The organism is Streptomyces sp. NPDC047022, assembly GCF_040644155.1.
Classification (GTDB): domain Bacteria; phylum Actinomycetota; class Actinomycetes; order Streptomycetales; family Streptomycetaceae; genus Streptomyces.
In genome coordinates, this window is the sequence record NZ_JBEYVV010000006.1 from 1 (window position 1) to 55,102 (window position 55,102).

Here is a 55,102-nt window from a genome sequence, read left to right on the forward strand (position 1 = left end):
CCCCACCCCCTCAAACCCGACCCCACCCCCCACCACGGCCGACCGGCCAGCATCCGCCTCACCCTCCCCCCACTCGCCACCATCTGGCTCCGCCCCGCGTGAATTCCCTTCTCTCGAAAGTCGCGCACCGGAGTCCGGCGGATTCAGCGAGTAATTGGCCTGCCGGTAATGGCTTTCGGTAATGAGCGTGGACTTGAACCGTGGAATTGTTTGGCGGGCCGGTATGAGGGAATGGGGTTTGATAGTGCTTCGGACAGGAGGCACGTCCGTGGGAGCTGGCCCACCAGACCCCGGGTGTGTCCCTGTGCGGTGAGTGCGGACTCCCATTGGTGACTGTCCAGTCATCCCCTTGGGGAGTTGAGGCACCATGCGCATCACCGTCAAAGCGAAGCAGCATCCTCACGACGACGCCCCCGATACCACTGCGGCTTTCGCACGGCTGCGCGAACTGGCCGATGGTCCGGAACGGCAGGCACAGCGTGACGACATCGTCCGGTCCTGGCTCCCCATGGCGGAGCGTATCGGCCGCCGCTACCGCGGCCGGGGCGAGTCCATCGAGGATCTGTGCCAGGTGGCGGCACTTGGCCTGGTCAAGGCGGTCGACCGCTATGACCCGGCGCGCGGGTACGCGTTCGAGAGCTATGCGATACCCACCATCACCGGCGAGATAAAGCGGCACTTCCGCGACCATATGTGGGTTCTGCACGTCCCGCGCCGCGTCCAGGACCTGCGCAATCGTGTGCGTGTGGCGGTGAAGGAGCTTTCGCAGGAGACACCCGGGCGCGGACCTACCGTCGCCGAGATCGCCGAGAACGCGCATCTCAGCGAGGAGGACGTCCGCGTGGGGCTGGAAGCCATGGACAGCTTCACCGCGCTGTCCCTCGACGCGGAGGTGTCGGGCAGTGACGACGGATACGCGCTGGGCGACGCGCTCGGCGAGTCCGATTCGGGGTACGACCTGATAGTCGACCGCGAGGCGGTCAAGCCCTGCCTGCGGTCCCTGCCGGAGCGTGAACGCACCATTCTCTACCTCCGCTACTTCCGCGGAATGACCCAGAGCCGCATCGCGGACCAGCTCGGCATCTCCCAGATGCACGTCTCACGTCTGCTGGCCTGCTGCTGCGCGCGCGTGCGCGAAGAGGCCCTCGCCGACATTGCCTGACGATCCCGACAGCATCCGGCCGCCCGGTCCGCTCGCCGACCGGACGGCCGTTTGCGGTGGGCTCACTGCCGAACCCTCCCGGGAACGGTTTGGCCAGTGGGCCGACACCTTCCGGACTATCCGCGAGAGGGTATTTGAAACACTTCTCGGGCCCGACAACCGGCTGACAACGAGGCGGAGCCGGAAGCCGATTGACTCAGCGAGTCAGGGAGTCCGCCCGCGGGCGCCGGGCATTACTGCGACGGCGGATCCTCCGGGAGCTGGGTAGGACCGTATCGGTCGAGCGTGTCCTCCAGAAGGACCCGCACATGGTCCGGCAGATTTCCGCCCCGTCCCCAGATGAGTATCATCTCCGCGACATTGCGCAGCTTGATGTTCGCGTGCTGGGAGACCTCCCGCAGTACCTCCCACCCCTGGTCGGGGGTGACGTGCCCGAGGGCCACGAGCATCCCGATCGCCTGGTCCACGACCGCGTGCGAGGCCACGGCCTCCTTGAGCTGGCCGACCTCCTCCTCCAGCTGGAAGATCCGTGCCGACTCGGCCGCGGCGGCGGTGGTGTCCGGCTCATCCTGTCCCGGACGGGCTTTCGAGGTCATCGTCCCCTCCGGGGTGGGTGCGGCGTTCGATGATGGCGAGACCGGGCCTCCTGCTCATCGTCACCATACGACCAGGTGTGCGCGAGCCGGAGGAAGAGGTACATCGGACACGTGCGGCACGACGGCGCCCCCGGACGGGCCAGCACAACGAGCACGTCAGCGAGCCCGGCCGGTGCAATGGACGCGTGACCGCGCCGGCGCGCCCGCACGACTGTCTCGCCCGCAATGACTGGATCTGCGGCGCGTATCTGCGCACCCGCCGCCATGTCCTCCTGGAGGCGGTACTCCAGCATGTGCGGCTCACCGCGGTGTCCGTGCTCATCGGCCTCGCCGTGGCCCTTCCGCTGGCCCTCCTGGCGCGCCACTGGCGGTGGGCGGCCCCGCCCGTCCTCGCCGTCACCACGATCCTCTACACGATCCCCTCGCTTGCGATGTTCTCGCTGCTCCTGCCGCTGTACGGGCTGTCGGCGGCCCTGGTCGTCGCCGGTCTCGTCCTCTACTCGCTCACCCTCCTCGTGCGGAACATCCTCGCTGGCCTGGGCGCCGTGCCCGAGGAGACCCGTGAGGCCGCCCGCGGCATGGGATACGGGCCCGTCCGGCTGCTGCTCACCGTCGAACTGCCGCTCGCCCTGCCCGCCGCCATGGCCGGGCTCCGCATCGCCACCGTCTCTGCGGTGTCCCTGGTCACCGTGGGGGCCATCGTCGGCTTCGGCGGGCTCGGCAACCTGATCTACGCGGGCATGAACACCTACTTCAGGGCGCAGGTGCTGACCGCGTCCGTACTGTGCGTGGTGATCGCGGTCGCGGCCGATCTTCTGCTGCTCGCCGTGCAGTGGCTGATCACCCCCTGGACCAGGACGGGACGCGGATGAGGACCCTCCGCGACACCTGGGCATGGCTTGTCGACCCCGCACACTGGGCGGGCGACGACGGCATCTGGCACCGGCTGGCGCAGCACGCCGTCCTGACCGTCGTCTGCCTGGCGATCAGCTGCGTGATCGCGCTGCCGGTCGCGCTCGTCCTGGGCCACCTCGGCAAGGGAGGCGCGCTCGCCGTCAACATCTCCAACGTCGGCCGCGCGGTCCCCACCTTCGCGGTGCTGGTGCTCCTGCTGCTCACCCCGGTCGGCGCCTGGGGCGAGGGGCCGACCGTGGTCGCCCTCGTACTGTTCGCCGTGCCCCCGCTGCTCACCAACGCGTACGTCGGCATGCGGGGGGTCGACCGCGGCGTGGTGCGGGCGGCGCGGGGGATGGGCATGACCGGACGGCAGACGCTGATCCAGGTGGAGCTGCCCCTGTCCCTCCCCATGCTCCTGAACGGGGTACGGATCGCGGCCGTGCAACTGGTCGCTACCGCCACCATCGCCGCGCTCGCGGGCGGCGGGGGACTGGGCCGCATCATCACCGCCGGCTTCAACCTGGCCAGCACGCCGCAGGTCGTCGCGGGGGCCGTCCTGGTGGCGGGATTCGCACTGGTCGTCGAAGGGGTCTTCGAGACCGTCGAGAGGCTGGCGCCGCGATTGACGAGGGGGATGAGGTGAGACGGTGGGCGGCGGCGGTAACCAGCCTGCTTCTCGCCGCCGGCTGTGCGGCGGGCCCCTCACTGGAGACCCGCGACCAGGTCACCGCGCCCCCCGGTGACAGCAGGCATCTGACCGTCGGCTCCGCCGGATTCACCGAGAGCGACCTGCTCGCCCATATGTACGCACTGCTGCTGAACCAGGCCGGATACACGACATCCCTGGTCACCGTCGCCAACCGCGAACTGTACGAACCCGCCCTGGAGTCGGGGCAGATCGACGTCGTCCCGGAATACGCGGCCACCTTCGCGGACTGGCTCGACGCCAGGACCCCCGGCGCCCGGGCCGCTCCCGCCGGTTCGCCCGATCTCACCTCCACCATGACGGCCCTGCGCGCCCTGGCCGCTCCCCGGGGACTGACGGTGCTCGAACCCGGCCGTGCGATGGACCAGAACGCCTTCGCGGTGACCCGGGCATACGCCCGCCGTCACCACCTCAAGACGCTGAGCGACCTCGGCAGATCGGGCCTGAAGGTCCGGCTTGCGGCCGGTGACGAGTGCGTCCGGCGGGCGTATTGCGCACCGGGCCTGAAGGCGGCGTACGGCATCCACCTCACGGGCGTCGACCCCAAGGGCGTCGGCACCACCCCGGCCAAGCGGGCCGTGCAGAGCGGCCAGGACCAGATGGTGCTGACCACGACCACGGACGCGACCCTCGACGACTTCGGGCTCGTCCTGCTCGCCGACGACCGGCATCTGCAGAACGCGGACTACATCGTCCCGGTCGTCAACCGCTCCCGCGCCGGCGGAGGACGCGCCGCCAAGGCGCTGGACGCCCTCAACTCCGTCCTCACCACCCAGGACTTGGCGTCGCTGACCGAGCAGGTGGACGACTGGCGACGCCTCCCCGAGGACGTGGCGCGCGCCTACCTCAGGAAGAAGGGCCTGCTGAAGTGACGGCGCGTCAGCCGACCGCGGGACCGGGGGAGGGGGAGGCGGTGCTGATGTTCAGATCGGGACGGGGAGTGAGGACCACCATCGGAGCACCCGGAGCCGGCGGGGGCGGAGTGACCTGGTCCTTCGGGAGCTTCGGCGGGGTCGTCTGCTGGAACAGCACCTGGTCGAAGTTGACCGTGCCCGTCTTCTCCAGCACGGTGATGTGATCGAGGACGGTGTCGTTGGCGAGGTCGGCCAGCTGGCGTACGAGGGTGTTCTTGGTGTTGGCGCGGATCTTGGCGATGGCCGGGAAGATCTGGCCGTGTGTGACACGCATGATGTTGGCGGCGGTGTTGTCGAACTCCTTGCCCGACGCGGCCGCCGAGGTCGCCACGAACTGCTGCTGTTGCGGGGTGGCCTGGTTGGGCAGCGTGATGCCCAGTTCGGGCGCGATCTTCCGGCACATCGCGTCGAGTCCGGCGTGCCCGACGATCAGGTGCTTGCCCGCCTCCCTCATCTCCGGCGTCGAGCCCTTCGTCAGCGCGATCTCGCCCAGCGGATACTCCCACAGCCCCGCGGAACGCACCTTGACCACGAAGTCCCGGTCCGCCTCGGTGAGCGGACCGTAACGGGTGTTGGCTATGACACGGTCCGGCGAACTGGACGTGGTCTGGACGCCGAGCATGGCGGGGTAGACAAGGGCGGCCAGGGTCATCCCCAGCGCACCGGCCACGAAAACGGATCCTGCCATGCTGCGGGACATGGGCATGCTGCCTCCATGAGCGAACGGCTCGTACCCCGGTGGATACGCGCACCACTCCCGGATCGATCAACGCCCGGCAAAATTCTTCAAGCAAACGCAAAGCCCAAGGCGCTCCCCGCCAGGGGCGCGGGGAACTGCGCGAAATCCCCCAACGCACCCGCAGGGAACAACGCACCTGTTCAGGGGCGCGGGGAACTGCGCGAAACCCCCCAACGCACCCGCAGGGAACAACGCACGGGACAACGAACCACCCCCCAGTCACAACCCCCGCCGCACATGGTCACGGACCAGCCCCGACCCGACACCAAGATCCCCGGCCCCGACCCACCCGCACAGCTCTCCGTCCCCGTCGACCACCACCGCCCACCGCGCCCCCCGCCCCCGCAGCCGCCCCGCCGCCCGTTCGGCGGTTTCGTCCAGCAGCACCACGACCGGCTGCTTCAGCCTCCGCTCCGTGCCCAGGAACCTGGCGACATCCGGCGTCGCCGGCGCGCCCAGCACCACGCCCGGCGTGTCGAACTGCTCGATGCGCCCCTGCCCGTAGACCGCGACCCGGTCGCCCAGCCGTACGGCCTCGCCGATGTCGTGCGTCACCAGCAGGACCGTCTTGCGCACGGTGGACTGCATGCGCAGGAACTCGTCCTGCAGTTGCTCCCGCACCACGGGATCGACCGCCCCGAACGGCTCGTCCATCAGCAGCACGGGCGGATCCGCCGCCAACGCCCTTGCCACCCCGACGCGTTGCCGCTGTCCGCCCGACAACTGGTCCGGGTAGCGCGGCCCGTACGTCTTCGGGTCCAGGCCCACCAGGGAGAGCAGTTCGGCCGCCCGTGCCCGCGCTTTCGCCTTCTTCCAGCCGATGAGGGACGGCACGGTCGCCGTGTTGTCCAGAACGGTCCGGTGCGGAAACAGGCCCACCTGCTGGATCACATAGCCGATCCGGCGCCGCAGCCGCACCGGGTCGAGGGCCGCGACGTCCTCGCCGTCCACGAAGACCCGCCCCGAGGTCGGTTCGATGAGCCGGTTCACCATCATCATCGTGGTCGTCTTGCCGCAGCCGGACGGCCCCACGAGCGTCACGAGCTCGCCCTCGGCGACCTCGAAGGACAGATCCTCCACGGCCGTGGTGCCGCCCGGATAGCGCTTGGTGACCGCTTCGAACCGGATCATCCCCTCACGCTAGCCGCGCGGCCGGCTCCTCGCTCACCAGCACCACCTCCAGGGTGCGCGGACCGTGCACCCCCTCGACCCGGTCGAGTTCGATGTCGCTCGTCGCGGACGGCCCGGAGATCCAGGTCAGCGGGCGTGCGGGGTCGAGCCGCTCCAGAGCCTGGGGAACGGACGACACGACCTGTGCGGGGACGCGTACGACACAGATGTGGTGGTCGGGGACGAGCGTGATCCGGCGGCGGCCCTGGTCCGGCGAGCCGTCCAGCACGATGGTCCCGGTCTCCGCCACCGCGACCGCGCAGCCGGTGACCACACTGTCGGCGCGGTCCAGTTCGTACGGGGTGCTCTCCGCGCGGTCCGGGACCTGCTCGACACCCGTCAGCCAGTGGGACGGCAGGTCCGGCGGCACCAGCACGGTCCGTGCGCCGCGCGCCGCGAGAAGCCGCCCCAGTACCGCAGGCAGCCCTGGGCCGTCGGCGCGGTGTACGACCGCCCGGTAGTCCGCCAGGGTCTCCGCCAGCAGATCCACCGTCTCCTGAACGGTGCGTTCGCCGTGCTGCCGCAGATAGTCCCGGGAAACGGACTGCTCGTACGGCGTGTCGCCCGCCGCGTCGCCGTCCTGGGTGCCCGCGAGTGCGCGCCGCACCCGGCCCAGCACCACGTCCCTGCCGCTCATCTCGCGTCCTCTCCGCTCGCCCAGCGGCTCACCGGCCGTATCGGTCATGCCCGCCACGCGTGCGCTGCCACCAGTCGCGGAACGGTTCAGCAGGCACCTCGGGCAGATCCCGGCTCGCACTCCACGCCCGCCCGGGCCCCGGCAGTGTCCGCGGCAGGAAGCGCCGTGACCGGGACGCGACCCGCTGGCCCGCGCGCAGCGCACCCGGATGGCTGAACGCCCAGCGCGCCGCCCGCATCGCCGCCCGCTCGGCGGCATGCCCCCCGGCCGGCCTCAGGACCACCTTGTTGCCCGCCCGCGTCGCGGGGCCGCCCTCCACGACCCGCTCCCTGAGGTGCACCAGCACCTCGGGGATGTCGATGGCGACCGGGCACACCTCGAAGCATGCCCCGCACAGGGAGGACGCGAATGGCAGCGAGGCGTCGATCTCACTCCGGGTGCCCCGCAGTTGCGGGCTGAGGATGGCTCCGATGGGACCGGGGTAGACCGAGCCGTAGGCGTGGCCGCCCGCCCGTTCGTACACTGGGCAGACGTTCAGGCACGCCGAGCAGCGGATGCAGCGCAGCGCCTGGCGCCCGACCCGGTCGGCGAGCGTGTCGGTGCGGCCGTTGTCGAGCAGGACCAGGTGGAAGGCCCGGGGGCCGTCAGCCGCCACGCCGTCCGTCGTCCCCGTCCACATGCTCGTGTACGGGTTCATGCGCTCGGCGGTGGACGAGCGGGGAAGCGTCTGCAGGAACACCTCCAGGTCCCGCCAGGTCGGCACGACCTTCTCGATGCCGACGACCGAGATCAGCGTCTCGGGCAGGGTGAGGCACATCCGCCCGTTGCCCTCCGACTCCACGACCACCAGCGTGCCGGTCTCGGCGACCATGAAGTTGGCCCCGGAGATGCCCACCTTCGCGCGCAGGAACTTCTCCCGCAGATGCAGCCGGGCCGCCTCGGCGAGCTCCGCGGGCGCGTCGGTGAGCCCGTCGGGTGCCGGGCGGCCCCAATCTCCCATCTCGGAGCGGAAGATGTCGCGGATCTCCCCGCGGTTGCGGTGGATCGCGGGAACCAGGATGTGCGAAGGCCGGTCCCTGCCGAGCTGCACGATCAGTTCGGCGAGATCGGTCTCGTACGCGCGGATGCCCTCCGCCTCGAGCGCCTCGTTGAGGCCGATCTCCTGCGTGGCCATCGACTTGACCTTGACGACCTCCGACTCGCCGGTCGCCTTGACCAGACCGCACACGATCCGGTTGGCCTCGTCCGCGTCGGCGGCCCAGTGCACGGTGCCGCCCGCCGCGGTCACCGCCTCCTCCAACTGCACCAGATAGCGGTCCAGATGACGGAGTGTGTGGTCCTTGATCTGCCGTCCCGCCTCGCGCAGCGCCGCCCAGTCGGACACCTCCGCGACCGCCCTCGCGCGCTTGGCGCGGATGGTGCGGGTGGCATGCCGCAGATTGCCGCGCAGCGTCGTGTCGCGGACCGCCGCGCGTGCGGCCTGCGGGAAGGAGGGCATCCCGATGAACGTCCCGTTCGTCCCTCTCGTTCCGCTCATACGAGGAACTCCTTCATACCGAGGCCACTCATCCCAGCGGATCCTCCTCCGTACTCGCGAGGATCTGCGCGATGTGCACCGGCCGCATCCCCGCGTCCAGCCGCGCCATGGTGCCGCCGATGTGCATCAGACAGGAGTTGTCGCCCGCGCACAGCACGTCGGCCCCCGTCGACCGGGCGTCGCGCACCTTGTCGGCCCCCATGGCCGCCGAGACATCGGGGTTCTTCAGCGCGAACGTGCCGCCGAAGCCGCAGCACTCCTCGGCGCCCGGAAGGTCGACCAGTTCCAGCCCCTTCACGGCCCGCAGCAGGCGCGCCGGGCGGTCGCCGAGGCCAAGTCCCCGCAGTCCGTGGCAGGTCGGGTGGTAGGTCACGCGGTGCGGGTAGTACGCGCCCACGTCCGTCACGTTCAGCACGTCCACCAGAAACTCGGTGAGCTCGAAGGTCTTCGGGACGACGGGCGTCAGAACGGCCGTGAGGCCCTCTCCCCGCCCTTCGTCCCGTGCACGCCGGCCGAGGCGCGGATACAGCTCCCGCACCATCGCGGCGCAGGATGCGGACGGAGTCACGATGGCCTCGTACTCCCGGAAGACCTCGGAGAACTTCACCGCGAGCGGCTCGGCCTCGTGGCGGTATCCGGTGTTGTAGTGGGCCTGCCCGCAACAGGTCTGCGCCATAGGGAAGTCGATGTCGACGCCCAGCCTGGTCAGCAGTCTGACGACGGCTCGGCCGGTTTCCGGATAGAGCGTGTCGTTGACGCAGGTGAGGAACAGAGCGACACGCATCGCGGCCCCTTGTGGTCGATCATCGGACGAGTGCAGGTTAGTCGGCGGGCACGGCCCAGGGGAGCCGTCCGGTCACGGCGTGGCGAGCCGGGCCTCCGCGTCCCGCCACGCCGCCGTGTCGCCGCGCGGTTCGTACCGGGTGAGCGGCTGGGTACGGGCCAGCAGCCGCCGTATCTCGTCACGGCCGCCCACGAGTCCGTCGGCCCGGGCCTGGACGAGCACGTTCCCGAAGGCGGCGGCCTCGGCCGGTCCGGCCACCACCGGCAACCCGCACGCGTCGGCCGTCAGACGGCACAGCAGCGCGTTGCGGGCGCCGCCTCCGACGATGTGCACCACGTCCACGGGGTGGCCGGTGAGCCGCCGGGCGTCGAGGACCGCCCGGCGATGGGCGAGCGCGAGCGAGTCGAGAACGCACCGGGTGACCTCGGCTGGGGAGTCCGGCACGGGCTGCCCCGAGGCCCGGCACGCCTCCGCGATCCGCTCCGGCATCCGGCCGGGGGCCAGGAACGCCGTGTCACCCGCGTCCACCACCGACCGCAGCGCCGGGACGTCCGCCGCGGCGGGCAGCAGCGCGGACAGGTCCGCCCCGCCCCAGGCGCGTACGCACTCCTGGAGCAGCCACAGCCCCATGACGTTGCGCAGATAGCGGACGGTGCCGTCCAGCCCGAGCTCATTGGTGAAGTTGGCGGCGCGGCTCTCCTCGGTCAGCACCGGTGCCGCGAGTTCCAGTCCGGCCAGTGACCAGGTGCCGGTGCAGATGTAAGCGAACCGTGCACCGGTGGCCGGTACGGCGGCGACCGCGGACGCCGTGTCGTGCGAGGCGACCGCGGTCACCGGGACCGGCCCGGTCAGCCCCGTGTCCTCCAGTACCCCGGGCCGCAGCACACCGGCCGAATCGCCGGGGCGGCGCAGCGGGGGAAACAGGCTCAGGTCGACACCGAGCCGGGTCGCGACGGCATACGACCAGTCGTGGGTGCGGGGGTCGATGAGCTGGGTGGTGGACGCGTTGGTCAGCTCGGTCCCCTGCTCGCCCGTGAGCCAGTACGTGAGCAGATCGGGGATGAGCAGCAGTCGCTTCGCCTGCCCGAACAGCGCGGACGACCGCGCCGCCGCGAGCTGGTACAGCGTGTTGAACGGCGCGTACTGCAGCCCGGTCGCCGCGTACAGCTCCTGGGGCGGAACCGCCGCCCACACCTGCTCGGCGGCATCCTCCGTGCGGGCGTCACGGTAGTGGACGGGGTTGCCGAGCAGTGCTCCGTCCGCGTCCAGGAGGCCGTAGTCCACGGCCCAGCTGTCGATGCCGACCGAGTCGACCCGTCCCGCGGCGCGCAGTCCGTCGAGGACCCCCGCGTACAGGGACAGGATGTCCCAGCGCAGCCCCTCGGGAACCCGGACGGGCCGGTTGGGGAAGCGGTGCGCCTCGGTGAGTTCCAGGGTGCCGTGACCCACGCGGCCGACCATGACCCGCCCGCCCGACGCGCCGAGGTCGACGGCGGCGTACGACCTCGTGGCGGCGTGCGGATTCACGGCGGTGTACGGCTTCACGGCCGCGGTCACCGCAGGAACGCGGCGGCCACACCCGCGTCGACCGGGATGTGAAGTCCCGTGGTGTGTGTCAGATCTCCGCCCGTCAGCGCGAAGACGGCGTTCGCGACATGCTCGGGCAGCACCTCCCGCTTGAGGAGGGTGCGCTTGGCATAGAACTCACCCAGCTTGTCCTCGGCCACGCCGTACACGGCGGCCCGTTGAGCGCCCCAGCCGCCCGCGAAGATGCCCGAGCCACGCACCACGCCGTCCGGGTTGACGCCGTTGACACGGATGCCGTGCTCGCCCAACTCGACGGCGAGGAGCCGTACTTGATGGGCCTGGTCGGCCTTGGTCGCGGAGTAGGCGATGTTGTCGGGCCCTGCGACGACGGCGTTCTTGGAGGCCACATAGACGATGTCGCCGCCCAGCCCCTGCGCGAGCATCACCCGGGCAGCCTCGCGTGAGACGAGGAACGAACCCCGCGCCACGATGTCGTGCTGGAGGTCCCAGTCCTGGGCCGATGTCTCCAGCAGCGGCTTGGACAGGGAGACACCGGCGTTGTTGACCACGAGGTCGACCCCGCCGAAGGCGAGCAACGCCTTCTGGAAAGCCCGGGCTATCTGCTCCTCGGACGTGACGTCCACGGTGACGGCCACGGCCCGGTCCGTGCCGCCGAGTTCCCCGGCGACGGCCGCGGCGCGCGACGCGTCGAGGTCCGCCACCACCACGCACGCGCCTTCGACGGCCAGCCGGTGCGCGATCGCCTTCCCGATGCCGCTGCCCGCGCCCGTCACCAGCGCCACCCGGGCGGCGAGCGGTTTCGGCCTCGGCATGCGCTGGAGCTTGGCCTCCTCCAGCGCCCAGTACTCGATGCGGAACTTCTCCGCCTCCTCGATCGGTGTGTACGCCGACACGCCCTCGGCCCCGTGCATGACACGGATGGCGTTGACGTAGAACTCGCCGGCGACCCGGGCGGTCTGCTTGTCCCCTCCGAAGGAGAACATGCCCACGCCGGGCACGAGCACGATCGCCGGGTCCGCGCCGCGCAGTGCGGGGGAGCCGGGCAGGGCGTGCCGCTCGTAGTAGGCGGCGTATTCCTCGCGATACGCGCTGTGCAGCTCCCTCAGCCGGGCGATGGCCTCGACGAGCGGGGCGGCAGGCGGCAGGTCGAGGACCAGCGGCCGTATCTTCGTCCGCAGGAAGTGGTCGGGGCAGGAGGTGCCGAGAGCGGCCAGGCGCGGGTGCTCGGCGCGGGAGAGGAAGTCCAGGACGACGGCGGAGTCCGTGAAGTGCCCCGTCCGGGCCTTGTCCTTCGAGGCGAGGGCGCGGACATACGGTGCCAGCGCCGCGGCGCGCCGCCGCCGTTCGGCCTCGGGCAGCGGCTCGTAACCCGCGAGCACGGGTCCGAACGGCTCCGGCTTCCCGCGCTCGGCCAGGAAGGCCTCGGCGGTGCGGATGATGTGCAGCGAGTTGCGTTCGCACTCCCCGGACGTGTCACCCCATGCCGTGATGCCGTGTCCGCCCAGGACGCAGCCGACGGCGCGCGGGTTGGCCGCCTTGGCTGCCGCGATGTCCAGGCCGAGCTGGAAGCCGGGGCGCCGCCACGGCACCCACACCACCGTCTCGCCGAAGCACTCGGCGGTCAGCTTCTCGCCATCGGCGGCGCAGGCGAGCGCGATACCGGAGTCCGGGTGGAGATGGTCGACATGGGCCGCGTCCACCAGGCCGTGCATGGCGGTGTCGATGGAGGGGACCGCGCCGCCCCTGCCGTGCAGGCAGTAGTCGAACGCGGCCACCATCTCGTCCTCGCGCTCGGCACCCGGGTAGACCTCCGTCAGGGCCCGCAGCCGGTCCAGCCGCAGCACGGCCAGCCCGGCCTCCGTGAGCGTGCCCAGATCGCCGCCGGACCCCTTGACCCACATCAGCTCGACTCCGCCGCCGGTGACGGGATCGGTGCCGGTGCCTTTGGCGGAGGCGTTGCCCCCGGCGTAGTTGGTGTTGCGGGGATCGGCGCCCAGACGGTGGGAGCGGGCCAGGAGCGCGGCGGCTGCGGGACTGGATGCCATGGCGGGGTCCTTGTCCGAGTCGTTGGAAGAGTCGACGGAGGTCAACGGAGGGCGATGGAGGGCAACAGATGCCAACGGAGGGCGACAGAGGCCAACGGGGTAAACGGTGCCAACGGGGTCAGCCGGGAGGCGTCTGTACCCGTCGGAAGAAGCGGAGTCTCAGGCGCCCCATCCGGCCTGCCTGCCGCCCGCCCGCTCCGCGGTGATCTTCTTTGCCCAGCCGGAGCGGCGGTACGCGGCGAGGGGATCGGGATCCAGCCCCGAATCCTCGCGTATCCCGGCGAGCAGTGGGCGCACATCGGTGTCGTAGGCGTCCATGAGGACCCCGTTGGCGGTGAGCACATCGCCGTCCCGCTGCGCGGCGGCGAGCGCCTCCCGGTCCACGAGCAGTGCCTTGGCCGTGGCTTCCTGGACGTTCATGACGGAGCGGATGATGGCCGGGATCTTGGCCTCGATGTTGTGGCACTGGTCGAGCATGAAGGCCGTCCGGGGCCCGAAACCGCCGCCGCGGACGACCTCGTACATGATGCGGAAGAGCTGGAAGGGATCTGCGGCGCCGGCCATCAGATCGTCGTCGGCGTAGAAGCGGGAGTTGAAGTCGAAGCCGCCGAGTTTGTCCTCGCGCAGCAGTGTGGCGACGATGAACTCGATGTTCGTGCCGGGCGCGTGATGCCCGGTGTCGACCACGACCCGGGCCCTGTGGCCGAGCTTGAGGCTGTGCGCGTAGGCGGTGCCCCAGTCCGGGACGTCGGTGGCGTAGAAGGCGGGCTCGAAGAGCTTGTACTCGAGCAGCATGCGCTGGCCGTCGCCGAGTCGCTGGTAGACCTCGGCCAAGGCTTCGTCGAGGCGGTCCTGTCGGGCGCGGATGTCGTCCTGGCCGGGGTAGTTTGTGCCGTCCGCGAACCAGAGCTTGAGGTCCCTCGATCCGGTGGCATCCATGATGTCGACGCAGTCGAGCAGGTGGCGGACCGCCTTGCGGCGTACGGCGGGGTCGGGGTGGCAGACACTGCCGAGCTTGTAGTCGTCGTCCTGGAAGGTGTTGGAATTGATGGTGCCGATCCTCAGACCGCGGTCCTGCGCGTGGGCCGCCAGCGCGGCGTAGTCGGCGACACGGTCCCAGGGGATGTGCAGGGCGACGGTCGGCGCCACTCCCGTGAACTCGTGCACCTTCGCGGCGTCGTCGAGCTTCTCCCAGGGGTCGCGTGGCACGCCGTCCTGGGCGAACACCTTGAACCGCGTACCGGAGTTCCCGTACGCCCATGACGGCGTCTCGACGGCCTGGGTCTTCAGAGCGGCCTTCACCGCGGCGAGTTCGGTCACTTGGGGCTCCTGAGGCGTCCGGTGTCAGCGCTGGTGAACCGACTGTATGAAACGATTCAGATATATAGCCGAAACTAGGAGCCTCGCCCCCAGCTGTCAAGTCCTCCGGCGGGCCCGTCCGGCACCGGCACGGCGGTGGTCTTGATCCATAGCGAGCCCTCCGAGTCCCCTCACGCTCACCGGCCGCAAGCTTTCCGCCACGCCCCCATTGACGCGCGATGGCCGACACGCCTAACGTCCCGGCAACCGAGTTGAAACCTTTCACGGCGTCGCGAGGTCACTCGCCGGCGTCGTCGAGGAGCTTCCATGACCCACCCGTCCGACGCGGGTCCGGCCCCGGTGCTGGCGCTCAGGAGCGTCTCCAAGTCATTCGGCGCGGTGCGCGCCCTGAGGGAGGTCTCCCTCGATCTGTACGCCGGTGACGTACGTGCCCTCGCGGGAGAGAACGGCGCGGGCAAGTCGACCCTCATCAAGACACTCGCGGGTGTGCACCGACCGGACGCCGGCCAGGTGCTGCTCGACGGCGAGCCGGTCGTCTTCCACGGCCCGGCCGACGCACGCGACGCCGGAATCGCCGTGATCTACCAGGAGCCGACCCTCTTCCCCGATCTGTCCATCGCCGAGAACATCTTCATGGGCCGCCTGCCCCGGCGCTCCCTCGGCCGCATCGACCACAAGGCCACCCGTGAGGCGACCGCGGCCCTGATGCGGCGCCTCGGTGTCGCACTCGATCCGGACCGCCCGGCGCGCGGCCTGTCCATCGCCGATCAGCAGATCGTGGAGATCGCCAAGGCGCTCTCCTTCGACGCCCGTGTCCTGATCATGGACGAACCGACCGCGGCCCTCACCGGAAGCGAGGTGGCCCGGCTCTTCGGCGTCGTTCGCACCCTGGGTGAACAGGGCGCGGCGGTGCTGTTCGTCTCCCACCGGCTGGAGGAGATCTTCCAGATCTGCCGGCGGGTCACCACCCTCAGGGACGGCGACCTGATCGCCGACGAACCGCTGACGGGGATGACGGAGGACGACCTGGTCCGCCGTATGGTCGGACGCGACCTGGACGAGCTGTACCCCAAGCAGGACGTCGAGCCCGGCCCGGTCGCCCTGAGCGTCAGGCGGCTCACCCGCGAGGGGGTGTTCACGGATGTGTCGTTCGAGGTGCGGCGCGGTGAGATCGTCGGTCTTGCGGGACTGGTGGGCGCCGGTCGTACGGAGGTGGCCCGGGCCGTCTTCGGCGTCGACCGGTGGGACGCGGGGGAGGTCGAGGTCGGCGGAAAGGCGCTGACGAACGGCGCGCCGTCCGCCGCCATGGCCGCCGGGCTCGCCCTCGTGCCCGAGGACCGGCGCGCGCAGGGCCTGGTGATGGACATGTCCATCGAGCGGAACATCGGCCTCACCGGTCTGCGGACGAGTGCCAGGGCCGGTCTGGTGGACCGTGGCGCCGAGCGCAGCCGCTCCCTCGACTGGGCCGTCAAGCTGCGGGTGAAGTACACCCGGATCGCCGATGCCGTCTCCACCCTCTCGGGCGGCAACCAGCAGAAGGTGGTCCTCGCCAAGTGGCTGGCCACCGGCCCGAAGGTGCTCATCGTCGACGAACCGACCCGCGGCATCGACGTCGGCACCAAGGCCGAGGTGCACCGGCTGCTCGGCGCGCTGGCCGCCGACGGCGTGGCCGTGCTGATGATCTCCTCCGATCTGCCCGAGGTGCTCGGGATGGCCGACCGTGTGCTCGTCATGCACGAGGGACGGCTCACCGCCGACATCCCCCGCTCCGAGGCCACCGAGGAAACCGTGATGGCCGCGGCCACCGGGAGGGCCGCCGCATGACGGTGACCGCGCCCAACCCCGCGCCCGCCGCCGAGGTGCCCAGGTCCAGCGGCACCCGGCTCGTCGACCGCGTGTTCAGGATGCGCGAACTCGCCATCCTGGTGGTCTTCCTGGTGATGGTCCTCGTCACCCAGCTGGGCAACAGCGCGTTCCTGTCCGAGCAGGGCGTCAAGGATCTGCTGCTGAACGCGACCATCCTGGTGCTGGTCGCCACGGGACAGTCGCTCGTCGTGATCACCCGGAACGTCGACCTGTCGGTCGGCTCGACCCTCGGCATCAGCGCCTTCGCGGCCGGTACCTGTCTGCAGGGCGGCGGGAACGCGGCCGTGGCGCTGGTCCTGGCGGTCCTGCTCGGCGCCGGCTTCGGCCTGCTGAACGGGCTGCTCGTCAGCCTCGGCCAGGTGCCCGCGCTCGTCGTCACCCTCGGCACCCTCTACATCATCCGGGGCGCCGACTCCCTCTGGGTCGGGTCACGCCAGATCACCGCCGCCGATCTGCCCGGCGGATTCGTGGACTTCGGCTCCGGCGGAATCGCGGCGATCCCCTGGCCGGCCCTGATCGCCCTCGGCGTCCTGGTCTCGACCGCTTACTACCTCAAACACTACGGCGGTGGACGGGAGTTGTACGCGCTCGGCTCCAACCCGGAAGCGGCGAGGCTGGCCGGCATCGCCGTGCGCAAGCGGATCCTGCTCGCGTACACCTTCTGCGGTGCCCTGGCCGGGCTCGCGGGCGCGCTGTACCTGGCCCGGTTCGGCAATGTGGACTCCGGGACCGGCAGCGGTTACGAACTCACCGTCGTCAGCGCGGTCGTGGTCGGCGGCGTCGCCTTCACGGGGGGCTCCGGCAGCGTCTACGGGGCGGCCCTCGGCGCGCTGCTGCTCACCTCCGTGGGCAGTGTGCTGCCCGCGCTCGGGGTCAGCTCCGTGTGGGGGCTCGCCATCAACGGTGTCCTGCTCCTGCTCGCCATCGCCGTGGACCGTGTCGTCGCGCTGCGCGTGGCCCTGGCCCTGAAGAAGAGGAACGCCCGCCATGCCTGACTCCTTGACGCGTGCGATCCGCTGGGACACGGTCGTCGGCGCGCTGTTCGTCGCCCTGCTGCTGCTCTCGTCCGGGTGCGTGGACGGCTTCGGCAACGCCCTCAACCTGTCCTTCCTGATCGGCAACACAATGCCCATCGCGCTCATCGCTCTGCCGATGACACTTCTCGTGGTCGCGGGGGAGATCGACCTGTCGGTCGCCTCCACGGCGGGCCTGTCGGGCGCGGTGATGGGCAAGCTGTGGAACGAGGGCATGGCGATCGAGACGATCGTGCCCCTGTGTCTTCTCCTCGGCGTGACGTGCGGGCTGGTCAACGGTCTGCTGGTGACCCGTCTCGGGCTGCCGTCGCTCGCCGTCACCATCGGCACCCTCGCCGCCTATCGCGGCATCGCGCAGATCGTGCTCGGCTCCGACGCGGTGACCGACTTCCCCTCCCAGTACCTCGACTTCGCGGCCGGACGCATCGGCGGCAGCTTCGTCCCGCGGGCGTTCCCGGTCTTCCTCGTGCTGCTCGTGATCGCCGTGCTCGTCCTGCACGCCACCCCGTTCGGCCGCTCCCTGTTCGCTGTCGGCGCGGGCGAGGAGGCCGCGCGGTTCGCGGGCATCCGCGTCAAGCGGGCCAAGCTCACGCTGTTCACCGCCACCGGTCTCATGGCCTCGCTGACCGGTGTCTTCTGGGCTCTCCACTACGCCAGCGCACGCTACGACAACGCCACCGGGCTCGAACTCTCGGTCGTCGCGGCCGTGTTGCTCGGCGGCATCGACTTCGACGGCGGCAAGGGGACGCTCGGCGGCGCCATGGCCGGGGTGTTCCTGCTGGGCGCGCTGCAGAACGTGATGAGCCTGCTGAACGTCTCCGCGCAGTCGCAGATCGTCGTCACCGGCGTCCTGCTCGTCGTCTCCGTTCTCGGCCCCCGGGCCGCACGCCGGATGTCCGTCGCACGGGCGGGCCGCCGCGCCGCCGCGGCAACGGCCCCGTCCCTCCGCTCCCCGTCGTAAGGACCTTCCTCATGCGCAAGTCACCGATCCGCCGTGCCTGCGCGGCCGCCACCGCCGTCGCCTGCCTTTCCACCGCCGCCACGGCCTGCGGCGGTACCACCAAGAAGGACGTCGACAACGCGAGCGGCGGCTTTGCGACCTCGTCCGCCAAGGCCGACCCGAACGCGGCTCTCAAGAAGGGCCTCACCGTGGGCTTCCTGCCCAAGCAGGTCAACAACCCCTACTTCACCTCCGCCGACAAGGGAGGCGAGAAGGCTCTCGGTGAACTGGGCTCGAAATACAAGGAGGTCGGCCCCAGCAGCGCCACCGACACCAGCGGACAGGTGAGTTACGTCAACACGCTCACCCAGCAGCAGGTGAACGCGATGGCCATCTCCGCCCAGGACCCCGGCGCCCTGTGCACAGCGCTCAAACAGGCCATGCGCAACGGCATCAAGGTCGTCACCTATGACTCGGACACCAGGCCCGAATGCCGCAACGCCTTCGTCTCGCAGGCCGGCGCGGAGGACCTTGGCCGTACCGAGGTTCAGTTGCTCGCGCGCCAGATCGGCTACAACGGCAGGATAGCGATCCTGTCCGCCGCGCAGACCGCGACGAACCAGAACACCTGGATTGGCTTCATGAAGGACGAGCTGAAGGACCCCAGGTACAAGAACGTCAGGCTCGTCAAGATCGCCTACGGCAATGACGACGCCCAGCAGTCGTTCCAGCAGACCCAGGGCCTGTTGCAGCAGTACCCCGACCTCAAGGGGATCATCTCCCCGACCACCGTCGGCATCAAGGCGGCGGCGCAGTATCTCTCGGGCTCCAAGTACAAGGGCAAGGTCAAGCTGACGGGCCTCGGTACCCCGAACGACATGCGCCAGTACATCAAGAACGGCACCGTCGACGCGTTCGAACTGTGGGACCCGGCCGCTCTCGGCGCGCTGGCCGCCCGTACCGCGGTCGCGATGGTGTCCGGGCAGATCACCGGCAAGGCAGGGGAGACCTTCAAAGCCGGGGACATGGGCACTTACACGATCGGCGAGGACGGTGTGATCAGCCTCGGCAAGCCGACGGTGTTCGACGGCAAGAACATCGACCGGTTCGATTTCTGAGAACCGCTTCCCCGTATGAGTGGGTTCGCCATGAGGGCGGTGACGGTAATGTGAAGACAGCCCGCCGCCCCGCCCCTCGCCGTCTCTACCTGGAGGTTCTCGCTTGATGACCCAGTCGGTGGGTATCAAGGACGTCGCCCGCGCCGCCGGAGTCTCCGTGGGCACGGTCTCGAACGTCATCAACCGGCCCGAGACGGTCGCGTCCGAGACCCGGGCCCGTGTGCAGTCCGCCATCGACCGGCTCGGCTACGTACGCAGCGAGTCGGCACGCCAGCTGCGCGCGGGGCGCAGCCGGATCATGGGGCTGCTCGTCCTGGACATGGGCAACCCGTTCTTCGTGGACGTGGCCCGCGGCGCCGAGCGGGCCGCACGCGGGGCGGGACTCGGAGTGATGGTCTGCAACAGCGCGCAGAACCCCGCCGAGGAGGCCGACTACCTCGCGCTCTTCGCGGAGCAGCGGGTGCGCGGGGTGCTGCTCACGCCTGCCGACGCGACCGGCCGCAACATCGAGGCATTCCGCCGCCACGGCATTCCGTTCGTACTGGTGGACCGGGTGGCGGAGGGCACCGCCGAGTGCTCGGTGTCGGTCGACGACGTCGCGGGCGGCGCCCTGGCCGTACGGCATCTGGTGGATGCCGGGCACCGCTCCATCGCGTATGTCAGCGGTCCCCCCGGACTCAACCAGGTCAGGGACCGCCGTACGGGCGCCCTGAACGCGCTGGCCGAGGCCGGACTCGGTCCCGAGGTACTGCGGGAACTGCCCAGCGAGCGCCTCGACGTCGCGGCGGGCCGGGACGCCGGTGCCCGGCTCCTCGGGCTCGTCGGACGTCCGAGCGCCGTCTTCTGCGCCAACGACCTGCTCGCGCTCGGTGTGCTCCAGGCCATGTTCGCGGCGGGCGTCAGCGTGCCCGACGACCTCGCCATCGTCGGCTACGACGACATCGAGTTCGCGGCGGCCGCCGCCGTGCCCCTCACCTCCGTGCGCCAGCCCGCCATCACCATGGGCACGCTCGCCGCCGAGCTCCTGCTGGAGGAGACGGAGGCGCAGTCCGGGGCACGTGGGCACGAGCACCGGCGGGTCGTGCTCCAGCCGGAACTGGTGGTGCGCCGCTCCAGCCTCGCGCCGCGCTGATCCGCAGGAATCCCCCAAGATCCGATGTCATCCAGGGAGCATCACCGCGTGAACCTCAGCTACCGCCAACCCGGCGTCGTCCTCACCGACCACCACTTCACCGTGCCCCTCGACCACGACCGCCCGGACGGCGAGACGATCGAGCTGTACGCGCGGGAGGCCGTCGCGAGCGGCAAGGCGGACGCCGGACTGCCCTGGCTCGTGTATCTCCAGGGCGGACCCGGCTTCGGGGCGCACCGTTTCGTCGGAAAGCAGGCATGGCTCGGCCGGGCACTGGAGGACTACCGCGTCCTGCTGCTCGACCAGCGCGGCACCGGCGCCTCCACTCCGGCGGGCCGGCAGACGCTCCCGCTTCGCGGTACCCCTGGTGAGCAGGCCGACTACCTCACCCACTTCCGCGCGGACTCCATCGTCCGGGACTGCGAGGCCATCCGCCCCCTGCTCACCGGCGGCGCCCCTTGGACGGTGCTCGGGCAGAGCTTCGGCGGCTTCTGCACGGTGAATTACCTCTCGACGGCACCCGAGGGGCTGCGAGCGGCCCTGATCACCGGGGGCCTGCCCTCGCTCGACGCGCACGCGGACGACGTCTACCGGGCGGCGTACCCGCGTATCGAGCGCAAGGCCGCCGCCCACTACGCCCGCTATCCGCAGGATGTCGAACGGGTCCGCCGTATCGCCGAGTACCTCCTTGAGCACGAGCCGGTACTGAACAGCGGTTACCGGTTCACCGTGGAGGCATTCCAGTCCCTCGGCATCCTCCTCGGCGGCGGGGAGGGCAGCCACCGCCTCCACTTCCTGCTGGAGAACGCCTTCGTCCGCACCGCCCAGGGCTTCACGCTCTCCGACGCGTTCCAGGAGGAGGTGCACGGCCACCTCTCGTACGCGGGCCACCCGTTGTACGCACTCGTCCACGAGGCGACCTACGCCCAGGACGACCGTCCCACCGCCTGGTCGGCGGAGCGGGTGCGCGAGGAGTTCCCGCGGTTCGACGCGGCGAAGGCACTCGAGGGCGACGGCCCCGTCCTGTTCACGGGCGAGTCCGTGCACCCCTGGACGTTCGACACCGACCCGGCGCTGCGCCCGCTGCGCGAGACCGCGCACCTGCTCGCCGAACGCACCGACTGGAGGCCGCTGTACGACCCGTCCCGGCTCGCCGTCAACGAGGTGCCGGTCGCGGCGGCGGTGTACCACGACGACATGTACGTCGACACCGTCCACTCCCTTCGGACGGCGCGGGCGATCCGCGGTCTGCGCACCTGGGTCACGGACGAGTTCGAGCACGACGGCGTCCGCGCGGGCGGGCCCAGGGTCCTGGACCGGCTGCTCGCACTCGCCCGGGACGAGGTCTGACAGCACGCGCGGGCCATGGTGCGCGGGCCGCCGGGGTCGTGCTTGGATCGGTCGCGGCGCCCATGCGGTGAGGTCGGCGCCCATGCGGTGAGGTTGTCGGAGACGGGGGATCGATGGACGACGAGGAACTGCTCGCGGAACGCTTCCAGGAGCAGCGCGGGCATCTCAGGGCCGTGGCCTATCGGATGCTGGGCTCGCTGAGCGAGGCGGAAGACGCCGTGCAGGAGGCCTGGCTGAGGCTGAGCCGCTCCGACATGACGCAAGTGCGCAACCTCGGGGGCTGGCTCACCACGGTCGTCGGCCGGATCTGCCTCGACATGCTCCGATCCCGCGGTTCGCGCCGGGAGGAACCCATCACGGAGGCCTTCGTCCCGGACCCCGTCGTCACACCCTTGGAGCGCGTCGATCCCGAACAGGAGGCGCTGCTGGCCGACTCGGTCGGGCTCGCGCTCCTGGTGGTCCTGGAAACACTTGACCCCGCCGAGCGGCTGGCCTTCGTGCTGCACGACATGTTCGCCGTGCCCTTCGACGACATCGCGCCCGTCGTGGGGCGCACATCCGCCACGACCCGGCAGCTCGCCAGCCGTGCCCGCCGCAGGGTGCACAGCGCGCAGCCCGCGGACGATCCGGACCCGGGGCGGCAGCGGGAGGCCGTGGAGGCGTTCCTCGCGGCGTCCCGCGCGGGCGATTTCGAGGCCCTGCTGGCCGTCCTGGACCCGGATGTGGTGCTGCGCGCCGACTCGGGCCCCCTGGCCACCGGGCTCGCGGCGTCCAAGGTGCTGCACGGCGCGAGGACCGTGGCCAAGGGCGCGTTCATGTTCCGGCAGTACTCCCCGTACGCCCGGCTCGTCCTGGTCAACGGTGCGATCGGGGTGGTCACGGCACCCGAGGGCCGTCCGATGTCGGTCATGACCGCCACCGTGGCGAACGGCAGGATCACCGCGATCTACATCCTGTCGGACCCCGAGCGCCTGAAACGGCTGGATCTGCCGGAGGCGGCGGCCTGACGCCGGGGTCAGACCCCGGCCCGCGCGCCGGCGCGCCGCGGGGCGACGGCCCTGCCGTCCGGCAGCAGTTCGCCGGTGTCGTCGAAAATGATGGTTCCGTTGCACAGCAGGGTCCAGCCCTGCTCGGGGTGGGCGGAGACGACCACCGCGGCGTGGTGGTCGGGTCGGTCCGCCGGGGGGCATGGGGGCCAGTGCGTGCACATGACGTCCCTCCAGGGTTGTACTACCTGTGTACCCCTGTGGTAGCCGGTTCACCTTGCGTACGGATGAGTGGACCCCCACACGAGGGGAAACTCGGCGGTGATGACAGGCGGCGGCGCCGTGTGGTTGGCGCACACCCCGAACTCCGATAGCTTAGGCAAGGCTTACCTAAGGAGGTTGGGATGGCTGACCGTCATGCCTGGACGGCCGCGCCCGCCGCGGCGGAGCGGGCCCGCTCGGTGTCGGCCGCGGCATCGTCCTGCGCGGTGACCGCGGAGAGCGGCCGGGAAGAGCTGATCGGAGCCCACACCGTCACCGAGGACGGCCGGGTGCTGCTGCATCCGCCCGCGGACAGTGCGCTGTTCGCCGCCACGCTGTGCGCACCGCGCGGGGAGCCGTGCGCGGTGCTGGAGTTCGCCGATGTCGCGCCCGTGCCCCTACGGTCCCGCATCCGCGCCAGGCTCTGGCTGGCCGGCCGGCTCGTACTCGACGGCGGCGGGCTCATGTTCCTGCCGACCCGTGTGGCGCTGCGTCGCGCCAACGGTGTTGTCGTCATCGACCCCGACGAGTACGCCGCCGCCGAGCCCGACCCGCTCGCCGAGGCCGAGGCGCGGCTGCTCACCCACCTCGCCGACGCGCACCCGGACGCCGTCGAACGGCTCGCCCGCCTCATCCACCCCGAAGGGCTGCAGGGCGCCGTACGTGTACGGCCGCTCGCCGTCGACCGTCATGGGCTGACCCTGCGTGTCGAGCGGGCCGGAGGGCACGGCGACGCCCGGCTGACCTTCCATCGGCCCGCGGACGACGTAACGCAGTTGACCGAACGTATGCAAGTGCTCCTCGCTCAGGCCGGGCGGGCCGCCTGCCCCCGTGCGCTGCACCGGCAGTGCACGGACGGCGAGGGGTGAGACGGACGGCCGGCGGAGGACTACCAGTCGCCGTCCGCCACCTGGGCGCCCGGCTGGTCGCCGAGCTGCTTCACCTGGTGCGGCAAGGGCTGCTGCCAGGGTTCGAGATCGTCGCCGAGCCACTCACCCACCGGCTTGACCTGCCCGAGCGCGGCGCTGGGCGCGAGGCCCTCGCCCTCCTGGTCGTAGTAATCGAACCACGGAAGCCCCGCCCGGGTGTAGGCCGCACGGTCCGCAGGGGACGGCGGAGGCGTCTCGCCCGTGATACGGCGCCACTGCGGAGGCGTCACCAGGTGCACGAACACTCGCCCGGACGGACCGTCGGCCCAGTCACCGGCCGGCCGGTCGTCCTTGTAGACCTCCTGGCGCATCGAACCGCCTGCGCCCAGCCCCATCGCCGGGGCGCTGCGCGCCGCGCCGGGAGCGCCGGCCATCCCCGGAGCCGCGGGCGCCGCACCGGGCGGGGGCAGAGCGCCGCCGTAGGATGCGGTGGCCCACGGCCCGCCCGACTCGCGCGCGTGCCGCAGCGCCTCCTGCCTGCGCCGCTCCTCCTCCCGCCACTCGGCCAGCCGCCCTTCCTCGAGCGGGAACGTCTGCAACTGGATGCCGCCCCACACCTCCTCGCCGGTGACCTGGCCCTCCACCGTCGCTCCGAGGCCGAGCGGCACCGCCACGAACTGGCGGACCGTCCCCTTGCCCGAGTTGATCCCGTCGAGCCACGGCTGGCGCGGCAGCACGACATAGTTCTGCGGGTGGCGGGCGAGGCGGGAACTCCAGGGCTTGCCGGAGACCGCGCAGACCTTGCCCACCCCCACCTGCAGCGCGGCCGGCTCCGCCGCGCTGAAGCTCAGCCACATGGCCTCGCGCAGATACACCGGCAGCATCACGCCGCCGCGCGCCCTCCACTCGGCGGGCACCGTCTGCGCGTAGTCCTCGACGCGGCGGAGGGGGAACGCGCCGAGTCCCGGAGGCAGCCGGTGCGTGCCTGTCTCCGGCAGCCGCAGGGTCCGTTGGAATCTGACCCGTACACCCCCCGGCAGCAGCAGAGAGTCTCCGTCGATGCGCACCGCGCTCATGCGCGCGCCCCTTTCCCCGTGTACCTCTTGAATGATGCGCCCTCACCTTGAACGCCGGGGCGGGGCCTGATGGTTCCGGCGCCCCGGGAAAAGGCGCAGCCGCGCGAAGCGCACGGCGAGGAAGTGGTCCCGCAGCCTGGCCAGGCGCGGATTGCGCTCGCGCTGCTCCCGGCCGGCGCGGTCAAGTTCTTCCAGCAGACGACGGGTCCGGTGCTCCGTGTCCAGCTCGTCCAGGATGCGGTTCACCTCGGTCAGGATCGCACCGTGGAACTGCCACTGGCGTGCGTCGCGCCGGACCTCCTCCAGCAGCAGCTGGGCCAGTTCGTCGCGGGTCGCGCCCGCCGTGGCCAGTTCCTCGGCGAGCCGTGTCTCCGCCGACTCGGCGCTGTCGCTGACATCCGTCGTGACCAGCACCGCGAAGCTGACCACGGCGTCGCCGACCTCGGACAGCAGCCGCTCGAGGACCGTCCTGATCTCGGGTCCGAACAGCGGCTCCGGCTCCCGTGCCTTGGTCAGATCGGCAAGGGTACGGGCGATCACCCTCAGCACCACCGTGACGATCTCCAGGGTGTCGAGACCGGTTCGCAGCACGATGCGGTGCAGCAGGCCCTCACGAACCCTTGGGTTGAGCTTGAGACTGTCCTCCGCCTGTCGCAGCGCCGCGTCCACCCGGACGATCTCGTGGTCCAGCCGACGCGCCTCGTAGAGCCGGGCGGTCGCCTGCACGGGCGGCGTACTGCCGGTGGCGTCCTCCGCGACGCGCAGCATCAACTGGCGTACGCCGCGGGCCAGTCCCTCGATGGACTCCCCGGCGGCGCCCACCCACACCGGGGGCGCGAAGAACAGGTTCGTCGCCAGGCCCACCGCCGCGCCGATCAAGGTCTCCAGGACCCGGGCCCAGGCCGCGCCGCCCACCTGGGTCACCCCCAGGATCAGCATGGCGCTGATCGCGACCTCGGGCACGTACTCGTCCACGCGCACCAGATGCCCCACGGCCAGCGAGGCCAGGATGATGAGTGCGAGGCTCCACCAGGTCAGACCGACCAGGACACTGAACCCGATGGCGATGACGACACCGGCGACCACCGAGTTGACCCGCCGCACACCGTTCCTGATCGTCGCGTAGAGGGTCACCTGGACGACCAGGAGTGCGGTCAGAGGGGCCGTCAGAGGCGCCGGTTCGGGGCTGGCGCGCAGAGCGACCACATACGCGAGGGTCGCGGCGGCGGACGAGCGCACCGCCTGCACGACCGCGGGGACCTGGCGCCACCTCACGAGCCGGTTCCTGGCCTGGTCGACGACCCGTGCGGAGGCCGTCACCCACGCATCACACACATCTCGCATCCCTGGGGCCCTTCCCGCTCGCACAGGCAACGAACGTACCCATGGACACGGAGACCGCAGGTGAGCGTCGCCCGGGGGAAGGCATGGCCCACCGCACCGGGTGAGTCCCGGGTGGGGGCGTCAGGCGTGGAGCTTGTCCAGGAACGAGTGCAGATTGCCCATGGTCCTGTCGATCTGCTCCTGAGTGCCCAGAGTCTCCTCCATGCGCAGCCCGGCCTCGGGCGCCTTCTTCCCCCTCACGTACAGGGAACATGCGAGGTCGGTGCACATGTAGACGCCCACCGAGTTGCCTTCACGGCCCGCCGCGCCGGCCTTGCGGGCGGTCATGAGCGACACGCCGCTGCCCGGGTGGGTGGTCAGGCACAGCGAGCACATGCTCCGGTGCAGAAAACCGCGCTGCGACGACGGAAAGCGCAGCGTGACACCGATGAGCCGTCCGGCGTGCTCGGTGACCAGATAACTGCGATCGGGTGCGCCGGGGTCCCGCCAGCCGAGGAAGTCCAGATCGTCCCAGGGGCGTTCGTCCAGGTCGCGGGGGACCGAAAGGCGCTTGGCCTCGCCCTTGGAGCAGTTGACGAACGAGCTGCGGATGTCCTGCTCGGTGAGCGGCTTCATGACGACGAGTCCTTCCGGGGCGTGGAACCCAGGGGGGTGGGGACACCCGGAAACCAGGAACCTGGGGATATTGGCCTTTTGCCGAAGGTATCCAGCCCCCTTCAGGGAGGGCGAACGGTTTTTGACCCGGCATCCGCGGACCCGCCGGGAGGGGCCGGCGCCCGGAACGGCGGATCAGCGGCCTGCCGCCTCCGGCGGCCACACACCCGGAGTCAGCACGCCGAGCGCATAGGCGCGGGCCACCAGCTCCGTGCGGCCGGCCGCCCCCCAGCGCGTGGACAGGCGCCGCAGGTGGTAGGTGACGCCGTCGACCGACAGACCCGTCTCCCGCGCCGCCCGGGCCGTGGTCGCGCCCGCGGCCAGCAGCGCCAGGATCCGGGCCTCGACGGGCCCGGCGGACGAGGCCCCGGCCCGGTCCGGCCCGGGGCACTCGCCCAGTACACGCACCACCACGAGCAGCGAGGTCGCCGCCTCGGCCGAGTCGCTCACCGGGTCAGCGGTCAGCTCACCGTGGCGCCGTACCCCGTCGGCCGCGTCCCAGCGCACCGACACCGGATAGCGCGACCGGTGCCGCAGCCGCAGCGCCTGCACGATGCGCTCGATCTGGGTGGGCTCCTGCGGACGGAACCTGTCCAGCACGTTCTGCCCCCGCAGGGCTCCCGGCGTCGAACCCCACTCGGCGGCCATCGCCGGGTTCGCCAGCACGATCGCCCCGTGCACATCGCACACCGCGACCGGCACCGGGATCCGGTCGAACAGAGTCAGGGCCCGGTTGCGCCACACCACGTCGGAGGTATGCGCCGACTCCATCCCCACCGCCCTTCCCGGCAAGTCCCCGGCCACGATAGACGCCGGCGCCGGAGTCCCGCGCCGGGCCCGGAGCGGACCGTGGCCGCCGGGCCCGCCCACGGGCGTCGATGTCGGACCAAGGCCCTAGGGTGAGCGCCATGGAGAGCTCGGATTCATCACAGGTGAGGCTCGAACCCTGGGCCGACGGCGACTTGTGGCTGCTGCGCAGGACCAACAGCCCCGAGATGACCGAGCATCTGGGCGGCCCGGAGACCGAGGAACAACTCGCGTCACGGCACCTGCGCTACCTGGGGCTCGAAGCCGGGCGGATGTACCGGGTCACGCTGGCGGACACCGGCGAGACGGTGGGATCCATCGGCTTCTGGGAGCGGACGTGGGGCGGCACGACGGTCTGGGAGACCGGGTGGGGAGTGCTGCCAGAATTCCAGGGGCGGGGCCTTGCGTCACGGGCTGCCCAGGCGGTCGTCCTGGCCGCGGGAGGCACCGGTGCGCACCGGTATCTGTACGCGTTCCCGAGCGTGTCCCACCACGCCTCGAACGCGGTCTGCCGGAAAGCCGGTTTCGAGATGACGGGGACGGCCGACTTCGAGTACCCGAAGGGTCACTGGATCAAGTCCAACGTGTGGCGGACAGACCTCGGACGTCCATGACGGCACGCCGTTCGTCACATCGAGCCCGAACCGGCCGGTGTTCCAGGCGCGTCAGGCGCCCTGGGTCGGCTTCCCGGCGCGCGCGTTCACCTCTTCCTCCACTTCGCCGCGCACCCGGCCCTGCTCCTTCGCGTACTCCGTCATCTCGCTCTGAACGTCGCGCTCGAGATCCCGCCAGGCACGGATCGCGGTCTCGTACATGTCGTTCTGCTGCCTGGTCCAGGGACTGACGGTGGGCGGGCCGTACAGCTCGCGCAGCGCCGAGGCTTTCGCCTGCGCCTCGTTCGCCGCACGCTGCATCTCCACGAGTTCTTCGAAGGTCGACGCCACGGCCCCGGATATTAGGCGCGCGGGTCCGCACCCAGGTCCACGACCCGCTCGACCGGCGCCGAGATCGACCGGTCGGCCCTGCCGGGGTCCGGGCGCGTGAACGTGCCGCGGGTCCGGGAGCCGGTGGCCGGCATTCGTCCGCCTGCCCGGCTCGGCCCGGCCGCTGAGGCGCCAAGTCCCCGGCCCCTCGGGCCCGAAGCTCCTCAGGTCTTAAATTAGGGTCTGATTTAAGCGGACGGAAGCGCCCGTCCGGCGACGAAGCAGCGGTATCGTGCGCGTCGGGCGGGATGGGACGAAGCCGGGCGGGTACGGGCAGGGGCACGGAGGGAGCGACATGGCGGGGCGAAATGGACGCACGGTGCGTGATCTGCGCCGGGGCAATCGCGCCGAGGTGCTGCGACGGCTGTATTTCGACGGCCCGATGAGCCGCTTCGAGCTCGGCCCGGTGACCGGTCTGAGCTCGGGTTCCATCAGCAACGTCGTCGCCGAGCTGGTGTCCGACGGACTGGTGGAGGAGGCCGGCAGCGTCGACTCCGACGGCGGCCGTCCGCGCACCCTGCTGCGGGTCGCGCCCGGCAGCGGCCACATGATCGGGGTCGATGTCGGCGAGACCCGCGTCCGTGTCGAGCTGTTCGACCTGACCCTGACCGAACTCGCCCGCACCGAACGGGTTCTGGAACACCAGCGGTACGACGTCGAGGTGGTCGTCGGGCATATCCGCGACGGCATAGCGGAAGTGCTGGCCGCCGCGGACATCGCTCCCGAACGGCTCCTCGGCGTGGGGATCGGCGTACCCGGCATCGTCGCCCGCACCCCGGACCGCGGCGCCGTGGTGCACGGCCAGACCATCGGCTGGGACGCCGTGCCGGTCGAGTCCCTGCTGCGCTCCACGTGCCATCTGCCCGAGGCCGTCCCCTACTTCATCGACAACGGCGCCAAGACCCTCGGCCAGGCCGAGATGTGGTTCGGCGCCGGACGCGGCGCCCACAGCGCGGTCGTGGTTCTCTTCGGCTCCGGTGTCGGCGCCTGCCTCGTCACGGAGGAGGTGGGCAGCGGCCGGGCCGTGGAATGGGGTCATCTGACCGTGCGGGTCCGGGGGCGCCGGTGCCGATGCGGCGCACTCGGCTGCCTGGAGGCGTACGCGGGTGCCGAGGCTCTCATCGAGCGGTGGCGCGAGGAGGGCGGACAGCCGCCCGGGAGCGTGGACGAGGAGACCGCGCTCAGCGCCCTGCTCGCCGCGGCCTACCCGGCCGAGGGCGCTGAAGCCGACCCGGTGGCGCTCGCCGTCCTGGAGGAGACAGCCGAGTACCTGGGCGCGGGCCTGTCCGACCTGATCAACCTCTTCCAGCCCGAGCGGATCCTGATCGGCGGCTGGGCGGGGCTTCAGCTCGGGGCCCGGTTCCTGCCAGCGGTGCGCCGGCACGCCACGTCGTACGCCCTGCGGTATCCGGCCGAGCGGGTCTCGATCGACCTCGGCAGACTCGGACCCGACGCCGTGACGGTCGGCGCGGCGATCCTGCCACTCGCCGAGTTCTTCGCCGACGGCGGCCGGCGCGCCCAGCCTATGAACCAGGGGCGCCCGCCCGCGTGGCGCACGGCGCTGGAGGAACGGGCGCCGCGCTGATCGGCGGCGCGCTCACCGTGGGCCCGCGGGCACCGTGGTTTCGCCTCCCCGCCCCGCGGTACTCGCCGCCTCGCCGGGGACAGGCCGCCGTGCTCGGGCGCGGGGCACGTCGCTCCGGTGAAGGAGGACTCTGCCGTGACCGATCGACGGCACCGGGATCCCGGCCGGAAGAAGGCGCCGATTCCACGCGACATGCCGGACCAGCAGGCCGGTGGGGGCGACGAGGGCCGGGGGGCCGGGGCATCCACCGCGGGGGTCTCCGACGCGGACGAGTCGGGTACGGCCCGTCGCGGTGGTGACCGTTTCGCCGAGGAGAGACCCGAACCCGATGAGCCTCCGGGGTGATCCGCACCAGGCGCTGTGCGATGTCCCCGCGGGTGCGTGAGGGGTTTGCGCAGTTCCCCGCGCCCCTGCCGACGTGTCGCCGCCCGCGCGGGGCATGGAAGAGCCCCGGCCGCGACGGGGGAATCACGGCCGGGGCGGTCTGTGGTGGGCCCGGACGGCGGTCGCCTCTCGGCGGAAGGCTCCACGGGGCTTCAGCCGAACGATCGTCTCCGTGGTCAGGTGATGAGGTCCGGGGACACTGTCCCGTTCGCACCCACAGCTTGTTCAACTCGAAACTACCGGTCGGTGTTCCGGATAATTAGCCATTGCGACGTGATCTACGTCACCCGGGGGGCCCGGGCGGTGACGCGGAGCCGGGTACCGTCCGCTCGCGTGTCCACTCCAGCAGTTGGTCCAGGGTCCAGGTGGTGATCACCCGCTCGGGCGGCACCCCGCACTCCTCGGCGCGGGCACAGCCATGGATCTGCCAGTCAAGCTGGCCCGGGGCGTGTGCGTCGGTGTCGATCGAGAACAGCACCCCCGCCTCGACCGCCTTGCGCAGCAGTCGCCGCGGCGGGTCCAGCCGCTCCGGCCGGCTGTTGATCTCCACCGCCGTACCGGACTCGGCGCACGCCGCGAACACCGCGTCGGCGTCGAACTCCGACTCGGGGCGTCCGCGCCCGGTGACCAGCCGTCCCGTGCAGTGCCCGAGCACATCGGAACGCGGATCACGGACCGCGGCGATCATGCGGCGGGTCATCGGGCCGGTGTCCATCCGCAGCTTGGAGTGCACCGACACCACCACGACATCGAGCCGGTCGAGGAGATCCGGCTCCTGATCGAGGGAGCCGTCGTCGAGGATGTCGCACTCGATGCCCGTCAGCAGCCGGAACGGCGCCCACCGCGCGTTGAGCGCCTCGACGGCGGCCAGCTGATCGCGCAGCCGCTCGGCCGACAGCCCGCGGGCGACGGTGAGCCGGGGCGAGTGGTCCGTGAGCACCGCCCAATCGTGTCCGAGGCGTGCTGCCGTACGGCCCATCTCCTCGATCGGGCTGCCGCCGTCCGACCAGTCGGAGTGCAGATGGCAGTCGCCGCGCTGGAGGGCCCGCAGCCGCTCTCCGCCGCGCCCCGCTGGAGCCGGGTTCTCCTGCTCCGCCTTCTCCAGGTAGGCCGGGGTCTTCCCGGCCAGCGCCTCGCGTACCACCTGGGCCGTCTTCGGGCCGATGCCCTTGAGGGACTCCAGTGTCCCGTCGGCCGCGCGCCCGGCGACCTCCTCCGCGGGCAGCGCGGACAGCACGGCGACGGCGGTACGGAAGGCCCGGACACGGTAAGTCGGGGCCCCGGCCCGCTCCAGCAGGAACGCGATCCGGTCCAGGGCCGCCACTGGATCCATCGGCACCTCCTCCATCCAGCGTTGCCCAGACGTCTGCGGCTCGCACCCGGGCGTGCGGGCGCGCCACCGCGGGTGTCAGGTCCGCCGGGCCGCTGAGTCGCGTGATGCGCTCTACGCTCTATGCATGACCGAAATCGCGTGCCCGCACATCTCCCATCCGCGGATCACGGTGCTCGGCGTCCACCCGGGCGAGCCGCCGTTCCGGATCGTGGAGGTGGACGGAGAAGTGGTAGGCCGGGCGACATCGCTCGTCGAGGTGCTCGATGTGGCCTGGGAGGCGGGTGTCACGGTCCATGATCTCGACGACCCAGAGGTTGTCCGCTGGGTGGGCGGCGACAAGCTGACCTGGACCCCGCGCCGCGAGCGCGAGCCGCAAGGGGCACGGCACCAGGAGCGCCGGCGTCAGGGGCCCGGGCATCAGGAGCCCGGGTGAGGAGCCGGCCGACGCGCTCGCAGGGCTGACGCCCGGTCCTCCCACGGTCGTGCCGCGAGAGGACGGAGCGCCGTACGCGCGTCGCGGAGGGCCGGTCAGCCGACCGTCCACTTCTGGTTGGCGCCGCCGGAGCAGGACCAGATCTGCAGCCGGGTGCCGTTCGCGGGGTTGTTGTCCGTCACATCCAGGCATTTGTCCGCCTGCGGGTTGACGATGTCGTGGGCCGCGGTGACCGTCCACTTCTGGTTGGGGCCGCCGGTGCAGTCCCACAGCTGCACCTTGGAGCCGTTCGCCGTGCCGTTGCCGACCACGTCCAGGCACTTGCCGAGTGCGCGCAGCGTGCCGTCCGGGGCCACCGTCCAGCTCTGTGCGGCGGTGCCGTTGCAGTCGTAGAGCTGGACCGGGGTGCCGTTGGCGGGGTTCGCACCCGCCACGTCCACGCACTTGCCCGCGAGTCCGGTGATCCGGGACCCGGTTCCGCCGGGGCTGTCGCCGGTCGTCACCGACACCGAGTCGACCACGAGTTGCCGCGGGAACGAGGTGGATCCATCGGGGTCGCCCGGCCAGTAGCCCCCGACCGCGAGGTTCAGGATCAGGAAGAAGGGCTTGTTGAACACCCACGTCTTGCCGCCGAGGTCGGCCGGTGTGTGCCGCTGGTAGACCGTGCCGTCGACCGACCAGGTGATGGAATCGGGCGCCCAGTCCACGGCGAAGGTGTGGAAGGCGTCGGCGAAGGCCGCCCCGCCCGGCAGCGAGTACGGGGCGCCGAGCCCGGCGGAACCCGAGTATCCGGGCCCATGGATGGTGCCGTGGACGGTCGAGGGCTCGAAGCCCACGTTCTCCATCACGTCGATCTCACCGCTGGCGGGCCAGCCGACCTGCCCGATGTCGCTGCCGAGCATCCAGAACGCGGGCCACATGCCCTGACCGCGCGGGATCTTCATCCGGGCCTCGACATGGCCGTACTGGGCCGTGAACTTCCCGGCGGTGTTCAGCCGCGCCGAGGTGTACTGGCAGGTGCCGTACCAGCACTGGTAGCCGGCCGGGTTCTCGCGGCGGGCCGTGATCACCAGATGGCCCTGGCCGTCCAGGGCCGCGTTGGCAGTGCCGGGCGTGTAGTACTCCCGCTCATGGTTGCTGACGTTGTCGCCGGCCTGGGTCTGCCACTTGGAGGAGTCGACGGCCGACCCGGCCGGGCCGTCGAACGTGTCGGAGAAGACCGTCGCGTCCGCCCTTTCGGGCGCGGCGTGGGCCGGGCCCGTGAAGGCGGACGCGGCGAGCACCGCGGAGAGTGCGGAGAGCAGACATCTGCGAAGCAGACGTGCGGGGTCCATAGCGCTCCCTTCGATACGGCCGCGCGGCAGGGCGGGCCGACGGAGGTGGTGGGGGGTACCGGCGCGGCCGGGAGCGCCGACCGCGCCGAAAGCGGTCCGTGGGGTGATGGTTCGCCTCTTGATTGAAGGGGTGAACTAACGGAACGTCAAGAACTTGGTACAGACCAGTGGGCGAGGGCGGTCCGACGCGTGCCGAGTCGTCTAGGTTCAGTCCGTACGAGGCTTGCGCGCGTGCACGGCACGCCCGAGCCGACGACCCAGCAGGACGTAACCGAGCAGCGCGCCCGCGGTGTTGAGGATGACGTCGTCGATGTCGAAGGCCCGCCCGGTGATCAGCGCACCCTGGACCAGTTCGACAGCCAGCATCACTGTCGCGGTGACGAAGCCCACGCGCAGAAAGCGCCGGGTCCTCGGCGCGAGAACCGGCAACAGGATGCCGAAGGGAACGCCGAGCAGGATGTTCCCGCCGATCTGCTTGACCGCGTCCCGGGTGGCGGGCTGATCCAGGTAGGCCCGCAGGGAGCGGCCCGGACGCAGATTGCTGTGGACCAGAGCCTGGGAGGCGGGCGACGGCGCCAGCGTCATCCGGGCCAGTGCCACGGCGAACGCCACCATCGCGGCGAAAGCGAGAGCCATGACGACCAGCCGGACGGGAAGCGGCAGCGGGCGTCGCTCTCCTGCCGCGGCCGCCGCGCTTCGCCAGCGGCCGGTCTTCGTGATGCGGGCGCTCAGCGCCGTGCGTGCCATCCCGTCCTCCCGGTTTCACCATGGCCATGGACAACAGCGGATACCCGCGGCACCGGCTCCGACTCCGGTGCGCCGGGCGCCCCTTGGGGCTCAGGCGGCGCCATAGGACACCTTCACGTCCTTGAAACCGAGGGACTTGAGAAGTCCCTCGAGCATGCTGGTGGTGTTCGCCTCGGCGCGGGTGGTCAGTCCGCTCTCCTTGGCGGCGTCTCCGATGTGCCGGACCGCCAGTTGCTGCACCGCGCGTTCGCTGTCGGGGTTGTCCGAGAACAGGTCGCCGATGCGGTCCAGCAGACCCCGTTGCTTGGACACCGCGTACGAGCGGTCTGGGTCGAGGGCGGGCTTGCCCAGTGCGGCGTGGGGGAGCCGGAGCGTGGCAGACGTGCGGTCACCGTCGACCGTCACGTCCCGTGTGCCCACCTTCCCGAGGTCGACATAGGCGTCGACCGTGCCCGCGCCCACGTACAGGGTGCGGGTGCCGCGGATCGCCGAGGGAAGGTACTCGGAGTCCTTCTCCAGGTCCACCACCACCTGGAAGTTGCCCGAGGCGGCCTCGTAGCGGCTCATGTCCTGGATGGACCGCAGGAGCGCCGGTCCCGACCGGTCGTGAGTCTGCTCCCCGAACAGGTCGCGCAGCCCCGGCAGCACGCTCAGCCGCAGTCCGGCGAACAGCACGGCGAGGACCACGACCAGGGCGATGACCACCTTGATCCAGCCGGGTGTCCGCCGTTCGGCGGTCGTCCGTGAAGGTTCCGGCTTCGTGGAAGTCGTCATGTCGACTGCCCTCCCTTCATTACCCCGGCTGCCCGCCATCTTCCTGTTCGGAACGCCAAGTTGACGGAATACGCACGCTTGTGGAGGGGCGTCGCGGCCCGGTCGGCACATGAGGTCACTGTGAATCCGTGAGGCGTTTGAACACGGCAGTGCCCCGCTGCGTACAGGGAGTGGGATTCATCTGCCGTTGACGGCCAGGACGTGGAGGAGTACTCCCTTGAGACGCAATTCGCGCAGACGCCCAACAGGCGCGCGGCGCGCGACCTTCGGAGCGGTCGCGCTGATACTGGGCGGGGGCGGCCTGGTGGCGGCGAACGTCTACGCTTCGGCGGCCGAGGGCGGCTGGGGCGGTTCGTCGAACGACGGTGATCAGGTGAAGTCGGCGACCGCCACGATCAACTGCCCCGACGTGGGCAGCCGGCTGACCGCGGTGCCGCAGCAGGCGAAGCCGGACGTCGACAAGGAACTCGCTCTGCTCGACCAGCAGATCACCGACGCGTACGGCCGGCTGGCCTCGACGCGTGACGCCCAGACGAACGACACGGGCTATGTGCAGAACTCGATCCTCGGGCCGCTCAAGGACAAGCGTTCTGCCGTGATCGACCGCATCAAGACCGACTATCAGCAGGCGGGTTCGACCGCGCCGGGCGACATGAACAGCCTCGCCCCCTGCACCGGGATGCCCGCCGACCAGGCGCAGCCGGGAGCGGGTGGCCAGACCGCGACGAGCGCGCCCGGTGACGGCGGTCAGCAGAACAGCGGTGGCCAAAGCAGCGGCCAGCAGCAGGGCAACGGCGGCCAGGCGGCGGCCAGTGGCCCCGTCGCCTCGGACTTCGTGGACATCACGACCGCGCAGCCGAACGTCAGCAAGCCCCAGCAGCAGGCGGACGCGTCGACCGGCGGGTTCGTCACCAAGTGCGGTGTGAACGCGAACGGCAAGCACAACACGGACAACGTGATCGTGGCGCCCGGCGTGACCAACGGCGCGCACCACCTCCACGACTACGTGGGCAACCAGTCCAACGACGCCTTCGCCACCAACGACACCTTCGCCGCGGCGCAGACGAGCTGCGAGAACCAGGGCGACAAGTCGTCGTACTACTGGCCGGTGCTGCGCGTGCAGGACGGTACGCAGGACTTCGACCAGAACGCGGACGGCGGCGGCAAGGAAGGCAACATCGGCCGGATCCTCGTCGCCAAGCAGGCCGAGATCAAGTTCGTGGGCAGCCCCACCGGCAAGGTCGTCGCGATGCCGCGGTTCCTGCGGATCATCACCGGTGACGCCAAGGCCTTCACCAACGGCCCCGGCAACGCCAACGCGCACTGGAGCTGCACCGGTTTCGAGGACAAGGTCCAGCTCACGGACAAGTACCCGATCTGCCCACAAGGCAGCCAGGTGGTGCGGTCGTTCGCCTTCCAGAGCTGCTGGGACGGCCAGAACATCGACAGCGCCAACCACCGCACGCATGTGGCCTTCGCCGCCCCGAACGGCAACTGCCAGAACGGCTTCAAGGCCATCCCGCAGCTGACCATGCGGCTCGTGTACGACGTTCCGCAGCCGGCCCTCGAGAACGGCCAGATCAAGAACCCGTACGCGGTGGACGGCTTCCCGGAGCAGCTGCACAAGCCGATCACCGACCACGACGACTTCATCAACGTCATGACCGACGACCTGATGAACCAGGTGGTCGACTGCATCAACACCGGCCGTCAGTGCGGTGGTGGCGGTGACAACGGTGGCGGCACCGGTGGCGGCAGTGGTTCCGGCACCGGCACCGGGAGCGGCGGCAGCGCGGGCAACGGCGGCAGCACTGGCAACGGCACCGGCACGGGTACCGGCACCGGCACGGGTACCGGCACCGGGAACGGCGGCAGCGCGGCCAACGGCGGCAGCACTGGCAACGGCGGTGTCAGCGGCTCCGGTGGTGACCAGACCGCACAGCCCCCTGCCGGTACCCCCGGCACGGTCGTGACCAACGCCCCGGACAGCGCGACGTCGGGCCCGGGTTCGCACCATGGCAACGGGAGCGGCAACGGCGGTGCCACGCCGAAGGCCGCCTCCACCCCCAACGCCGCCTCCTCGCCCAAGTCCGGCCATGGCGGGGCGTCCGCCGCGCCGGAGAGCGCCACGGACAACGGCAACGGCAACGACGGCGGTCCGGCGGCCGGTTCGGGCCAGTCCTCGCCGGCAGGCGAGGCCGCGGCCCCGTCCACTGCGGCGCCGAGCGCGTCACAGGCGGTCGCCGGTGGCGGCAGCTCGTCCACCCCGGTGCAGACCGAGCCGCAGGCGTCGACCGGGGGACTCGCCGAGACCGGCGCGCACCTGTGGCCGGCCGCGATCGGCGCGGTGCTCCTGGGCATGGGGCTGCTGCTCCTGCGCCGGATCGGACGCCGTTCCGTCTGACGAACACACGCTGACGTCCACACGCCGAGGCGACGCGAACCGCCCACACGGTTCGCGTCGCCTCGTCCTGGTTCGGGGGCTGCCCACTGACGTCCACGCCCACCGGCCGGGTAACGTTGCAGCGTTTTGCCGTTGCCACAGGGGGAGTTGATGTGTCGGGCAGCCTCGCGCCGGCCGGGTGGAGACAGAGCGAGCTGGGGATGTGGGCGGCCTATCGCCGCGGCGAGTGGTACGCGGGAGGGGGCGAGATCCGGGCCGTGGCGATCCGGCGGCTGCTGCTCGCGCCGCCCCGCGCGGAGCCCGGACACCTGGCCCGGCTGCGCCTGGAGGACGTCCGCGTCACCGGCCGCCTCGACCTCGCGGAGGCGGTGGTCGAGGGAACGCCCAGGTTCAGGAACTGCCGGTTCGAACAGGCCCCGCACCTGGACGGAGCGTCACTCGGCGCGCTGGAGCTGCGCGACTGCGAACTGCCCGGAGTGTCCGCGGCGGGCGTGACGACCGGCTGGAAGTGGGAGATGATCCGCTGCCGCCTGACCGGGCCCCTGGACCTGTCCGGAGCGGGCATCGGTGGCACCCTGCACCTGGAGGACAGCGAACTGGACGGCCGTGCCGATCTCCGGGGCGCGTCCGTGCACGGCAGCGTCGTCCTGCGGGGAAGCACGATCCGCGAGCCGGGGGGCACGGCGCTCCAGGGGAACCGGCTGCGCGTGGGAGGGGACCTGGACTGCCGGGGCGGACTGGTGACCGAGGGCGCGGTGGACCTGTGCGACGCCCGGCTCGGCGGCGGCGCGCTCTTCGACGGCGCGACGCTCAGCCGCGAGCACGGACCGGCGCTGCGCGCCCACGGCATCGATGTGGGCGCCGAGTTCAACTGCTGCGGCGGCTTCACCGCGCACGGCAGGATCGCCCTGAGCAACATCACCGTGCGCAGCCGGATCTCCTTCGAGGACGCCGTCATCGACGTTCCGGCCGGGCAGCCCGCCCTGACCTGCCGACGCACCACCGCCTCCGAACTCCACCTCGGCACCCGCCTGCCGGTGAGCGGCACAGTCGACCTCAGCCACACCCGTGTCACCGTCCTGCGCGGAACTCCCGAGCGCTGGCCGCGCGCCCTGCGCCTCGAAGGGGTCGTCTACGACAGCCTGCTGCCCCAACTCCCCGCCGCGGAAAGGCTTCCGCTGCTCGCCCGCGACCCCGAGGGCTTCACCCCGCAGCCGTACGAACAACTGGCGGCCGTCTACCGGCAGCACGGCCGGGACACCGACGCCCGGACCGTCCTGCTCGCCAAGCAGCGCCGTCTGCGCGGCACGCTCGCCTGGCCGGGCAGGGTGTGGAGCGGTCTGCAGGACATCACCGTCGGCTACGGCTATCAGCCCCTGCGGGCCGTGTGGTGGCTCGTCGCCATCATGATCAGCGGCACCCTGCTCTTCAGCACGTGGCCGCCGCAGCCCATAGATCCGGGCAAGTCGCCGCACTTCCAGCCGGCCATCTACACCTTCGACCTCCTGTTGCCCCTCGTGGACTTCGGGCAGGAACAGGCGTTCGCCTCCCGAGGGCTCCTGCAGTGGGCGTCCGTGGTCCTCGTCTGCCTGGGCTGGCTCCTCGCCACCACCGCCGCGGCCGGGGCCAACCGCATGCTGCGGCGCGCCTGAGCGGCCCCGCGCATTCCCACGACCGCGGCGAGTGGCTTGTGGCCGACTGGATCCGGGAGACCGGGATACCCGGGGAGCGTATGCGGGCGGGGCACCGCCCGCCCCGGAACCCGTACGGAGGAAACATGGCACTGGTGGTGGCGGGCCTCGTGGTCCTGGACTGTGCCGAGCCCGAGAAACTCGCCGCGTTCTACCGGGAACTGCTCGACGCCGAGGAAACCGACGCGAGCGCGAACCGGGTGGAGATACGCGGCGCCGACGGGATGCGGATGGCGTTCCGGCGGGACGCGAACGCCACCCCGCCGAGCTGGCCGCGCCCCGAGAACTCCCTCCAGGTCCATCTGGACTTCGTGGTCGAGGATCTCGACGCGGCCGAGCGCAGGGTGGTCGCGCTGGGCGGGCGACCGCTGGAGGCGAAGGACGCGCCGGGGCCGTTCGAGGAACGCGGGTGCGCCGACCCCGCCGGGCACTCCTTCACCCTGCTCCGCACCCCGGCCATCGCGCCGAAGCGGGGCTGAGACCGACCGGCTTTCCGGGCTCAGCACCGTGTGAGACGCGCCCTCCGGGGCAGTCGGGCGGGGTGAGCAGGACATCCTCCGACGCGGAGCGGCTGGACGGCACGGCGGAGAACAGCGGGCCCGCGGACGCCTCCCGGCCGGGCCCCGAGCCGGAACACGGACCCAGGCCCCCCGACCGCAAGACGCGTGTCACGGTGCTCGTGGCGCTCGGAGCGAATGTGCTGATCGCCGTAGCCAAGGCCGTCGGCGGTCTTGTCTCAGGCTCGCCCGCACTGCTGTCGGAGGCGGCGCACTCGGTGGCGGACACCCTGAACGAGGTCTTTCTGCTGGCCGCGCTGCGGCGCAGCCGTCGGCCGCCCGACCGGCGCCACCCCTTCGGCTACGGCAGGGAGCGGTACTTCTGGTCGCTGCTCGCGGCCGTCGGCATCTTCGTGATGGGCGGCTGCTTCTCCTTCTTCCAGGGCGCCGAGGCGCTGCGGGGCGGAGCGCAGGAGTCGCACAGAGGCTATGCGGTGGGTCTCGCCGTGCTCGCGGTGGCACTCGCGTCGGAGGGCACGTCCCTGCTGCGCGCCCTCCACCAGGTGCACGGGCAGCAGGGCACCGCGGCCGAGATCCTGCGCGACCCTGCGCTGCGCACGGTCGTCGCGGAGGACGGCGCGGCGGTGCTCGGAGTGGTCCTCGCGATCGTCGGCATGGTGCTGCACATGGTCACCGGGAACGTGGCGTGGGAGGCGTCCGCCTCGCTGGCCATCGGCGCGCTTCTCGTCTGCGTCGCCTACGTTCTCGGCCGCGACGCCCGCGACCAGCTGATCGGCAAAGCCGCCGATCCGGCGATGAGCCACCGCATCAGTGTGCTGCTGGAGGAGCAGCCGGAGATCGACAGTGTGGAGCAGTTGCTCACCATGGAACTCGGCCTCGACTCGTATCTGGTGGCCGCCCGTGTCGATCTGGTTCCGGGCCTGGACAGCGAGGAGGTCGAGGAGGCCGCGATACGGATCAAGCGCTCCGTCGCGAGCACCGTCCCGCAGGCCCACCAGATCTTCCTCGACATCACTGACGCCCCCACCTGGGCGGCGGCCCGTCGCCGCCATGGTGAAGAGCAGGGCCCCGCCGCGCCGGGGGAACGCGGCGGGACCTGACGGACGGCTGCCCGGTCGCGGACGGATCATGCACACCGGTTTCCCGCACTCCGGCTCTACTCGCCGCCCCGTCCCGGCTCTACGCGCCACAGCGCACCGAGCCGCGGAGGTCGTCCTCCGGATCGAGCACGGACCGGGCCGGACACCGCACGCCGGGGGGCGGCGCAACGGCCGCGGCACCGGGAAAGCCGAGCGCCTACCCCCTGCGGACGGGGGCGTCCCGCCCGGTTCGTACTCATCCCGTCGCCGTACCGCTCGCCGAGCGGGCGTCGGCGAGCTCCTGTTCGGCCAGCCGGCGGCGGGCGTCCGCCCAGCTGATCGGCAGGTCCGCGGCCGGGACCTGCCAGAACGTGAAGATGGAGTGGTCCGTCGCGGACCGGAGGCCGTTCATGACAGACCGGTGCGGTTCGGCCCGCGCGTAGGTGTACAGCGCCTGCCGGTCCTCCCAGGCCGAGAGGGTCCAGAACGTGCGCTTGAGGGGCTGGGCGACGAGTGAGGCGCCGTACGCTCCCGGCGCGTTCCTGACCTGCTTCCAGGCGGCGAGCGACCGCAGGAAGAACCGGGGAACGTCGAAGAGCGAGCGGGCCTGGAGGCGGGAGGCCATCACGAAGGCGTGGGCATTCGACGCGGGGGTGCTGACGGTGGTCCAGGGGAGCGTGGGCATGGTGCGGCCTTCTTCCGGCAGGGAGTTGGGCAACCTTGGATATCTCCGCTATCCATCTTAGGCAGTGGAGCTATCCAATAGCCAGGGCCGAACCGGACGGCTCGGCGGCCGATTCCCAGGCCGCCTTGCGCCCGGCCCGGTTGAGGCAACGCATCCGAGGGATCATTCTGGAGCATATGGAGCAAGTCGCCGCTGCGGCGATCGTCGATGCCCGGGGCACGGTGACGGGATGGAGCGCGGGTGCCCAGGAGTTGACGGGATACCCGGCCGAGGAGGTGGTGGGCCGCGCGGCGCAGGACCTGATCGCCGAGGACATGATGGCTCCGGCGTTGACCGCGCTCACCGGCACGGTCATGGTGCGGCACCGCGACGGACACACGGTGCCGGTGTGCCTGACCGCGCATCCCGTGATGGGCCCGGACGGCACTCCTCTGGGCTTCGTGGTGACCACCGCGCCCGAGACGGCGGACGCCGTCCTGGTGGCCCGCGCCTTCCAGCAGGCGCCGGTCGCGATGTCCGTGTTCGACACCGGACTGCGCTATCTGAGGGCCAACGACAGGGCCGGCGAGATCCTCCGGGTCGACGCGGCCAGCCTCGCAGGACAGCACTATCCGGGCACCGGCGTCGAGGGCGACGCCTCCGACCGGCGTTTCCACCACCACCTCTCCCAGGTCGCCGAGACCGGGCTGCCAGTGCACTACGAGAGCTACAGCCGGGCCCCCTCGGACCGCCGGGAGCACGCCTGGACCATCGACATGTGGCCGGTGCACACCGCCCCGGGCGAGGTGACCGCCATCGCCTTCGCCGCCGTGGACAACAGCGAGCAGCACTGGTCGCGCCAGCGTCTGGTCCTGCTGAACGAGGCCGCGACCGTGATCGGCACGACCCTGGACGTGCCGCACACGGCGGAGGAACTGCTGGAGGTGGTCATCCCCCGCTTCGCCGACTTCGCCAGCGTGGATCTGCTCGACTGGGTTCTCGACAGGGACGAACCGCCCAAGGAGGTCCTCGACGAGCCGGTCCTGCACCGGATCGCCCACCGCTCGGTCCACGAGGGCACCCCCGAGGCGGCCGTCCGGCTCGGCGACACCGACAGCTACCCGCCCTACTCCCCGCCGGTGCGGGCGCTGCGGGAGGGGCGGGCCGTGCTCCGCCGCGCAGGCGAGGCGGACTTCGACCGCTGGCTCCAGGAGCGCAACTCCCGGGGCGTCGGGGACGCGGGGTACCGCAGGGGCGCACACTCGCTGGTGACCGTGCCGCTGATGGCCCGCGGCACCACCCTGGGCGTGGCGGTGTTCGTGCGGATCGCCAACCCTGACCCGTACGCCGCCGACGACGCCGTCCTCGCCGAGGAACTGGTGAGCCGGGCGGCCGTCTGCGTCGACAACGCCCGCCGTTTCGCACGCGAGCGGTCCACCGCGCTGGCCCTGCAGCACAGTCTGCTGCCCCGGAGCCTTGCCGAGCAGGCGGCGCTCGATGTCGCGCACCGCTACCTGCCCTCCGGATCGATGGCGGGCATCGGCGGCGACTGGTTCGACGTGATCCCGCTGTCCGGCGGCCGGGTCGCCCTCGTCGTGGGCGATGTGGTCGGGCACGGCATCCGCTCCTCGGCCACCATGGGCCGGCTGCGGACCGCCGTACGCACCCTCGCCGATGTCGACCTGCCGCCCGACGAACTGCTCACCCATCTCGACGACCTTGTCACGCATCTGGCGGGGGAGAGCGGCGAGGAGGTCGGGGAACTCGGAGCGACCTGCCTCTACGCGGTCTACGACCCCATCTCGCGCCGACTGGCCCTGGCCGCCGCGGGCCATCCACCGCCATGTGTCCTGACGCCCGGAGGAAGCGCCCGGCTCGTCACCATGTCCGCGGGCCCACCGCTCGGCGTCGGCGGCCTGCCCTTCGAGGAGACGGAGCTCGAGCTGCCCGAAAGCTCGCTGATCGCCCTGTACACGAACGGCCTGATCGAGGGCCGCGACCGCGACCCCGACCACGGCGCCTGCGAACTGTGCCACGCGATGGAGACCGCCCGCGGCTCCCTGGACGACCTGTGCGACAAGGTCGTGAAGTCGGTGCTGTCCGACGAACCAGGCGACGACGTCGCGCTGCTGCTGGCCCGGACCCGGGCCCTGGGCACCGATCAGGTCGCCACCTGGGACGTCCCGCCGAACCCGTCCTGCGTGGCCGCAGCCCGACAGCAGGCCATCGAGCAGCTGACCGCCTGGGGCCTGGAAGACGCCGCGTTCGTCACCGAGCTCGTGGTCAGCGAGCTGGTCACCAACGCGATCCGCTACGGCGGAGCGCCCATCCACCTACGGCTCATCCGCGACCGCTCGCTGATCTGCGAGGTCTCCGACGGCAGCTCCACCTCACCCCATCTGCGCCGGGCACACGCCTTCGACGAGGGAGGCCGCGGGCTGCTGCTGGTCGCCCAGCTCACCCAGCGCTGGGGCAGCCGCCAGACCAGTGAGGGCAAGACGATCTGGGCCGAACAGCCGCTGCCCGCGTAAGTGCTCCGCCGGAGTTCCCGTTCATCACCGCGGGGCCGTCGTGGCCGGTCGCGCCCGCATACCTACGGGCCGCGCGGCGCACACGTCGCGCGGCCCGCTGGTGAGCCGGGCTCACTCGCCGGTCGGCTCCAGTACGAAGACGGGGATCTCACGATCGGTCTTCTCCTGGTACTCGGCGTACGGCGGGAACGCCGCGACCGCCCGGTCCCACCACTGGGCCTTCTCCTCGCCCGTGACCTCACGCGCCGTCATCTCCTGGCGGTCGGTCCCGTCCTGGAGCTCCACCGTGGGATGCGACGCGACGTTGTGGTACCAGACGGGGTGCTTGGGCGCGCCGCCCTGCGAGGCCACCACCGCGTACCGGCCGTCGTGCTCCACGCGCATCAGCGGGGTCTTGCGGATCTTGCCGCTCTTCGCGCCCAGTGTCGTCAGGATGATCACCGGAAGCCCGGTGTCGAGGAGCGTCGTCCCCTGGGTGCCACCGGAACTCTCGTACAACTCGACCTGTTCGCGCACCCACTGCGTCGGGCTGGGTTCGTACTCGCCCTCAAGAGGCATGGCTTTCGTCCCCTCATCGCCTACGACTGCTGACACGGCTGTGGTCCGCCGTGCCCTGGCGCACGCCCCGGAACCACGCGTTGCACGATTCAACACCAGCCGCCCACGGTTTCATCCGCGCCACGCGACCGCACACCGCGCCCCGGCCGCCCCTGCGAATCCAGCCAGGGACCGGCCACGAGACCGGGGACGAGGGCGGCCGGTTTGCGTCACATCGGCGCCACCAGCATCCGCACCGCCAGAGCCGCCATCACCGTGCTGGAGACGAACGCGGTCACCAGCCGACCGCGACGACCCGTCAGCGCCCGGCCGAGCAGCGCACCACCCCCCGCGAGCGTCAGCTGCCAGCTTGCGGATGCCGCGAAGGCCGCGAGGACGAACAAGCCCTGTTCCACCGGCCGCACCGCGTCACCGGAGCGGCTGCCGAGCACCAGCACGGCGAAGTAGACCACCGTCGTCGGGTTGAGCAGGGTGATTCCGAGCAGTCCCAGATAGGCGCGTGCGGGGCCGGGCGGCACCGCGCGGGCCGCGCCGGCGGTCTCCGTCGTGCGGTGCCGACGCAGGGCGGTGTGAGCTCCGTGCACGGCGAGGACGGCCAGCACCAGGGCGGACGCCCAGCGCAGCGGGACCAGGACCGGCTGGAGCGTGGTGGCGAGCGCGGTGCCGCCGATCGCCGCCACCAGGGCGTAGACCCCGTCGGCCGTGGCGACCCCGAGCGCGGCGCACGCACCGGTACGCAGGGACGTACGGGCGGTGAGGGAGACGAGATAGGCCCCCACGGCTCCGACGGGCACGGCGATGCCGTAACCCGCGACGAGCCCTGCGACCAGCGCGCCGGTCATGACCGGGGAAGCGAGAGCCTCCGCGGACGGCAGGGCTGCTGTCGGCCACGCACCGGGGAATCGGCGGCGGAGGACAGCGGCACAAGGGCATCGAACGTCGGCATGCGCAGATCCTGGAGCACCGGGGGACGCCCGGGCAATCGAATTAACATGGCCGGTAGGGGAGCGCATGAGGGCGCCCCGGCACTTCGAGGCGGCACGGCCCGCCCGGCAGACGGCTGACTTCGGCCACATACGGCATCCGGCGGATATGTCCGAACTTCAGGTGGCCATGTAGATGCCTCGGGCATCTAATGAAGATCGGCAAGAGTGAATCTTCGCGTGCGAGGCCATAGATCGTGCGAGGTCGCAGATGAAGAAATCCGGTACGACGACCACAGAACCCGTCGCCTTCCCCCAGGACCGCACCTGCCCCTACCACCCGCCCACCGCCTACGACACCCTGCGCGAGAAGCGCCCCCTGAGCCGCGTCACCCTGTACGACGGGCGCGACGTCTGGGTGGTCACCGGGCACACCACCGCCCGTGCCCTGCTCGCCGACCCGCGCCTGTCCTCCGACCGGAACCGCGCCGCGTTCCCGATGATCAACAAGCGCTTCGCCGCCGTCCGCGACGGCCGCAAGCTCGTCCTGCTCGGCGTGGACGACCCCGAGCACCACACCCAGCGGCGCATGCTGGTCCCCAGCTTCACCCTCAAGCGGGCCACCGCGCTGCGCCCGCGCATCCAGGAGACGGTCGAGGAGCTGCTCGCGACGATGGAGGCCGCGGGACCGCCCGCGGAGCTGGTGAGCGCCTTCGCGCTGCCACTGCCGTCGATGGTGATCTGCTCACTGCTCGGCGTCCCCTACGACGACCATGAATTCTTCGAGGAACAGTCCCGCAGGCTGCTGCGCGGCCCGTCGGCTGAGGACGCCCGGGACGCCCGCGAACGGCTGGACGGCTACCTCGGGGAGCTGATCGACCGCAAGCGCGCCGAGCCGGGGGACGGGCTGCTCGACGAGCTGATCCAGGAGCAGTTGCGCGAAGGCGACCTGGACCGTGAGCAGCTGGTCTCCATGGCGACGCTCCTGCTGGTCGCCGGACACGAGACGACGGCCAACATGATCTCGCTCGGTACGTTCACCCTGCTCCGCCACCCCGAGCAGCTGGCCGAACTGCGGTCCGCGCCGGAGCTGATGTCCGCCGCGGTCGAGGAACTGCTGCGCTTCCTGTCCATCGCGGACGGGCTGGTGCGGGTGGCGACCGAGGACATCGAGATCGAGGGCACCACCATCCGGGCCGACGAGGGCGTGCTGTTCTCCACGTCCGTCATCAACCGGGACACCACCGCCTTCCCCGAACCCGACGACCTGGACTGGCACCGCCCGGCCCGCCATCACGTCGCCTTCGGGTTCGGCATCCACCAGTGCCTCGGCCAGAACCTGGCCCGAGCCGAGCTGGAGATCGCGCTCAGCACCCTCTTCGAGCGTCTGCCGGGTCTGCGGCTCGCGGCCCCGGCGGAGGAGATCCCCTTCAAACCGGGCGACACGATCCAGGGGATGCTGGAACTCCCCGTGACCTGGTAAGAGGCTGTGACCATGACCGGCGACATCTCCATCACCATCGACAGGGACGTCTGCGTCGGTGCGGGCCAGTGCGCCCTCACCGCGCCCGGCGTCTTCACCCAGGACGACGACGGCTTCAGCGAACTGCTGCCCGGCAAGGAGGACGGCGGCGGCGACCCGCTGGTCCGGGAGGCCGCGCGCGCCTGCCCGGTGAGCGCCATCACCGTCCACGAAACCGTCTCCGAGGTCTCCGAGAAAGGAAACTGAGCCGGGCCGACGACGGCCCTCGGCCCCACGGTGACGGCGCGTCACCTCATCCGTCGAGGACGGCGAGAGCGAGCCCCCGCAGTCGTGCGGGTTCTCCGATCAACTCGTACGAGATGATCCTCCCGTCCTCGACCGTCACCATCAGGAGGCCGCGCCGCAGTGTCGGGCCGCCGTGCGGCATCCGGCGCCACAACCGCCGACAGTCACCGTGCGGCCCACCACGGGCGCGATCTCCTCGAACCGGCCGGCCGCCGTGAACCGGCCCCGCTCTACCGGTAGGCCGCCAGCAGCAGCCCGGCGGCGCGGGCAGCCTCCTCGCCGGGTGTCGTGGTGGCCTCTGTGCCCGCGGTCACCATGGCACCCTCGGCCAGCAGAAACAGCTGGCCGGCGAGGGGCGGGGGCAGGCCCGCGTCGGTCACCAGAGAGGTCAGGTACTGCCTGAACGCCTGCTTGTGGGCGCGCACCCGGGCCACGACGCGCGGTGAGGTGGCGCCGAGTTCGCCGTACGCGTTGATCCACGCGCAGCCTCGGAAGTCCGGCTCGCGAAACCACTCGCTCAGCCAGCCGAAGACCGAGGTGATCCGCTCCAGCGGGTCCGTGTGCCGGTCCACATGCTCGGACAGGCGCTGCCGCCAGCGCACGTCGCGCCGTTCGAGATAGGCGTCCACCAGCTGTTCCTTCGCCGGGAAGAGCTGGTAGAGCCGCTTGAGCGACACCCCTGACGCGCCGCGGATGTCGTCCATGCCGACCGTCTGTATGCCGCGGCCGTAGAACAGCCGCTCCGCGGCGTCCAGCGCCCGCTCGCGGGCGAGTTCGCTGTCCATGTACGGGCCCTCCTCGGCGTCCCCGGTGTGAGAACCGACGTTCTCCACGCTAGCAGTACTGCGGAAGCCGAGGTACGGCCCGTCGTCGCGGCCCCTGGTGCCGTTCCCCCAAGCTCTTCGAGCAGGGGTACCCCCAGCCGCGTTGTCGTCGGTTGCCATGGCTTCGCCATGACGCCCTCCTCCGCCTTGCGATGCACGGCACCAGACCCCGCTCCCTGATCCGGCCTGATCCGAACGAAAGACCCTAGAGTGCTCGCGTGATCGAAGACGCCCCGAAACCCTTCCTGTACGCCGTCGTCTGTGCCGCGGGCATCGCGCACGATGTGGGCAGGCTCATCACGGCGGCGCAGGATCGCGGCTGGGAGGTGGGTGTCATCGCCACGCCGCCGGCTGTCCGGTTCTTCGACGTCGCCGCGGTCGAGGCGCAGACGGGCCGCCCCATCCGTTCCGCCTGGCGGGCGCCCGGCGACCCTCGGCCCTTCCCGGACCCCGACGCGGTCGTCGTCGCCCCCGCCACCTTCAACACCGTCAACAAATGGGCCGCCGGGATATCGGACACCCTCGCGCTCGGCACCCTGTGCGAGGCGTACGGCCGCGGGGTGCCGGTCGGCGTCCTGCCCTGCGTCAACGAGGCACTCGCCGCCCACCCGGCCTACCGGGCGAGCCTGGAGCGGCTGAGCGGCATGGGGGTGCGGTTCGGCGACCCGTACGCCGGTGACGAGGACGAGGACGGCCCGCACCCGGAGTTCCGGTGGGAGCGCGCCCTGGACCTGGTCGCAACCCGCCCGTGAACCAAGCGGGTCCGGCAAAGCCGGGCGCGGCTCCGTGACGTCCTGAGGCGGCGCGGGGCCCTGCCGGTATGCGGCTCCGCCGCGCGACGCCCGCTGGACCGGCGACGGTCCGCCCCCGCACCCCGCACCCCGCACCCCGAGGCCCGGATCCGGCGCGCTGCCGGAAGCGACCGAAGTGCCCGTAGGCGAATTGCGGGGGACGCCGGAGCCGGACGGCTCCGGAATTAACTGAACGCGCGACGGTACTGACTTTTTGTCAATTCGAGCGCACTCGGTGGGAACTCGCCACCGTACTGACAAATTGTCAATTCGAGTCCACCCGACGGGAAAGGGGAAACCAGGGGGTCCCTTGTTCGGTCCGGGCGACCTGTGCAAAAGTGTCTCCGTCGGCCCGCGGGTCGCATTTTCCGCTGCGCACGCCGATGTAGCCGTTCGCCCTCCCTTCGAATGAGCCGTTTCCAGGGGAAGCGCGTAAAGCCGGGGTTCTGGAGGACCGTGGACGTGAAAGATGGGGTCCAGCAGGATTTCCCCGGCCCCGTTCCCCTGTACGACGTCACGGACGAACAGCTCGCCGCCGAGCTGAAGAAGGCCGCCGGGAAGAGGCCCGTCCACCACCCGGTCGGTGAACTGCTGGGCCGGCACTGGGAGGCCGCCTACTCCTACGCCCGGCTGCTCACGGACGGCGCGCATCCCGCCGGAATGCTCACCACGGCCGCATTCACCCGGCTCTTCGAGGACTCCGCGCGGCAGGGCGGACCGACGGCCGCCTGGCGGCCTCACCTGCTCGTCGCCATCCGGCGGCTGGCCGGGGAATGGGACACCGACCACAGGTACGCACTCCTGGATCCCGCCCTGCGGTCCGGACCGGGTACCAGGGAGCGCGCCGCGGTCCGGCTGCTGCCGCCGGAGAACAGGCGGCTCGTCTCCCGGGCCTTCCAGCGGTTGTCCGAACCGGCCCGCTGCCTGCTGTGGCACGTCGAGGTCGAGCGCGAGGACATCGCCGTCCCCGCGGCCCTGCTGGGAATCGACCCCGGGGACGCCGCCATGAGGCTGGCCCGGGCCCGCACGATGCTGCGCGAGGCCTGCCTGGACATCCATCGGGAGTACGCCCCCGACGAGCACTGCCGCCGCTATGCGCGCCTCCTGGACGTCTCCCTGCGGCGGGACGGCGGCCTCATCGACCTCGACCTGCGCCGTCACATGGACGGCTGCCCCCACTGTCACAACGCCGCCGAGCAGCTGGAGGGCTTCGGCCATCGGTTGCCGCTCCTGCTCGCCGAGGGCGTGCTCGGCTGGGGAGCGCAGGCATACCTCGACACGAGGGGCGCGCCAGAGCCTCGGTCCGAGGCTCCTCCGACGCCCGCGCCCTGGCCGGTCGGAGGGGAGCCGCTCATCGACCCGGCCGATGTCCGCCCGGCGCCCCCCGCCACAAAGATCCCGGCGCCCCCGGAGGCAGCCGCGCCCTTCGGCGGCTTCGGCGACGGGCCACCGGACGCACCCGGCGGCGGAATCGGCCGGCTCGCACGCGCCGAGTCGGCGGAGCCCGCCACGCGCTGCTCCGCCGGGCACCGGGCTCCGGGCCGCTCGCCCCAGCCGTGGCAGCTCGCGCTCGCCGTTGCCGCGGTCGGCGCGCTCGTTGTCGTACCCCTGGCCGTATGGTCCGGTTCCGGAGGACAGCCCGATGCGGTCGCGGCCAAGCCCTCCGGCTCGCCCGGACCGAGCAGTACCAGTGGCGCCGAATCCCCCTCATGGGTCGGCACCGCCGCCGTTGTACCCACGGGCGCCTTCGAGGGCCGGCTGCGCAACCAGGAGAGCGGACTGTGCGTCGGCCTCGACCGGAAGGACGCGGTCGCGGGCGCGGAGGCCGTGCTGGTCTCCTGCGACTCGTCCGCGACCCAGCAGTGGGCCTACACGGCCGACGGACTGCTGCGCAGCGCTGCCGCCCGGGACCTGTGCCTCGACTCCCATCTCGGCTACTCGGTGCAGCTCGCGGCCTGCGCGGGGCGTTCGGAGCCCTCCGGGAAGAACGTCCGCTACGCCTTCACCCGCCAGGGCAGCCTCATACCGGGCTGGAACCAGGATCTGGCCCTCACCCCCGCCTCGTCCGACCAGGACGCGGGACTCGTGCTCAAGCCGCGTACAGGGGACGGCACCCAGCGCTGGTTCGTGGACGCCTCGAACGCGCCGCGGGCGCACGCGGCGGACTGAGGGCCCGCCGTGGACCCACGCCGTGCCCGCCTCCCCGGCCGGGCCGGCGGGACACTGGTTTTGGCCGTCCCGGCCGTCATTCGTCCAGCAGGCTCAGCTCCGCCCAGATCGTCTTCCCCTCGGCGGTGTGGCGGCTGCCCCAGCGTTGGGTGAGCTGGGAGACCAGCAGCAGACCCCGGCCGCCCTCGTCGTAGGCCCTGGCCCGGCGCAGATGCGGAGCGGTGTGGCTGCTGTCGGAGACCTCGCAGATCAGCGTGGTGGCGTCATGGATCAGCCGGAGCCTGATCGGCGGATCGGCGTACCGTATGGCGTTGGTGGCCAGCTCGCTCACCACCAGCTCGGCCGTGAACACGCTGTCGTTCAGGTTCCAGGCCGAGAGCTGCCCGACCACATGCCTGCGCATCGCCGCGACCAGCGCGGGATCGGCGAAGATGTCCCAGGTCGCGACCTGGGAGGCGGGCAGTCCGTGGGTGCGGGCGAGCAGCAGCGCCACGTCGTCGTTGATGCCGCACTGCGGAAGCAGGGCCTGCAGGATCCGGTCGCAGGCATCGTCGAGCGAGCCCGTGACCTGCGCCGCGCCCGCGGTCTGCCCAACATCCACCACCGGTCCCGCGTCCGGGGTGGTGGCGGCCGCGGTGCCTGCCGCGAGAGCCGAACACAGCAGCCGGCGGCTCGCGTCGGCGTCACGGTCGCGGCCTTCGACCAGCCCGTCCGTGTACAGGCCCAGCACCGTGCCCACGGGCAGGTCGACCTCGGCCGATTCGAAGGGCAGTCCGCCCAGGCCCAGCGGTGGACCGCTCGGCAGCTTGATCTCCCGGGGCGGCTCGTCGGGCGGCATCACGACCGGCGCAGGATGACCCGCCCGGGCGAGCGAACACCGGCGCGAGACCGGGTCGTAGACCACGTACAGACAGGTGGCCCCCACCTCGCCGACCGCGCCATCGGGGCCGGTCTCCTGGGAGAGCCGCACGACCAGATCGTCGAGGTGGGTGAGCAGTTCGTCCGGCGCCAGGTCGATGTCGGCGAGCGTCTGCACCGCGGTACGCAGCCGTCCCATCGTCGCGGACGCCTGGATGCCGCGGCCGACCACGTCTCCGACGACCATCGCGACCCGCATCCCGGACAGCGGGATCAGATCGAACCAGTCGCCGCCCACCCCGGCACGGGCCGCGGGCAGATAGCGGGAGGCGGCGTCCAGAGCGGCGGTCCGGGGCAGCGTGCGCGGCAGCAGGCTGCGCTGAAGGGCGAGCGCGGTCCTGCGTTCGCGCGAGAAGCGCCGGGCGTTGTCGATGCAGACGGCGGCCCGTGCCGTGATCTCCTCGGCGAGCAGTACATCGTCGGGGGTGAAGGGGTCCGGCCGCCTGAAGCGGGTCAGCACGGCCACGCCGAACGTTCCGCCGCGGGCCATGATCGGCACCGACATCGTGGAGTGCACGCCGAATTCATGGACCCAGGAGCGGCGGGCCGGGTCCCGGTCGAGCCATTTTGTGAGCGAGGTCGCGGCGTCGGCCGCGACGATCGTGCGGCCGGTCACCAGGGAGTCCGCCTGCGGGGAGGCGTCGGGGTAGACACCGACCTGCCCCGGCTCGACCAGCGCCTCCGGGCAGCCGGGAGTCACCGACTGGTGGGCCGCCCGGCGCAGTGTGACCGGCGCGGCGGCCGGGGCCGGGCCCGGCTCGGAGCCGTCGGCGGGCGGGTCCAGCAGATCGACGGAGACGAAGTCGGCGAGCGCGGGCACGCACACATCGGCCAGCTCCTGTGCCGTGCGCGTGACGTCCAGGGCGGTGCCGATGCGGACACTCGCCTCGTTGACCAGCTGCAACCGCTCCCGGGCCAGATACTGATCCGAGAAGTCGTGCGCGGTCATGCACACCCCTCGTACCCGGCCGCCCCCGTCGGTGAGCGGTGCCAGCCGCACCAGCCAGGCATGCGCGTGGTCCTCTCCGCCCGAGCGCATGTACGTCTGCACGTCACGCCCCCGTCCGCAGTCCAGCACCTCCTGCGCCTGACGCTCGATCTCCTCGCCCTCCAGCCGCCCGCTGAGCTCCGACGGCCGCAGGCCCCGGATGTTCTCCTCGGGCAGTCCGAGGACCCCGGTCATCGCCTCGTTGACGCCGCACAGCCGGAGATCCTCGTCGTAGACGGCGAGAGCGCAGGGTGCCGCTTCCAGGGCGCTGCGCATCAGGGGTTCGCGGTCCGGGCAGGCACAGGAGCCCAGTGGGGTGACCACCAGCCATTCACCGCCGTGCTCGGGCCGGTGATGGGCCAGCAGCCACAGCCGCACGGCGTGGCCGTCACGATGCCGCAGCCCCACCGTGCCGCTCCAGCGGAAGCAGTCTTCTTCGGGTGCGGGGACAGCCTCCCCGGGGACGAGCAGCTCGGCGGCGGGGCGGCCCTCGGCCTCTCCGGGCTCGTAGCCCAGCAGCCGCCGGGCGTGCTCGTTCCACTGGACCAGTACGCCGCTTTCGTCGACGACGGCCCGGGCCGTGGCGGCACCGCCGGAGCGGGAGGGATGGACCGGGCTCATCGACGCAACTCCCTTGTGCGCACTCCCAGTGACCGAGCACATCACTCGTGTTCCAGCCTAGTGCGTGGCCGGATTTCGTACCTGGGCCGGGTGGGGTAGGGAGGACCGCAAGGCACCGGCGTTCGGCTGCTGCTGGTACCGCTCTCACCTGGTTCTGACCTGGGTGTATTTACCGGTGAGTACCCTCGCGGTAGCGTGTGCGTCATGCCAGCCCTCAACGTGGAGTTCAGCGACCGGGAACTGGAGGACCTGCGGCAGATCGCCAAGGAGCGCGGTACGTCGATGAAGGCCCTCGTGCGGGAGGCCGCCGCCGCCGACATCGCGCGGCACCGGGCGCTGCAGGAAGGCGCCGAGACATTCCGGCAGTTCTTCGCCGCGCATGCGCAGGAGTTCGCCGCCGCCTTCCCGGAGGACGAACCCGGCACCGGGAGCGAGGGGCGGGGCGCCTGAGCGATGGCCTCCTCCGTCATCCATATCGACGTGCCCTGGCTGCTGCAACGCCATGAGGAAGTGCTGCCGGAGCAGCCCGTGATCAACGACTTCTCCGCGTTGGTCGCCGCCGTCGCACGTCACCGCGTGGACCCGCCGCGTCTCGGCGTCGACTCCGATCCGGCCTGGCGTGCCACCGCACTGCTGCACACACTGGCGCTGCTCAAGCCACTGCCGTCGGCCAACGCGCGCTTCGCCTGCGCCACGGCGGTCGCCTACATGTTCGTCAGTGGCGCCGGTATCGACCCGCCGTACGGCGCCCTGGTCGACCTCACCCGCGACCTCATCTCCGGAAAGGCCGATGTCTACGCCGCCGCCGACCGGCTGCGGTCCTGGCAGATATGACGTTCCGACCGGACGTACCGACGCCGGGGCGGCCGAGGCCGGCGGGGCAAGCTCCGGATCGTCCACATAGTACGCATGGATTTTCGAAATCCGGTACGCATGTGCGATGTTGACACCGAGTCCTGACTGTTATTCACATTGGTGCCGATGTTGTTCATGTGCCTTGTTGGCAGTGAGTGACATGTGCAAGGGTTACTTTCCTGTGCATGGGCAATGCCGCCCCGAATCGCAGCCCGTCATTCACGGCCACAGGAGAGCTCAAAAGGCGCATCCTCCGACAGCCGCCTCGGCGCGGCCTTCACCCGCGGCCTTTCCCGTGCACCGCCTGCTTCGCCGAAACGGTCCGCACTGATCCGGCTCCTTTCGGCGACCAGAACTCCGTGTGCCGCCTTGCGCCGTGGAAGGAAACGCTCAGTGCACACCCCCCACCCCCCGCGTCCGTCCTACCCTCCCCGCCCCGGCATGGCGCCCGGGGAATCCGACGAAATCCTGGCCGGCCGGTTCCGGGGCCGTCCCGCCGGAGAGGTCACCCAGCCCGTCGCCCTCCTGATGGCCAGACACTGGCAGTCGGCGCACGACTACGCCGTCATCTGCCTCGCCTCCAAAGCCGACGTCGCCTCGATGGTCACCGCCACCGCCTTCCACCGCATACTCGGCCACCTCCAGCGTTCGGGGTCCGCGGCGGCCCTGCGGCCCCAGCTGCTCGTGGCGGTACGGGACACGGTCAGGGAATGGTCGGCGCAGGACGCGATATCC

At 71.2% G+C, this 55,102-nt stretch carries 52 protein-coding genes and 1 pseudogene (1 of these 53 cut by a window edge); 28 read left to right on the top strand and 25 right to left on the bottom strand.

Annotated features, from left to right (window positions below; all coding sequences use genetic code 11):
- Positions 1-367: 367 nt before the first annotated feature.
- Positions 368-1,162, top strand: coding sequence for a SigB/SigF/SigG family RNA polymerase sigma factor (locus tag ABZ845_RS09260; protein ID WP_360975195.1), 795 nt, complete (start codon positions 368-370; stop codon positions 1,160-1,162).
- A gap of 233 nt (positions 1,163-1,395) precedes the next feature.
- On the opposite strand, the gene ABZ845_RS09265 is transcribed toward ABZ845_RS09260, so the two are convergent.
- Positions 1,396-1,758, bottom strand: coding sequence for an ANTAR domain-containing protein (locus tag ABZ845_RS09265; RefSeq protein WP_360975198.1), 363 nt, complete (start codon positions 1,756-1,758; stop codon positions 1,396-1,398).
- A gap of 185 nt (positions 1,759-1,943) precedes the next feature.
- Between ABZ845_RS09265 and ABZ845_RS09270 the strand changes: the two genes are divergently transcribed.
- From ABZ845_RS09270 to ABZ845_RS09280, 3 genes are read left to right on the top strand one after another with little or no spacing between them, the layout of a single operon-like run.
- Complete coding sequence (locus ABZ845_RS09270) at positions 1,944-2,630, top strand: ABC transporter permease (protein WP_360975201.1); 687 nt, start codon at positions 1,944-1,946, stop codon at positions 2,628-2,630.
- Positions 2,627-3,298 carry an ABC transporter permease gene (locus ABZ845_RS09275; protein ID WP_360975204.1) on the top strand — a complete coding sequence of 224 codons (672 nt, stop codon included), beginning with the start codon at positions 2,627-2,629 and terminating at the stop codon, positions 3,296-3,298. Before ABZ845_RS09270 ends, ABZ845_RS09275 begins: the two co-directional genes overlap by 4 nt.
- The gene (locus ABZ845_RS09280) at positions 3,295-4,233 is read left to right on the top strand and encodes an ABC transporter substrate-binding protein (RefSeq protein WP_360975207.1); all 939 of its coding nucleotides are present in this window, start codon (positions 3,295-3,297) and stop codon (positions 4,231-4,233) included. The genes ABZ845_RS09275 and ABZ845_RS09280 overlap by 4 nt, the downstream gene beginning before the upstream one ends.
- A 7-nt stretch (positions 4,234-4,240) precedes the next feature.
- Here the strand turns inward: ABZ845_RS09280 and ABZ845_RS09285 are convergent, their stop codons facing one another.
- From ABZ845_RS09285 to rhaI, 8 genes and pseudogenes are all read right to left on the bottom strand, one after another.
- The gene (locus tag ABZ845_RS09285; protein ID WP_360975210.1) at positions 4,241-4,981 is read right to left on the bottom strand and encodes a DUF4142 domain-containing protein; all 741 of its coding nucleotides are present in this window, start codon (positions 4,979-4,981) and stop codon (positions 4,241-4,243) included.
- A gap of 273 nt (positions 4,982-5,254) precedes the next feature.
- Positions 5,255-6,145 (bottom strand): annotated as a pseudogene (locus ABZ845_RS09290) (ATP-binding cassette domain-containing protein); the annotation flags it as partial.
- Between the two features lie 4 nt (positions 6,146-6,149).
- Positions 6,150-6,821, bottom strand: a complete 672-nt coding sequence (locus ABZ845_RS09295) for an LUD domain-containing protein (protein WP_360975213.1) — start codon at positions 6,819-6,821, stop codon at positions 6,150-6,152.
- Positions 6,822-6,849: 28 nt separating this feature from the next.
- The gene (locus ABZ845_RS09300) at positions 6,850-8,358 is read right to left on the bottom strand and encodes a LutB/LldF family L-lactate oxidation iron-sulfur protein (RefSeq protein ID WP_360975216.1); all 1,509 of its coding nucleotides are present in this window, start codon (positions 8,356-8,358) and stop codon (positions 6,850-6,852) included.
- A gap of 28 nt (positions 8,359-8,386) precedes the next feature.
- Positions 8,387-9,142: a (Fe-S)-binding protein gene (locus tag ABZ845_RS09305; RefSeq protein WP_360975219.1), complete on the bottom strand. Its 756-nt coding sequence runs from the start codon at positions 9,140-9,142 to the stop codon at positions 8,387-8,389.
- Between the two features lie 72 nt (positions 9,143-9,214).
- Positions 9,215-10,603 (bottom strand): rhamnulokinase family protein, encoded by a 1,389-nt coding sequence (locus tag ABZ845_RS09310; RefSeq protein ID WP_360975771.1) that lies wholly within the window; start codon positions 10,601-10,603, stop codon positions 9,215-9,217.
- 92 nt (positions 10,604-10,695) lie between these two features.
- Positions 10,696-12,735, bottom strand: coding sequence for a bifunctional aldolase/short-chain dehydrogenase (locus ABZ845_RS09315; protein WP_360975222.1), 2,040 nt, complete (start codon positions 12,733-12,735; stop codon positions 10,696-10,698).
- A gap of 159 nt (positions 12,736-12,894) precedes the next feature.
- Entirely contained in the window at positions 12,895-14,055 is a 1,161-nt protein-coding gene (gene rhaI, locus ABZ845_RS09320) for an L-rhamnose isomerase (protein WP_360975225.1), read from the bottom strand.
- Between the two features lie 306 nt (positions 14,056-14,361).
- On the opposite strand from rhaI, the gene ABZ845_RS09325 reads away from it, so the two are divergent.
- From ABZ845_RS09325 to sigJ, 7 genes are all read left to right on the top strand, one after another.
- Positions 14,362-15,879: a sugar ABC transporter ATP-binding protein gene (locus tag ABZ845_RS09325; RefSeq protein WP_360975228.1), complete on the top strand. Its 1,518-nt coding sequence runs from the start codon at positions 14,362-14,364 to the stop codon at positions 15,877-15,879.
- A complete protein-coding gene (locus ABZ845_RS09330; RefSeq protein ID WP_360975231.1) occupies positions 15,876-16,916 on the top strand; it encodes an ABC transporter permease in 1,041 nt (346 codons plus the stop codon). The genes ABZ845_RS09325 and ABZ845_RS09330 overlap by 4 nt, the downstream gene beginning before the upstream one ends.
- Entirely contained in the window at positions 16,909-17,916 is a 1,008-nt protein-coding gene (locus tag ABZ845_RS09335) for an ABC transporter permease (RefSeq protein ID WP_360975234.1), read from the top strand. Before ABZ845_RS09330 ends, ABZ845_RS09335 begins: the two co-directional genes overlap by 8 nt.
- Before the next feature lie 11 nt (positions 17,917-17,927).
- A complete protein-coding gene (rhaS, locus tag ABZ845_RS09340; RefSeq protein ID WP_360975237.1) occupies positions 17,928-19,013 on the top strand; it encodes a rhamnose ABC transporter substrate-binding protein in 1,086 nt (361 codons plus the stop codon).
- Between the two features lie 106 nt (positions 19,014-19,119).
- Complete coding sequence (locus ABZ845_RS09345; protein ID WP_360975240.1) at positions 19,120-20,145, top strand: LacI family DNA-binding transcriptional regulator; 1,026 nt, start codon at positions 19,120-19,122, stop codon at positions 20,143-20,145.
- Positions 20,146-20,193: 48 nt separating this feature from the next.
- Entirely contained in the window at positions 20,194-21,495 is a 1,302-nt protein-coding gene (locus tag ABZ845_RS09350) for an alpha/beta fold hydrolase (RefSeq protein ID WP_360975243.1), read from the top strand.
- Positions 21,496-21,608: 113 nt separating this feature from the next.
- On the top strand, positions 21,609-22,502 hold the full coding sequence (sigJ, locus tag ABZ845_RS09355; protein ID WP_360975246.1) for an RNA polymerase sigma factor SigJ: 894 nt from the start codon (positions 21,609-21,611) through the stop codon (positions 22,500-22,502).
- Between the two features lie 8 nt (positions 22,503-22,510).
- Here sigJ and ABZ845_RS09360 read toward each other — a convergent pair whose 3' ends face one another.
- Positions 22,511-22,705: a DUF5999 family protein gene (locus ABZ845_RS09360; RefSeq protein WP_360975249.1), complete on the bottom strand. Its 195-nt coding sequence runs from the start codon at positions 22,703-22,705 to the stop codon at positions 22,511-22,513.
- A 180-nt stretch (positions 22,706-22,885) separates the two neighbouring features.
- Between ABZ845_RS09360 and ABZ845_RS09365 the strand changes: the two genes are divergently transcribed.
- Positions 22,886-23,611 carry a DUF2470 domain-containing protein gene (locus ABZ845_RS09365; protein ID WP_360975252.1) on the top strand — a complete coding sequence of 242 codons (726 nt, stop codon included), beginning with the start codon at positions 22,886-22,888 and terminating at the stop codon, positions 23,609-23,611.
- Positions 23,612-23,631: 20 nt separating this feature from the next.
- Here the strand turns inward: ABZ845_RS09365 and ABZ845_RS09370 are convergent, their stop codons facing one another.
- The 4 genes from ABZ845_RS09370 to ABZ845_RS09385 all read right to left on the bottom strand — a co-directional run bounded on the left by ABZ845_RS09370 (position 23,632) and on the right by ABZ845_RS09385 (position 27,456).
- Positions 23,632-24,687, bottom strand: coding sequence for a hypothetical protein (locus ABZ845_RS09370; protein ID WP_360975255.1), 1,056 nt, complete (start codon positions 24,685-24,687; stop codon positions 23,632-23,634).
- A gap of 42 nt (positions 24,688-24,729) precedes the next feature.
- A complete protein-coding gene (locus ABZ845_RS09375) occupies positions 24,730-26,031 on the bottom strand; it encodes an FUSC family protein (RefSeq protein WP_360975258.1) in 1,302 nt (433 codons plus the stop codon).
- Between the two features lie 120 nt (positions 26,032-26,151).
- Positions 26,152-26,646, bottom strand: a complete 495-nt coding sequence (locus tag ABZ845_RS09380; protein ID WP_360975261.1) for an FBP domain-containing protein — start codon at positions 26,644-26,646, stop codon at positions 26,152-26,154.
- A 174-nt stretch (positions 26,647-26,820) separates the two neighbouring features.
- The gene (locus tag ABZ845_RS09385; RefSeq protein ID WP_360975264.1) at positions 26,821-27,456 is read right to left on the bottom strand and encodes a PAS domain-containing protein; all 636 of its coding nucleotides are present in this window, start codon (positions 27,454-27,456) and stop codon (positions 26,821-26,823) included.
- 137 nt (positions 27,457-27,593) lie between these two features.
- Here ABZ845_RS09385 and ABZ845_RS09390 point away from each other — a divergent pair, with 137 nt between their 5' ends.
- Positions 27,594-28,106: a GNAT family N-acetyltransferase gene (locus ABZ845_RS09390; protein WP_360975267.1), complete on the top strand. Its 513-nt coding sequence runs from the start codon at positions 27,594-27,596 to the stop codon at positions 28,104-28,106.
- A 51-nt stretch (positions 28,107-28,157) separates the two neighbouring features.
- Here ABZ845_RS09390 and ABZ845_RS09395 read toward each other — a convergent pair whose 3' ends face one another.
- Entirely contained in the window at positions 28,158-28,436 is a 279-nt protein-coding gene (locus tag ABZ845_RS09395; RefSeq protein WP_360975270.1) for a hypothetical protein, read from the bottom strand.
- A 334-nt stretch (positions 28,437-28,770) separates the two neighbouring features.
- On the opposite strand from ABZ845_RS09395, the gene ABZ845_RS09400 reads away from it, so the two are divergent.
- Together ABZ845_RS09400 and ABZ845_RS09405 are read left to right on the top strand one after the other, a co-directional pair.
- The gene (locus ABZ845_RS09400; protein WP_360975273.1) at positions 28,771-30,060 is read left to right on the top strand and encodes an ROK family transcriptional regulator; all 1,290 of its coding nucleotides are present in this window, start codon (positions 28,771-28,773) and stop codon (positions 30,058-30,060) included.
- Between the two features lie 135 nt (positions 30,061-30,195).
- A complete protein-coding gene (locus tag ABZ845_RS09405; protein ID WP_360975276.1) occupies positions 30,196-30,405 on the top strand; it encodes a hypothetical protein in 210 nt (69 codons plus the stop codon).
- Between the two features lie 322 nt (positions 30,406-30,727).
- Here the strand turns inward: ABZ845_RS09405 and ABZ845_RS09410 are convergent, their stop codons facing one another.
- On the bottom strand, positions 30,728-31,777 hold the full coding sequence (locus tag ABZ845_RS09410; protein ID WP_360975279.1) for a PHP domain-containing protein: 1,050 nt from the start codon (positions 31,775-31,777) through the stop codon (positions 30,728-30,730).
- 124 nt (positions 31,778-31,901) lie between these two features.
- On the opposite strand from ABZ845_RS09410, the gene ABZ845_RS09415 reads away from it, so the two are divergent.
- The gene (locus ABZ845_RS09415) at positions 31,902-32,210 is read left to right on the top strand and encodes a hypothetical protein (RefSeq protein WP_360975282.1); all 309 of its coding nucleotides are present in this window, start codon (positions 31,902-31,904) and stop codon (positions 32,208-32,210) included.
- Positions 32,211-32,305: 95 nt separating this feature from the next.
- On the opposite strand, the gene ABZ845_RS09420 is transcribed toward ABZ845_RS09415, so the two are convergent.
- From ABZ845_RS09420 to ABZ845_RS09430, 3 genes are all read right to left on the bottom strand, one after another.
- Positions 32,306-33,544 carry a ricin-type beta-trefoil lectin domain protein gene (locus tag ABZ845_RS09420; RefSeq protein WP_360975285.1) on the bottom strand — a complete coding sequence of 413 codons (1,239 nt, stop codon included), beginning with the start codon at positions 33,542-33,544 and terminating at the stop codon, positions 32,306-32,308.
- Between the two features lie 207 nt (positions 33,545-33,751).
- The gene (locus ABZ845_RS09425) at positions 33,752-34,291 is read right to left on the bottom strand and encodes a VanZ family protein (RefSeq protein WP_360975288.1); all 540 of its coding nucleotides are present in this window, start codon (positions 34,289-34,291) and stop codon (positions 33,752-33,754) included.
- Positions 34,292-34,381: 90 nt separating this feature from the next.
- Entirely contained in the window at positions 34,382-35,065 is a 684-nt protein-coding gene (locus ABZ845_RS09430; RefSeq protein ID WP_360975291.1) for a DUF4230 domain-containing protein, read from the bottom strand.
- A gap of 217 nt (positions 35,066-35,282) precedes the next feature.
- Between ABZ845_RS09430 and ABZ845_RS09435 the strand changes: the two genes are divergently transcribed.
- The 4 genes from ABZ845_RS09435 (at position 35,283) to ABZ845_RS09450 (ending at position 40,778) form a co-directional block, all read left to right on the top strand.
- Positions 35,283-37,469 carry a DUF1996 domain-containing protein gene (locus ABZ845_RS09435; RefSeq protein ID WP_360975294.1) on the top strand — a complete coding sequence of 729 codons (2,187 nt, stop codon included), beginning with the start codon at positions 35,283-35,285 and terminating at the stop codon, positions 37,467-37,469.
- A 152-nt stretch (positions 37,470-37,621) separates the two neighbouring features.
- Positions 37,622-39,121 carry a hypothetical protein gene (locus ABZ845_RS09440; RefSeq protein WP_360975297.1) on the top strand — a complete coding sequence of 500 codons (1,500 nt, stop codon included), beginning with the start codon at positions 37,622-37,624 and terminating at the stop codon, positions 39,119-39,121.
- A 125-nt stretch (positions 39,122-39,246) separates the two neighbouring features.
- Positions 39,247-39,639 (top strand): VOC family protein, encoded by a 393-nt coding sequence (locus ABZ845_RS09445; RefSeq protein ID WP_360975300.1) that lies wholly within the window; start codon positions 39,247-39,249, stop codon positions 39,637-39,639.
- Between the two features lie 194 nt (positions 39,640-39,833).
- Positions 39,834-40,778, top strand: coding sequence for a cation diffusion facilitator family transporter (locus tag ABZ845_RS09450; protein ID WP_360975774.1), 945 nt, complete (start codon positions 39,834-39,836; stop codon positions 40,776-40,778).
- 235 nt (positions 40,779-41,013) lie between these two features.
- Here ABZ845_RS09450 and ABZ845_RS09455 read toward each other — a convergent pair whose 3' ends face one another.
- On the bottom strand, positions 41,014-41,442 hold the full coding sequence (locus ABZ845_RS09455; RefSeq protein WP_360975303.1) for a DUF3291 domain-containing protein: 429 nt from the start codon (positions 41,440-41,442) through the stop codon (positions 41,014-41,016).
- A 176-nt stretch (positions 41,443-41,618) separates the two neighbouring features.
- On the opposite strand from ABZ845_RS09455, the gene ABZ845_RS09460 reads away from it, so the two are divergent.
- Positions 41,619-43,952, top strand: a complete 2,334-nt coding sequence (locus tag ABZ845_RS09460) for a SpoIIE family protein phosphatase (RefSeq protein ID WP_360975306.1) — start codon at positions 41,619-41,621, stop codon at positions 43,950-43,952.
- Positions 43,953-44,063: 111 nt separating this feature from the next.
- On the opposite strand, the gene ABZ845_RS09465 is transcribed toward ABZ845_RS09460, so the two are convergent.
- On the bottom strand, positions 44,064-44,510 hold the full coding sequence (locus ABZ845_RS09465) for a nitroreductase family deazaflavin-dependent oxidoreductase (RefSeq protein WP_360975309.1): 447 nt from the start codon (positions 44,508-44,510) through the stop codon (positions 44,064-44,066).
- A 209-nt stretch (positions 44,511-44,719) separates the two neighbouring features.
- Positions 44,720-45,352 (bottom strand): LysE family transporter, encoded by a 633-nt coding sequence (locus ABZ845_RS09470; protein ID WP_360975312.1) that lies wholly within the window; start codon positions 45,350-45,352, stop codon positions 44,720-44,722.
- A 352-nt stretch (positions 45,353-45,704) separates the two neighbouring features.
- On the opposite strand from ABZ845_RS09470, the gene ABZ845_RS09475 reads away from it, so the two are divergent.
- Positions 45,705-46,916 carry a cytochrome P450 gene (locus ABZ845_RS09475; RefSeq protein ID WP_360975315.1) on the top strand — a complete coding sequence of 404 codons (1,212 nt, stop codon included), beginning with the start codon at positions 45,705-45,707 and terminating at the stop codon, positions 46,914-46,916.
- A gap of 24 nt (positions 46,917-46,940) precedes the next feature.
- The gene (locus ABZ845_RS09480) at positions 46,941-47,162 is read left to right on the top strand and encodes a ferredoxin (RefSeq protein WP_360975777.1); all 222 of its coding nucleotides are present in this window, start codon (positions 46,941-46,943) and stop codon (positions 47,160-47,162) included.
- Positions 47,163-47,208: 46 nt separating this feature from the next.
- On the opposite strand, the gene ABZ845_RS09485 is transcribed toward ABZ845_RS09480, so the two are convergent.
- Together ABZ845_RS09485 and ABZ845_RS09490 are read right to left on the bottom strand one after the other, a co-directional pair.
- Positions 47,209-47,343, bottom strand: a complete 135-nt coding sequence (locus tag ABZ845_RS09485) for a hypothetical protein (RefSeq protein WP_360975318.1) — start codon at positions 47,341-47,343, stop codon at positions 47,209-47,211.
- An 88-nt stretch (positions 47,344-47,431) separates the two neighbouring features.
- Positions 47,432-47,986 carry a TetR/AcrR family transcriptional regulator gene (locus ABZ845_RS09490; RefSeq protein WP_360975321.1) on the bottom strand — a complete coding sequence of 185 codons (555 nt, stop codon included), beginning with the start codon at positions 47,984-47,986 and terminating at the stop codon, positions 47,432-47,434.
- A 257-nt stretch (positions 47,987-48,243) separates the two neighbouring features.
- Between ABZ845_RS09490 and ABZ845_RS09495 the strand changes: the two genes are divergently transcribed.
- Entirely contained in the window at positions 48,244-48,777 is a 534-nt protein-coding gene (locus tag ABZ845_RS09495) for a flavoprotein (RefSeq protein WP_360975324.1), read from the top strand.
- Between the two features lie 501 nt (positions 48,778-49,278).
- Complete coding sequence (locus ABZ845_RS09500; RefSeq protein WP_360975326.1) at positions 49,279-50,985, top strand: ricin-type beta-trefoil lectin domain protein; 1,707 nt, start codon at positions 49,279-49,281, stop codon at positions 50,983-50,985.
- Positions 50,986-51,061: 76 nt separating this feature from the next.
- Here the strand turns inward: ABZ845_RS09500 and ABZ845_RS09505 are convergent, their stop codons facing one another.
- Complete coding sequence (locus ABZ845_RS09505; RefSeq protein WP_360975329.1) at positions 51,062-53,512, bottom strand: SpoIIE family protein phosphatase; 2,451 nt, start codon at positions 53,510-53,512, stop codon at positions 51,062-51,064.
- A 204-nt stretch (positions 53,513-53,716) separates the two neighbouring features.
- Between ABZ845_RS09505 and ABZ845_RS09510 the strand changes: the two genes are divergently transcribed.
- The 3 genes from ABZ845_RS09510 to ABZ845_RS09520 form a co-directional block, all read left to right on the top strand.
- Positions 53,717-53,962 carry a hypothetical protein gene (locus ABZ845_RS09510; RefSeq protein WP_360975332.1) on the top strand — a complete coding sequence of 82 codons (246 nt, stop codon included), beginning with the start codon at positions 53,717-53,719 and terminating at the stop codon, positions 53,960-53,962.
- Between the two features lie 3 nt (positions 53,963-53,965).
- A complete protein-coding gene (locus ABZ845_RS09515) occupies positions 53,966-54,346 on the top strand; it encodes a toxin Doc (protein WP_360975335.1) in 381 nt (126 codons plus the stop codon).
- 462 nt (positions 54,347-54,808) lie between these two features.
- A protein-coding gene (locus tag ABZ845_RS09520; protein ID WP_360975338.1) for an RICIN domain-containing protein crosses the window boundary here: on the top strand, positions 54,809-55,102 show its beginning. It continues 1,233 nt past the right edge of the window; the window shows 294 of its 1,527 coding nt (coding positions 1-294); its start codon is at positions 54,809-54,811; its stop codon lies off the right edge, out of view.

What these genes read in the sequence shown, in the direction of transcription:
- ABZ845_RS09455 (WP_360975303.1), bottom strand. Translation starts at nt 41,442, where the DNA reads ATGCCCACGCTCCCCTGGACCACCGTCAGCACCCCCGCGTCGAATGCC.
- ABZ845_RS09410 (WP_360975279.1), bottom strand. Translation starts at nt 31,777, where the DNA reads ATGGATCCAGTGGCGGCCCTGGACCGGATCGCGTTCCTGCTGGAGCGG.
- ABZ845_RS09360 (WP_360975249.1), bottom strand. Translation starts at nt 22,705, where the DNA reads ATGTGCACGCACTGGCCCCCATGCCCCCCGGCGGACCGACCCGACCAC.
- ABZ845_RS09300 (WP_360975216.1), bottom strand. Translation starts at nt 8,358, where the DNA reads ATGAGCGGAACGAGAGGGACGAACGGGACGTTCATCGGGATGCCCTCC.
- ABZ845_RS09470 (WP_360975312.1), bottom strand. Translation starts at nt 45,352, where the DNA reads ATGACCGGCGCGCTGGTCGCAGGGCTCGTCGCGGGTTACGGCATCGCC.
- ABZ845_RS09330 (WP_360975231.1), top strand. Translation starts at nt 15,876, where the DNA reads ATGACGGTGACCGCGCCCAACCCCGCGCCCGCCGCCGAGGTGCCCAGG.
- ABZ845_RS09415 (WP_360975282.1), top strand. Translation starts at nt 31,902, where the DNA reads ATGACCGAAATCGCGTGCCCGCACATCTCCCATCCGCGGATCACGGTG.
- ABZ845_RS09275 (WP_360975204.1), top strand. Translation starts at nt 2,627, where the DNA reads ATGAGGACCCTCCGCGACACCTGGGCATGGCTTGTCGACCCCGCACAC.
- sigJ (WP_360975246.1), top strand. Translation starts at nt 21,609, where the DNA reads ATGGACGACGAGGAACTGCTCGCGGAACGCTTCCAGGAGCAGCGCGGG.
- ABZ845_RS09515 (WP_360975335.1), top strand. Translation starts at nt 53,966, where the DNA reads ATGGCCTCCTCCGTCATCCATATCGACGTGCCCTGGCTGCTGCAACGC.
- ABZ845_RS09265 (WP_360975198.1), bottom strand. Translation starts at nt 1,758, where the DNA reads ATGACCTCGAAAGCCCGTCCGGGACAGGATGAGCCGGACACCACCGCC.
- ABZ845_RS09425 (WP_360975288.1), bottom strand. Translation starts at nt 34,291, where the DNA reads ATGGCACGCACGGCGCTGAGCGCCCGCATCACGAAGACCGGCCGCTGG.
- ABZ845_RS09335 (WP_360975234.1), top strand. Translation starts at nt 16,909, where the DNA reads ATGCCTGACTCCTTGACGCGTGCGATCCGCTGGGACACGGTCGTCGGC.
- ABZ845_RS09305 (WP_360975219.1), bottom strand. Translation starts at nt 9,142, where the DNA reads ATGCGTGTCGCTCTGTTCCTCACCTGCGTCAACGACACGCTCTATCCG.
- ABZ845_RS09375 (WP_360975258.1), bottom strand. Translation starts at nt 26,031, where the DNA reads ATGCGAGATGTGTGTGATGCGTGGGTGACGGCCTCCGCACGGGTCGTC.
- ABZ845_RS09295 (WP_360975213.1), bottom strand. Translation starts at nt 6,821, where the DNA reads ATGAGCGGCAGGGACGTGGTGCTGGGCCGGGTGCGGCGCGCACTCGCG.
- ABZ845_RS09325 (WP_360975228.1), top strand. Translation starts at nt 14,362, where the DNA reads ATGACCCACCCGTCCGACGCGGGTCCGGCCCCGGTGCTGGCGCTCAGG.
- ABZ845_RS09315 (WP_360975222.1), bottom strand. Translation starts at nt 12,735, where the DNA reads ATGGCATCCAGTCCCGCAGCCGCCGCGCTCCTGGCCCGCTCCCACCGT.
- ABZ845_RS09345 (WP_360975240.1), top strand. Translation starts at nt 19,120, where the DNA reads ATGACCCAGTCGGTGGGTATCAAGGACGTCGCCCGCGCCGCCGGAGTC.
- ABZ845_RS09400 (WP_360975273.1), top strand. Translation starts at nt 28,771, where the DNA reads ATGGCGGGGCGAAATGGACGCACGGTGCGTGATCTGCGCCGGGGCAAT.
- ABZ845_RS09370 (WP_360975255.1), bottom strand. Translation starts at nt 24,687, where the DNA reads ATGAGCGCGGTGCGCATCGACGGAGACTCTCTGCTGCTGCCGGGGGGT.
- ABZ845_RS09310 (WP_360975771.1), bottom strand. Translation starts at nt 10,603, where the DNA reads ATGGTCGGCCGCGTGGGTCACGGCACCCTGGAACTCACCGAGGCGCAC.
- ABZ845_RS09365 (WP_360975252.1), top strand. Translation starts at nt 22,886, where the DNA reads ATGGCTGACCGTCATGCCTGGACGGCCGCGCCCGCCGCGGCGGAGCGG.
- ABZ845_RS09385 (WP_360975264.1), bottom strand. Translation starts at nt 27,456, where the DNA reads ATGGAGTCGGCGCATACCTCCGACGTGGTGTGGCGCAACCGGGCCCTG.
- ABZ845_RS09505 (WP_360975329.1), bottom strand. Translation starts at nt 53,512, where the DNA reads ATGAGCCCGGTCCATCCCTCCCGCTCCGGCGGTGCCGCCACGGCCCGG.
- ABZ845_RS09465 (WP_360975309.1), bottom strand. Translation starts at nt 44,510, where the DNA reads ATGCCTCTTGAGGGCGAGTACGAACCCAGCCCGACGCAGTGGGTGCGC.
- ABZ845_RS09475 (WP_360975315.1), top strand. Translation starts at nt 45,705, where the DNA reads ATGAAGAAATCCGGTACGACGACCACAGAACCCGTCGCCTTCCCCCAG.
- ABZ845_RS09445 (WP_360975300.1), top strand. Translation starts at nt 39,247, where the DNA reads ATGGCACTGGTGGTGGCGGGCCTCGTGGTCCTGGACTGTGCCGAGCCC.
- rhaS (WP_360975237.1), top strand. Translation starts at nt 17,928, where the DNA reads ATGCGCAAGTCACCGATCCGCCGTGCCTGCGCGGCCGCCACCGCCGTC.
- ABZ845_RS09390 (WP_360975267.1), top strand. Translation starts at nt 27,594, where the DNA reads ATGGAGAGCTCGGATTCATCACAGGTGAGGCTCGAACCCTGGGCCGAC.
- ABZ845_RS09260 (WP_360975195.1), top strand. Translation starts at nt 368, where the DNA reads ATGCGCATCACCGTCAAAGCGAAGCAGCATCCTCACGACGACGCCCCC.
- ABZ845_RS09510 (WP_360975332.1), top strand. Translation starts at nt 53,717, where the DNA reads ATGCCAGCCCTCAACGTGGAGTTCAGCGACCGGGAACTGGAGGACCTG.
- ABZ845_RS09430 (WP_360975291.1), bottom strand. Translation starts at nt 35,065, where the DNA reads ATGACGACTTCCACGAAGCCGGAACCTTCACGGACGACCGCCGAACGG.
- ABZ845_RS09460 (WP_360975306.1), top strand. Translation starts at nt 41,619, where the DNA reads ATGGAGCAAGTCGCCGCTGCGGCGATCGTCGATGCCCGGGGCACGGTG.
- ABZ845_RS09485 (WP_360975318.1), bottom strand. Translation starts at nt 47,343, where the DNA reads ATGCCGCACGGCGGCCCGACACTGCGGCGCGGCCTCCTGATGGTGACG.
- ABZ845_RS09420 (WP_360975285.1), bottom strand. Translation starts at nt 33,544, where the DNA reads ATGGACCCCGCACGTCTGCTTCGCAGATGTCTGCTCTCCGCACTCTCC.
- ABZ845_RS09380 (WP_360975261.1), bottom strand. Translation starts at nt 26,646, where the DNA reads ATGAAGCCGCTCACCGAGCAGGACATCCGCAGCTCGTTCGTCAACTGC.
- ABZ845_RS09490 (WP_360975321.1), bottom strand. Translation starts at nt 47,986, where the DNA reads ATGGACAGCGAACTCGCCCGCGAGCGGGCGCTGGACGCCGCGGAGCGG.
- ABZ845_RS09285 (WP_360975210.1), bottom strand. Translation starts at nt 4,981, where the DNA reads ATGCCCATGTCCCGCAGCATGGCAGGATCCGTTTTCGTGGCCGGTGCG.